Origin of the sequence: Vibrio sp. 10N.222.55.A1 (assembly GCF_041473835.1) — a bacterium.
Taxonomy (GTDB): domain Bacteria; phylum Pseudomonadota; class Gammaproteobacteria; order Enterobacterales; family Vibrionaceae; genus Vibrio; species Vibrio crassostreae_C.
The window spans coordinates 1-57671 of sequence record NZ_JBFRSX010000045.1 but is presented as its reverse complement, the minus strand read 5'-3'; the positions used below and the strand labels follow the sequence as shown (position 1 = coordinate 57671).

Here is a 57671-nt window from a genome sequence, read left to right as displayed (position 1 = left end):
CTTGCTCATACGCAACCACCATCGCCAATACAGCACCTAACACACCTTTACGTTGAATCAAGGCTTGTTTGATCTCGATGTCGATCGGCACTGAATCGAGTACTTGTTTCAATGGTTGGTCAAAGAGTGAGTCCAACAGAGAGAACATACCGGTCAAAAAGGCTTGTCCAGGCTCAACCTTAACATTCATCTTCTCAACCAAGAGTTCACACTGACGTGCGCGTATTACCGCTAAGCCATAAAGTGAGTCCGGCTTATCTTCTTTCGCGGATGCGATAGCCACCAGTGAAACGAACTTACGCAGTTTCTGTTCACCAAGGTAAATAAGCGCTTGGCGGAATGAACGAATCGTTGTTGGTGAACCGCCAGCGGAGTTTACGTAGGTAAGTAGCTTATACGACATGGTCACATCGAGCGTAATCAAACGCTCTACTTCACCAAAGTCGATAGGGTCGTGCGCAATCTCTTTTAACAGCTGAACGGTCGTCAGGAATGCCGGGTTGAGCGCACGCGTTTGGATCATCTCTGGCTTGCTAAAGAAATAACCTTGAAAGTAGGTGAAGCCTGCTTTTTTCGCTTCTTGGTATTCTTCGTACGTTTCTACTTTCTCAGCAAGGAACTTGATATCTAGCCCTTTGAGAGAGTTCATAAACATCGCTGCTTTGGCAATTGGCGTCAAACGGATATCGAACTTGATAATTGAAACGTAGGGTAAGAAGCGCTTCCAAGCTTTACTTGGCACAAAGTCGTCTAGCGCAATGGTATAACCCGCGTCAAAGATGGTTTTGATTGCTTCAAGTAATTCGTCTGTTGGTTCGCAGTCTTCAAGAACCTCAACAACGAGGCTTTCTTTGGGGAACAGAGTAGGGACTAAGTTGATTAGGCTTGCATATGGGAAGTTCACGAACCCAAGCTTATCACCCAACGTATTATAGTGGGTCGATAAGAAGTGATCGGAAAGCAAACGGCTAGTAGCGAGCTCCGGCTCTACTTCAGGGAAAGTGTTCTTAGGACCATCCCTGAATAGCAACTCGTAACCTATGGTTTTCTTGCCTGTGTCGAGTATTGGTTGACGCGCTACGTATGAATATTTCAACTTGGTACTGTGTTCGGTTTATTTCTGGTAGAGAGATAATAGCTAATTCACTAGAAATTACCATACACTTTCTAAGAAAGTCTGACCGACAATAATAATCAAAGTGAAAGTTTAAGCGTGATGTTAAAAGCTATTGCTAAACGCTCGATTCTGTAGTTCAAAACTTTGCGGCGTGAACACCAGCACTGAGCCTTGCGTATACCAATCGCCAAGTACGATACGGGTTTTAGTGCAATTGTTAGCATTAAATGTATGGATGTCTGGGCGGTGAGTATGGCCGTGGATCATCAGATCGACATTGTTTCGTTCCATCACATCTTCGACTTCTTGCTGTGTCACATCCATGATGTCGAGAGACTTGGTCTGCTTGTCATCTTTGATATCTGATTGAACCTTTGAAACAATTTTCTTCTTGATGAAAAATGGAATTCGGTTGAAGACCCATTGTAACCATGGCTGATGCACTTTTTCGCGAAAGGCGAGGTACTTTACATCTTCAGTACATAGGGTATCTCCATGCAATACTACCGCTTTTTGCCCGTAGATATCGATCGTAGAAACTTCGTCGAGAAGTTGTACGCCCGTTTGCTTAGCAAATTTTTTGCCGACTAAGAAGTCGCGGTTCCCTTGAGTAAAGTAACAAGGCACGCCTGTTTTCACTAAGTCGATAAACGCTTGGCGGATAGAAGTCGCGAATTCACTCTTATCATCGTCACCAATCCAGAATTCGAAAAGGTCACCTAATACGTAAAGTGCATCCGCTTCTACGGCTTCTTTCTTCATAAAGGTTAAGAAGCAGTCTGTGATGTCTTCTCGTGACGGAGAAAGGTGCAGATCTGATATAAAATATGTTTTCATAGGTCTAAAAAAAGGGAGCGATTCGCTCCCTATATCCTGATTTTATCGGCTCATCAATACTAACCGAAAGCGATGAATTAAGCTTCGATTGTAGTACCAGTGATGATCACTTCTTCTAGAGGTACATCTTGGTGCATACCCATAGAACCAGTGCTAACACCTTTAATCTTGTTTACGATGTCCATGCCTTCAACAACTTCTGCGAATACACAGTAGCCCCAACCGTCTAGGCTTTCGCTACGGAAGTTTAGGAAAGAGTTGTCGTTAACGTTGATGAAGAACTGAGAGCTCGCTGAATGCGGTTCCATAGTACGAGCCATTGCTAGCGTACCAACTTTGTTCGCTAGACCGTTGTTTGCTTCGTTCTTGATCGTTGCACGAGTTGCCTTTTCTTTAAGGCCAGAAGTCATGCCGCCGCCTTGAATCATGAAACCATCGATAACACGGTGGAATAGTGTGTTGTCGTAGAAACCGTCACGGCAATACTGTAGAAAGTTTGCGCTTGTTTCTGGTGCTTTTTCTTCGTTAAGTTGAACTTTGATATCACCAAAATTTGTGTGAAGGATGATCATGATTGTTACCTTACTGTCTTTTTAATATGAAGTTCGAATTCTAGCGCATGTTGGCAGACTTTCAAATCACCAAATCATTAACTTAACTCGGATGTTTGAGGTAATACCAATCGTAGTAAATAACTGGCCATCCTAGCTTGTTAAAACACTTGATAACGTCGTTAGAAATTTTGAATGTAGAATAACTACTTATCGAAACTTTTTGTCGAAAAGAGCTTCCTTGTTCTCAAGCATTTTTTCTGCGCTATTTATGACCATCTACTTACCGTGATTGGTATAATTCCTGCTTTTAGGGATTACCTATTAAGGTATGACTTGTTATACTGCGAGCTTATTTTGATTAATCCATAAAATAGATAGAGATCATGCTGAAGATATATAACACGCTCACAAGACAGAAAGAGGAATTCAAACCAATTACAGCTCGCAAAGTCGGCATGTATGTCTGTGGGGTAACCATATACGATCTCTGTCATATTGGTCATGGTCGTACGTTCGTTTCTTTCGACGTAGTAACTCGTTACCTTCGTTACCTTGGTTACGATTTGAATTTCGTTCGTAACATCACAGATATCGATGACAAAATCATCAAACGCGCTAACGAAAACGGTGAGTCTTGTGACTCTCTGACTGAGCGTTTAATCGGTGAGATGCACGCTGACTTTGATGCATTGAACATGAAGCGTCCAGATGTTGAGCCTCGTGCGACAGAATACATCACTGAAATCATTGAGCTTGTTGAAAAGTTGATTGAACGTGGTTTCGCTTACGTTGCAAGCAACGGCGACGTGATGTTCGAAGTAAAGAAATTCGACGAATACGGCAAGCTTTCTAAGCAAGACCTTGATCAACTTCAAGCGGGTGCTCGCGTTGATGTTGAATCTGCAAAACGTAGCCCATTAGACTTCGTTCTTTGGAAGATGTCTAAACCAGGTGAACCTACATGGGAATCGCCATGGGGCCAGGGTCGTCCAGGTTGGCACATCGAATGTTCAGCAATGAACTCGTCTATTCTTGGTAACCACTTCGATATCCACGGTGGTGGTTCAGACCTGCAGTTCCCTCACCACGAAAACGAAATCGCACAGTCTTGCTGCGCGCATGGCACTCAGTATGTAAATACTTGGATGCACAGTGGTATGGTGATGGTAGACAAAGAGAAGATGTCTAAGTCACTAGGTAACTTCTTCACTATCCGTGACGTTCTAGCACATTACGATGCTGAAACGGTACGTTACTTCCTAATGTCTGGTCACTACCGTAGCCAGCTAAACTACAGCGAAGATAACCTAAACCAAGCTCGCGCATCACTAGAGCGTCTATACACGTCACTTCGTGGCCTAGACCTTACAGCAGCTCCTGCTGGTGGCGAAGAGTACGTGACTCGATTCTCTACTGCGATGAACGATGATTTCAACACACCTGAAGCTTATTCAGTACTGTTTGAAATGGCTCGTGAAATCAACCGTATCAAGCCTGAAAGCATTGAAAAAGCAAGCGGACTGGGTGCATTGATGCGTGAACTAGCAGACATCATCGGTATTCTTCATCAAGAGCCAGAAGCCTTCCTACAAGGTGATGCGGCAGGTAACGACGACGAAGTGGCTGAAATCGAAGCGTTGATCAAACTGCGTAACGACTCTCGTGCTTCAAAGGATTGGGCAAACGCCGATCTTGCACGTGATAAGCTAAATGAGTTGGGTATTGTTCTGGAAGATGGCCCAGAAGGCACGACTTGGCGTCGTAAGTAAATCTTATAAAAAGGGCTGATTTTCAGCCCTTTTTTCTAGCACGAATTCTCTATTTTCACCTTTTCTATCTTCAACTTTTAATTAACAGGAATATTTCTGTGGCTCAGATGTATTTTTATTACTCGGCAATGAATGCGGGTAAATCAACAACGCTTCTTCAATCTTCATTCAACTACCAAGAACGTGGCATGACGCCAGTGATCTTTACGGCAGCTTTGGACGATCGCTATGGTATCGGTAAAGTGAGCTCACGAATTGGTCTGCAATCTGAAGCTCAGCTGTTTAAAAATGACACCAACATGTTTGATGCGATCAAAAAGCTCAATGAGGAAGAAAAGCGTCATTGTGTTTTGATCGATGAGTGCCAATTTTTATCGAAGGAGCAGGTGTACCAATTAACAGAAGTGGTTGATAAGCTGCACATCCCTGTACTTTGTTACGGCCTACGTACCGATTTCCTGGGTGAACTGTTTGAAGGTAGCCGTTACTTACTGTCTTGGGCAGATAAACTTGTTGAGCTTAAAACAATTTGTCACTGTGGCCGTAAAGCGAACATGGTAATTCGTACCGACGAGCACGGTGTGGCGATTGCTGAGGGCGACCAAGTGGCTATTGGCGGTAACGACAAATACGTTTCTGTTTGCCGTCTGCACTACAAAGAAGCGTTAGGTAAATAAGCAGCTCTATTTGCTAACGCGAAAGAACGAAAAACGGTGACCAAGTGTCACCGTTTTTGTTTGCTGAACTTATGTTTTTACTTTATGCCAAGCCTAGCTTTTACTTTATTCGAAACCGAGCTTCTTCAATGCTTGATAGGCGTGGTCAACGTCGTCGGGGATCGGCATCTCATTCTGAAAGCCTTTCTCTGGGTAGGATTTGATTCGCTCGTAATCAGCAATTAATGCGCCTAACACCATATCTAACGGCAACTCTTCGTTAAAGTAATCATCCCAAGTTTGCCATCGCGACGTCACGGTAATCTCGGAAGTTTCGTCAGGCCATTGTTTACTGAAGGTTGCGTAGGTACGTTTCTCCATGAAGGGCTTCTGAACTAAGGTTAGCCTCTTCGGCGATAACCCTTTTTCTGTCAGCAACTCATGAGTGAATCGTACATTTTCCCCAGTATTTGTTGCGTGTTTCTCTATGATAATGTCAGAGTCAGGCACGCCACAATCTCGTGCGATAGAAGCGAATGTTTCTGCTTCTGAGCGTTCAAAGCTTCTTTCGGTAAAGCGTCCCACACCGCCAGAAAAAACGATGTAAGGCGCGATCTGTTGGTGATAAAGCTCGGCTGCATATTCAGCTACGCGAGTATCGTTGCTACACAATACAAAGATACAGTCGGAAGGCGTAACCTTGTGACCCATCGACATAAAGTTCCAAAGGGTGTCGACTGAGCGATGCAGTTTTATGTTGGGATTTTTGTTAGCAATAGATTGTTCAGTCATGAAGTGCGTCCAGTGTGGATTCGAATTTAAATGAATAACCTAAGTCGAGAATCTTCTTCGAAGAGATTAACTTGTCTGGGGTATCAACAACAGCGGGCAGAGGCTCACTGCTGTTGGCGCTTTTCAGTGCCGCGGCATAAAACTCCGCCTTACTGACTGTATTTGGTGTGGTCACGTTAACTATTTCATTGTGCAGTTGACTGATAGCGAAATCGACAGCACCAATTGCATCATCAAGGTGCAGCATGTTGGCTGGAGCTTGAGTGCTGACTTGTTTTAACTTGCTTGCGAAGCGTGATGGGTGACGGCTTGGGCCGATTAAGCCACTAAAGCGAAGAATGGTGTAGTCGATACCGGAATCAATCACTGACTGTTCAGCTTGCAGCATGATTCGTGCGTTATCGGAAAATAAAGACGCGTGCTCGTTATCTGAGGTCGAAAGGGGGAGTGATGCATCCAGCTCGTTCAGCACACCCGGCTTAGTTGGGTATACCGTAGTTGAACTAACCATAATGAGCTTTTTAATGTTGGCCTTTTGGCATGCATTGGTGAGTTGCTGCCAGTAGTCGGCATACTCTTGTCCTGCTCCTTTTCTAAAGCCAGGAGGGAAGCTGCCAATCACAATTTCAGTGTTGTTTTCGAGTAACAATGAATATAGTCGCCCGATAGTCTGTTGTGGATCGGATGAATCAAAGCTAAACACTTCACATGGAATTTGTTCGCTACCAATGGCATCTGCTCCCGCTTGGGTCGTTTTCGTGACCACTACTCGGTTACCATGTTTTTCTAAATGTTCAGATAAAGGTGCACCTACCCATCCTGCACCGACAATAAATATAGAAGCCATGTGTTCCTCACAACTGCAAATGACGAATTTACAATAAGCCTAACAAAGCTTTGCCCAAAAATGAAAAAACTCCACGGCCGAAGCAAGTGGAGTTTTTACTAGAACAATGGAGCTTTAGTTTAGTACGCGAAGAAGCTTGTCTGCGCGCTCTGCCATCTCGATACCTTCATCTGTTAGGTAACCGCCGTCTGGCTGAGTACAAAGGTTTTTTTCGAATAGGCGCTTAACAGCGTCTTGAGTTTCTTGAGCAGCCTCTTGATGAACTTTAATTCCAGTAGCTGCACTACTTACATCAAATTGAAGAAGGAGGTTTAAATCAGCAATATGTTCAGCGTTGTACTTCATAATTAACCTATATATTCATAACGTTCTCTACCTTCACCTTAGTGCGCATTCTCGGCTCAGGCAATAGCAAATAAAGAGAATTGATAAGTGATACCAAATTGATTGATTAATCATCGAGTGATGAGTTTATTTTGGTTATATTGGGTGATTTGCACCCACTTAAATCATCAGTGATGTTTATTGCTAAGTAGTTGTAATATATTGTGACTAGAAATAATTTGCATTGAGCGAATATTGTATAAAAAGGATATGCATAAGTGAGAGCGAACAAAGTAGCATTAACGATCAGTATGCTATTTGCTATCTCAGGTTGTCAAAGCACACCCTCAGAGCAGACAGACGCGAACCAAACCACAAACAACAATAATGAATCGACAATAGAGGTCCGTTCATTTCAGTCTGTCCAAAGCGTTTACTCCGAATGGGAAGTTAAGCTTGAAGACCATGCTCAATTGTCTCTCTATGCACCAGAGAATTACAATGAACTATTAGACGCATGGGATGATGCTGAAAGCATTTATGCGGACTTACTTAAAGACGAAACTCGGATAACCAAGAGTTACTCCATTTTTTCGAGCCTAACTTACGCTGAAGCCTTCGATGAAAAAATCGCTTTGATCAAATCAAACTATGACTCGATCTTAGTGTTAAAGAAGAAGGCTGATCGAGTACTCGCGGATTCGATTGTCCAAATGGATTACCTGAAGTTTCTTGGCGCAGATACCATGTTTACCTCGAGCTACAAACGTTTGTATTCAGAATACAGCGAGTTGTTCGAGTATGTGCTGGTCGATGAGCTTGAAGACGCTCAAGAAGCGCAGGTGGAATTTCTTAACAATGCTCGCTTACTAGAAGTTAAAGTGGCGCATAAGAAATACATCGAACCTTTGAAGAACGAATTAGAGTTCTTGGAAGATGAAGATTTCGATGACGTTGTTCCACTGACGTTTGCTAAAGCGGCATCTCAAATTGCTTTGGCAGAAAGCCAAGTGAAAGCCAGTCCCCGTGAAAAGTCTATCATTGAAGACGCAGTTCACGCTGCGGAGTTCGAATTAAACCACGTACGCAGTGTTGCTCACGAAGTCAAAGTGCTGGCGAGCGTAAAAGGCGACCAGTTCGAACAGTCGGTTTTGAATGCAGAGAACCAGTTATTGAGCATTTCACGAGTGGTTAATGATGAAGATCACCGTGATGTTGTATTGCGTCTTCAGTCTCAAAAAATTGTAGCGAGTGTTAAAGCGCTGAAAGGCTCAGACATGACGGCGTCATTAAAGTCAGAGATTAAAACTTTGACTGAGCAATTAGCTAAGCTGGAGTCTGAAAACCAGAAGCAAGCGCAGCAACTGTCTGAAGCAACCAAGCACAGTGAGTTGCTCGGTGAGCAGATTACCAAGAGTGATGCTCACATTAAAAGCTTAGAAGAGTTAGTGGATAGTTTGAAAAGCTTAGGTGGCAAAGTGGCCAACGAAAGTGACTCTGATGTGATGTCCCCAGCTGTTGAATCTACTCTAGAGGATTCAACCCTAGAACAATCATCAGAAGAAGTGATTGCACCTTCGGTTTAGCATCACTAATTTCTTTATTTGTGATTGAGTTAAAAGCGCCTTAGGGCGTTTTTTTACGTTCTGTTGATCTATGTCAAAATCTAGAAATAAAAGCGCTCTGTGAGCCATTTTAGTGTACGTTATTCTTTGATTTTTAACGTAACTTGTTGATATTTATAGATGTGTTATTTTCTATGCTGATAACTAATCATTCAGCAGAGTTTTCTTTTTACTACTAAAGTCGTATGAATTTGGAATAACTCGGACTATTTGCTTTCAACAAGGCTGTGAGAGCTATTTTGTGCCTAAAATAGCTCTTGAATTCAGAAATGAAAGAGAGGATTATCGCGCTCCCGACGACATGTTTCAAAATGTAAATCATCATGAATCTAAACCAATTTGACTCATTATTACCGCCACAAATGGCTGAGCGCGCTGCAGATATTGGCGTAGGTAAAGCAACCAAAGATCCAATCAAATCTTTTCTCCTAGCGATTTCCGCTGGCATACATATCGGTATTGCGTTTGTGTTTTACACCATCGTAACGACTGGTGCTGGTGATTTGCCGTGGGGTATTACTCGCTTATTAGGTGGCCTTGCATTTAGCTTGGGCTTAATTCTCGTTGTTGTTACCGGTGGTGAGCTATTTACCAGTTCGGTGCTGACTCTGGTTGCTCGTGCAAGTGGCAAGATTAGTTGGCGCACGCTCGTTAAGAACTGGGCTACGGTTTATGTAGGTAACTTGATTGGCGCATTGCTGCTGGTGGCTTGTATGTTACTGACCAAACAGTACATGTTCGACCACGGCCAAGTGGGTTTGAATGCAATGGCGATCTCTCAACATAAGATGCACCATGATTTTATCCAAGCTATCGCGCTCGGCATCATGTGTAATGTATTAGTTTGTATCGCGGTATGGATGACGTTTAGTGGACGTACTCTGACTGACAAAATTGCGGTAATGATTTTACCTGTAGCGATGTTCGTATCGGCTGGTTTTGAGCACTGTATTGCAAATATGTTCCAAGTGCCTTTAGCTATCGGCATCAAAACATTTGCTCCAGCTGAATTTTGGACAATGACGGGCGCTAATCCTGCGGACTATGTTGATCTGAACATGATGGACTTTCTGATGAACAACTTGCTGCCCGTTACCATCGGTAACATCATTGGCGGCGGTATCTTTGTTGGTATGTGGTACTGGTTGATCTACCTACGTGACTAACTCAGTTGACGAAATGAGTTAACGCTCTGTGGAAACACTGAACTGACTTATGACATTTACAAGACGGCCTGCATTGCAGGCCGTTTTTTATTTGTGGAAAACCTACTTCTTCATCTCTCTAATGATCATCTGAAAATTCAACAGCGCTGATTACCATGTGTGTATATGTCTTTGAAATCACCCAAAGATCGAAGGCGATGATCTTTCCTTGGGTCGAAATGGACAAAAAAGGATCTATATTGATTTGGTTATCCACAGTTTCTGTGGATAACCTGTCTCAAATTCAGTGAGTAACCAGATCTAAGTGGAGTAAGGAGGTTATTTCGAAGGCTGTATTTGAGCGAGAACTCGCCCTTCTTTGGTCAGAGATGTCTTCAATGAGAGGTGAAGTACAAGGGCTAGAGAGCAGCTCATCATCACGAAAATCGCCAGCATGATCATCAGTTGATACTTAATCGCGATCATCGGTGAAGCACCACCTAAGATCTGTCCAGTCATCATTCCCGGCAGCGTTACTAAGCCTGTGGTTGCCATAGAGGCCATGATAGGGGACATCGCTTTCTGTATTGCATTACGTACAAAAGGCGCAGCAGCATAAGTAGGAGACGCGCCTAACGCGATTGCTGCTTCATATTCTGATTTCTGTGTTTCAAAGGCACCAAACAGGTTCTGCAATGCCACGATATTACTGCTTAAGCTATTACCCAATAACATCCCTGCGATTGGGATAAGGTACTGCGCGTTAAAAACCGGTGTCGGCTTAATGATGAAAAAGCAGATGAACAAGACAATAGGTACACAAGTTACCGCAAGGCTAACGGCGACAGGAGCCAAAAGTAGGTTTCTTGGCAGTCTAGATTTTTCAACAATCGAGCTTGCACCGACGATAATCATAGTAAATAACCACAGCAAATTGACCCACAAACTATTCAAAGTGAACAAGTATTCTAGGTAAAGTCCCACCAGAAATAGCTGAATAACCATACGAATGATGCTGATAGAAGCCTCTTTGCCAAGGCCGAGTTTTAACTTGTGGTTGATGGTAATGGGTAGCAAGAGAAGTGAGCTGAAGAACAATAACTGCCACCAAGATATATCAATAACGTCTTGCATAATGTTTCCTTTTAAGTAGGTCCCCATCATATCTGAAAGTGCCAAATGATGCATTTTAGCTTCATTCCAGCTTACTCAAAAAACACCCAATGATTTAACAAACAAAACACAAAATATTGGTGATTTTAGGCTTTTTTAGCTACTACTTAGTAGGTGAAAGGTTAAAATTGGTTGCTAAATAGTTGCGCAAATGTTTGTTTTTAACATTTGTGAAATATACTTAATTCTTCACATTTGTTAATAGTTTTTAATAACTTTGTTTAACTGAAAACAAGTTTGGATGAGCTCAAAAAAGTATTGATTAGCAAGGGTTATAACGGGGGATTTGATTGAACCTTACTTTGTGTATGGTCTAAAATTTGTTGTTAGATACTCAAGAACTTTAGCTCCTTAGAATGAGCTACTCAGAATTACTAAATACAAAATAGGCAAAATGTATGAGTGATGTTAAAAAAATTGAAACTGGCGAAAAACGCTCGTTGGAGTGGAAGTCATTCCTCTTCATTGCGGTTGTTCTCTTTCCAATATTAAGTGTGGCTTTTGTAGGCGGTTACGGCTTCATAGTTTGGGCACTGCAAGTGTTTGTATTCGGACCTCCTGGTGCTCATGGCGGCATGTAATGCCCTCTAGTAACAACATTTTTTAAAATCAATATTTAAGAGAGCTAAACATGAAATCATTTTTAGTTAAATTATGGCGCACAATGACTCGCCCAGCAGTACACATCAGTCTTGGTGTACTAACTATGGGTGGCTTTATCGCCGGTGTTATTTTCTGGGGCGGTTTCAATACAGCGCTAGAACACACAAATACAGAAGAATTCTGTGTAAGCTGTCACACCATGCGTGACAACGTATACGTAGAACTACAAGAAACGGTTCACTGGAAAAACACTTCTGGTGTACGTGCTACTTGTCCTGACTGTCACGTTCCACATGAATGGACAGCAAAAATCGCTCGTAAGATGCAAGCTTCTAAAGAAGTATTCGCTCAAGTATTTGGTGACCTAGATACGCCTGAGAAATTCGAAGCTCGTCGTATCGAACTGGCTAAACACGAATGGGATCGCTTCTCTTCGAACAAATCTCTAGAGTGTAAAAACTGCCACAACTACGATTCAATGGATTTCGAAAACATGCGCCCAACAGCGCGCATTCAGATGAAGAACGCGGCAGAGCGTGATCAAAGCTGTGTTGACTGTCACAAAGGTATTGCTCACAACCTTCCATTAGATATGGCATCAGCGAGCGGTATTGTTGGCGAGCTAGAAAACGTAGCAAGCAGCACATCTTACGCAAATGGTTCAGACGTGATCTCTATTCGTCACCTACCAATGTACACAGATGAAACAGCTGAAGTTGAAGCGGGTCTATTAAGCCCTGCAAGTAAAGTTGCTGTGATCGACGAAAAAGGCGACATGATCAAGATTCAAATCGACGGTTGGCGTAAAGCGAAAGGCTTCGGACGTGTAATCCAAGAAGACTTCGGTATGAACATCTCGACTGCAATCTTGACGAAAGAAGTATCTCAAAGTGACGTAATCACTGTTGGTGAGAAGAAAGAAGATGAGCTAACTGGCCTTCCTTGGGAAGAAGTTAACCTAGCACTTTGGATGAAGAAAGAGTCTATGGTTGATAACTTCGATCCAATCTGGAACGCAGCTAGTCAAGCGTACCAATCTAACTGTTCAACGTGTCACTCACAGCCAGATGAAGCTCACTTCAGCGCTAACGGTTGGGTAGGCATGCTAGATGGTATGATTGCATTCGTTAACTTCGATACAGATACAGAAGCATTGGTTCTTAAGTATCTACAGAAGCACTCATCAGATTTTTCTGAAGGCCATCACTAATAAGACGTCAATTGGAGTAACACAATGGCAATTACAAGAAGAAGTTTTCTGAAAGGTGTCGCGACGACAAGTGCGGCATCGGTTATCGGTCCAAGCTTATTGGCGTCGGCTTCAGCATCTGCTGCAGAAACAGACGGCGCGTGGAAAGTCTCTGGTTCTCACTGGGGTGCATTCCGAGCTCGCGTTTACGCGGGTAAAGTACAAGAAATTAAACCTCTAGAAATCGATCAGCACCCAACAGAGATGCTGAAAGGTATTAAAGGTATTATCTACAGCCCATCACGTGTGCGTTACCCAATGGTTCGCCTAGATTGGTTGAAGAAGCATAAGTACAGCGCAGACACGCGTGGTAACAACCGCTTTATTCGTGTGACTTGGGATGAGGCACTAGACCTTGTTTACCGCGAGCTAGAGCGCGTACAGAAAGATTACGGTCCATGGGCGCTTCACACCGGTCAAACTGGTTGGAGACAAACAGGTCAGTTCCACAGCTGTACTAACCACATGCAACGTGCAATGGCACTTCACGGTTACTCTGTGAAGAAAATCGGTGACTACTCAACAGGTGCTGGTCAAACGATCATGCCTTACGTGCTAGGTTCTACTGAAGTTTACGCACAAGGTACATCTTGGGAACTTATCCTAGAAAACAGTGACAACATTGTTCTTTGGGGTAACGATCCAGTTAAAAACCTTCAAGTAGGTTGGACATGTGAGACTCACGAGTCGTTCGCATACCTAGAACAGCTGAAAGAAAAAGTTGCTAAGAAAGAGATCAACGTTGTTTCTGTTGACCCTGTTAAAAACAAAACAGGTCGTTACCTAGAAAACGAGCAAATGTACATCAACCCACAAACTGATGTGGCGTTCATGCTTGGTGTTGCTCACGTTCTTTACAACGAAGGCCTATACGACAAGAAGTTCATCGAAACTTACTGTCTAGGTTTTGAAGATTTCATCAAGTACGTTCAAGGTGAAACGAAAGACAGAGTTGAGAAGACGCCAGAATGGGCTTCTGCTATCTGTGGCGCAAGCGCGGACTCTATTCGTGACTTCGCTAAGATGCTGGTTAACGGTCGTACACAGATTCTTGTTGGTTGGAGTATCCAACGTCAAGAGCACGGTGAACAGCCTTACTGGATGTGTGCAGTTATCGCAGCAATGGTTGGCCAAATTGGTCTTCCGGGCGGTGGTATCTCTTACGGTCACCACTACTCTGGTATCGGTGTATCTTCAACTGGCTTCGCTGCTCCGGGTTCATTCCCGCTGAACATCGACAAAGGTCAATCGCCTAAGCACACTAACACTGATTACAACGGTTACAGCCGCGTAATCCCTGTTGCTCGTTGGGTAGATAGCCTGTTAGAGCCAGGTAAGAAGATCAAAGCAAACGGCGCAACAGTGACACTGCCTGACATCAAGATGATGGTATTCAGTGGTAACAACCCGTGGCACCACCACCAAGATCGCAACAAGATGCGTAAAGCATTCAAGAGCCTACAAACTGTAGTGGCTGTTGATTTCGCTTGGACTGCAACTTGTCGTCACTCTGATATTGTTCTTCCAGCTTGTACTCAGTGGGAACGTAACGATATCGATGGTTACGGCGCGTACTCTGGCCGTGGTTTGATCGCAATGCACAAGCTAGTGGATCCTCTGTTCCAGTCTAAGACTGACTTCGAGATCATGTCTAGCCTAACTAAGCGTTGGGGTCGTTACGACGATTACACGCGTGGTATGGACGAAATGCAGTGGGTTAAATCTCTGTACGACGAATGTCGCGCATCAAACGAAGGTAGCTTCGAAATGCCTGAGTTTGCTGAGTTCTGGGAGAAAGGTTTCCTAGACTTCGGCAAAGGTAAGCCATGGACTCGTCACGCTTCATTCCGTGAAGATCCAGAGATCAACGCACTAGGCACGCCTTCTGGTTTCATCGAAATCACAAGCCGTACTGTTGGCAACATGGGTTACGAGCACTGTCAAGAACACCCAATGTGGTTCGAGAAATCTGAACGTTCACACGGTGGTCCAGGCTCTGACAAGCACCCGTACTGGCTACAATCTTGTCACCCAGACAAGCGTCTTCACTCTCAGATGTGTGAATCTGAAGAGTGGCGTGCGACTTACGCGGTACAAGGCCGTGAGCCAATCTACATCAACCCAGTAGATGCTAAGAAGAAAGGCATCAAAGATGGCGATGTAGTACGTGTGTTTAACGACCGTGGTCAACTACTAGCAGGTGCTGTTCTAATGGATAGCTACGCTCCTGGTGTTGTTCGTATCGAAGAAGGTGCTTGGTACGGTCCGATCAACGAGAAAGTGGGCGCGCTAGATACATACGGCGATCCAAACACACTGACTCAAGATATCGGTACGTCTGAACTTGCTCAAGCAACGTCAGCAAACACATGTTTGGTTGATTTCGAGAAGTTCCAAGGCAAACTGCCTCCAGTAACTTCATTCGGTGGTCCAATCGAAGTTTCTTAAGTCTTGTCTTAAGAACCAAGATTAAAGCTTGAATTAAAGCCCCTGTAAGCACTCTTACAGGGGCTTTTTGTATTTTTGATATCAGTGTTGGTGTTTCTAAATAAGCATTATACAGGGCTAATAGAGGGCGTTTTTGAGACAGGCTGTAACGCGCTGTTTGAGAGAGGTGGTAGAAGCAGTGAAGCAGGAAGGGAATGTAAAAAGAACCTGTGGAAAGACTTAAGCAGGCGGAAACAAAAAGGCCGATACAAAGTACCGACCTTACAGAAGCCTATGGAGTTAACTCTACTCAAGTTAGATCTCAAATATAAACCAGTAGCTATAAGCACAGATTAGTGCGGGCACACTAGAGTATAAGGTCGCGACCAGTGCCGCTTTGGGAGCCATCGCAATCGCAGGGAATAGCGCATCTCCATCATTTGAAATTGCGTTACCTACCTGAGCCGAAAGTGGCAGGGCGCCTGAAAGGTATAAGCTAGTGACCAATAATTGCGGTCCACAGCCCGGTAGCAAACCCATCAACACGCCAGCCAGGGGGAGCATGATGCCCCAGCTTGAGAATAGCGTCGCAAAATCAACATTTGCTATCACAGAGCCAAATTCAAAGAAAAGAAAGGCAACCACCACCCAAGCGGTGACAAAGTTTGTATCTTGAGCGGTCTTTTGCAATGGGTGAGAGCCTATACACTTTTCGTCCTCACTCACGGCTGATTTGTAATCCTCAATTTCACGGGTTAGCCCCCACAGAAACATCGAGCTGATCAGCAAAACTGTCCCCGCCCATTCCATCGACATTTCAGGCAAAGCGAGCAGCTCGTTCACATCGACTTGAAAAGAGCCAAGTAGGGCAACGGCAGCACCCGGAATAATCAGTACAGACCACAGGTAACCTTGCAGGTTTATCGCTTTTTTAGAGACCGATTCTTTGTCTTGAGATTGAGAAGCACAGCTGCTCACCACTTCATTTTTCTCTGCTTTTTTTGGGCGTAAGAAGTCGTCTGCGTGAAACAAGTTAATGATTCGGCCTGACGCAGTACCCACGATCACGCCCATCGCCATCATGGCTAAACCTGTCTTAGGCTCGCTCGCTATGAGCAGGAACGCCGCGTCACCCATGGTTGAGACGAGCACCGCAACAACTGCGCCGAATCCGAGTTTTCCCGAGATAAATTGTGTGGTTACCACTATCGCACCGCCACAGCCGGGCAACGCGCCCATGAGAGCCGCGAATACCACTTGGTTTGAACGAGATTGATGGACGAGCTTATTGAAGACGTTATCTTTGTTTATGTACAGACTTAACCAGTGGTAAATAGCCAAGGTTAAAGCAACATAACAAGACACTGCCCAAAACGCGTCTGACAAAGTAGTCACCGTCAGCTCTCGTGTAGCTGGGGCTGCAACCAAAGCTGCAAGTGAGACAGGCAAAAGCAGGCGCTTAAATGACAGTGAAAACTGAGTTGTTTTCGCAGCACTACTGCTTGGCAAAAAAGAGATTAGTCGATCCATAGGTGTTACTCAAAATTAGTGGCTTAAGATAAATATATACGAATGATAATAATTATCAATTGCATTTGTTGTTTTTTTATCTATTGTTACTATTGGCTAAACCCACGAAACATGACCAATCTAAAAAAATGAGGTAAAGTATGGCTAATAAAGAGAGGCTCTAAAGGTAGAGTCATAATTGTTAGTGTAATAGGAAGAAACATGATTTTAGTTGTTGGTCACAAAAACCCTGATAGTGACAGTATTTGTAGTGCGTTAGTTGCAACTGAGCTTCTTAAGGCTCGTGGCGAGGAAGCGACACCAATTCGCCAAGGCGAGATCAACCGCGAAACTCAACACATTCTAGAAGTCGCTGGTGCTGAAAAGCCAGAGCTTCGTACTTCTGTTGCTGGTGAGAAAATCTGGCTAGTAGACTACTCAGATCTAGCACAAGCACCAGATGATGTTGCTGATGCAGAGATCGTAGGTATTGTTGATCACCACCGTCTAGGCGACGTGATGACAGTAAACCCAATGGAAGCTTGGATCTGGCCTGTTGGTTGTACAAACACTGTACTTTTCAACATGTTCAAGATTGAAGGTCACGCAATCTCTCAACAAATCGCTAAACTAATGATGTCTGCAATTCTTTCAGACACAGTTGGTTTCGCTTCTCCAACATGTACTCAAAAAGACAAAGACGCGGTTGCTGAGCTTGCTGAAATTGCTGGCGTAACTGACGTTGATGCATTCATCAAAGCGCTTCTAATCGCAAAAACAAACATCGAAGGCCTATCTGCTGCACAGCTAGTAGAAAAAGACCTTAAAGGCTACCCATTCAACGGTCGTGATGTTGTTGTTGGTCAAGTTGAACTTGCGACTCTTGAGCAAGTAGACGGCATGATCGAAGCGCTAGAAGCTGATCTTGAAGAGCGTTGTGAGAAAGACGGTCTAGCGTTCGCTGCGGTAATGCTAACAGATATCACTACTGCTCAAACTCGTCTTCTATACAAAGGTGAGTGGGCTGAGAAATTGGTTAAGCACGAGAAAGGCGGCGTATTAATGATGGAAAATACACTAAGCCGTAAGAAGCAAGGCTGGCCTTGGCTACAAGGTGAGCTTGTTTAATCAAGTCGCTTAATATTAAACGCCTGCTTATTTAGCAGGCGTTTTTCTTTGAAGTAGACTTTCTTCTTCATCGATAATGTTTGAAGTTAACAACACTCGGCATAAAATAGCTTTAAGAGCAAAGTTACTGACTAAAGTAGGAAATTAAGATGACTACACAGCTAGACGATAAAAAAATCGCTGAAATCAACAAGTATACGGGCGAGCAACGCCTGAAATACTGTGTGAAAGAAATCGTAGCAAACCGTGAAGTATGGATCTTAACCGATGAACACGGTTGTGTAATGCTGAACACAGAAGATGAAGATTGTGTTCCAGTATGGCCAAACCAAGAGTTCGCAGAATCATGGGCAACGGGTGATTGGTCTGAGTGTAAAGCTGAGTCTATTTCGTTGAACAAATGGCACAGTCGCTGGACGAACGGTCTAGAAGACGACGAACTTGCTGTTGTAGTATTCCCGAACGAGCAAGAAGAAGGCGTTATCTTGTTCCCGGATGAGTTCGACTTCGAATTGAAAAAGCAGGCAGCTAAGCGCTAGTTCTTTCGTAATACAGTAACATCGTAAGTCAGCGTTGCCTTTCTTAGGCAGCGCTATCATTCAATTATCCCATCTAAGTTACTTCCAACGTATATTCGTCAATACCCAATCAATTGATACAAAGGCGCTTGCTGTGCGGCTTTAGAAGCTTGCTGAAGCACACCTGTTTTGCTGTATCTCTTGAGTATCTTTCGAACGATAGGTTTTACTTCAGATTTTGTCATTCCAGCTTTCAATTCTGGTTCATACAGCAATTGCAGTAGCACTACGTCTAACGGCGATAATAAGTCTTCTGGCGTGTGGTCGTTGAAAATAGAAGGGTAGGCTTTATCTGAATCATTCGGCAGGCCTAGAACTTGTGTGATCTCTTCCACGATACAGGCGACCAGCTTACCTCGCGATCTTGCCTGATCAACCGGGATTACAATCCCAGCGTATACAATCTCGCCTTTAGAATTGGTTCTATAGCCCGCCGTGCAGATGGCGCTATTTAAATGTTGAGTTGATTTGAGCTTGAGCACCGATTTCGCCTCAGATACCCACTGGCTCTGCCTTGTGTATATCCATTTAACGTTCGCTTCGGACTCTTTACTGACGATTGTTATTGGATGTTGGGTGACTTCAGATAAGTGTTTGATATGAAGCTCTGTGATCTCTTGATGCAGTTCCTCATCGCCCACTCGATGATCGATCCAAATCTTGATCGGTTGTTTCCACTTGGCGAGCGGTTTGTTGCCTTGGGAGTATTCGTGTTGAAGCGCGACGTTATAAAAGGCAGTTTCGACGAAGCTTCTATCTAGCCATGTGAGCGGTGTGCTTGTCGCGTTAAAGGACAACAGCACCAACAAGAGGGGAAGCATTGAAGCTGTTCGATACATACTTTTCCCCTCTGCTAAATGTAGCGTGATTCCAGGTTAGTGGTTCGGCGCTTTGGAGAAATGGCTCTCAACCAATCTTTGGGTGATTTGGTGAGTTGGATTGGTTAGCACTTGATCTGTTTCCCCACTCTCAACCACATTGCCTTCATGCATGACAATAATCTTGTCGGTAATGTGCTTAACAATACCGAGGTGTTGAGATACATAAACGAACGATACGCCCATCTCTTCTTGTAACTCTAAGAACAGATTGATGATTTGCGAGCGCATTGCCATGTCCAAACCATTTAAAGCTTCATCAGCAACAATGATGGATGGCTGAAGTATTAAGGCACGAGCCAAACAAACCCTTTGTTTCTGGCCTGCAGCAAGCATCTGAGGGTAGAAATACGCATGTTCCGGTAGAAGGCCTACGCGCAGTAGTGTGTCTTTCACACGACGCATACGAGCTTCTGGAGGCATGTTGGTGTTTCGCTTTAATGGACCTTCAAGAATTCGACCGATCTGAATGCGTGGGTTAAGTGACGTATTCGGATCTTGGAAGATCATTCGAATCAGCTTACAACGAGTCGAGTAGTCTTTGTGCTCTAGCTTTTCGCCATTCACGCGGATCTCGCCTGCGGTTGGCTCCACCATGCCTGCGAGCATTCTGGCTAATGTTGATTTGCCAGAACCATTCTGGCCGATAAAACCAATTGTCTGGCCTGCTTCAAGAGAAAAGCTAACTGGCTTCACCGCCTGATGAATCTTTTTACGGAAAAGACCAGAGCGAGTCGTAAAGTCTTTAGACAAATCACTGACTTCTAATAATGCACTCATGATTTCTTTTTCTTCTCCATATTCAGAGGGAAGTGACAGTTGAACTTATGGTTCTTGATACGTTTCGTATGCGGGATCTCGACACACTGCCTTTGTGCGTATGGGCAGCGAGGCCCTAATCGACAACCAATAGGAAGATGTTGCAGCGGTGGAATTGACCCCGGCAAAGACTGGAGCTTCTCCTTGTGGGGAATCCAGTCGTTAAAGTCTGGCATCGCTTTTAACAAAGCAACGGTGTACGGGTGCTTTGGTGCATCCAACAGCTTCGGTGTATCAGCGGATTCTACCGATTGACCACAGTACATCACGGTAATGCGAGTCGCCCATTGGGTAATGGTGGTTAAGTCATGGCCGATCAACACGATGGTGGTGTTATTGATCTGGTTCATACGACTCAAAAGACGCAATATTTGAGACTGTGTAATTGGGTCTAAATCGTTGGTTGGCTCGTCAGCAATCAAGACTTTTGGCTTGGCAGCGATCGCCATTGCGATCATGACTTTTTGACACTCACCATCTGTCAGCTCATAAGAGTAACTGTCCATTAGGCGAGAGTGGTCTTTGATGCCGACTTTGTGTAGTAATGCGATCGCTTGCTTCTTACGCCACTTAAATCGTTGCCACCAACGACCTTCAAACGAATGGGAAGGGATCGCTTCAACGAGCTGGTTACCTACTTTTTCAGAAGGGTCAAGACACGTTGATGGCTCTTGGAAGATCATTGCGATATCGCGGGCGATCACTCGGCGTCTTTCTTTCGGCGTCAGTTGCAGTAGGTCGATATTACCTAAGCGCATTCGGTCTGCAGAAACCTTCCAGTTTTCTTTACATACTCCGACGATCGCTTTTGCAACCAAACTCTTACCTGAGCCTGATTCACCTACTAAGCCACGAATTTCCCCTTCATTGAGGGTAATACTCATTCGATCTACGGCTTTAACCATCCCTTGAGGGGTCTCAATCTCGATGGTTAGATGTCGAATATCAAGTAACGGCATTATTCGATTCCTGCATTTAGCGCTTGGCGAACACCTTCACCGACGAGGTTAATCACGATAACTGTAAACATAATAGCTAAGCCGGGTAGGGTAACTGTCCATGGCGCAAGGTAAATCAACTCGACCGAATCACCCAAGATGGAGCCCCATTCGGTACTCGGTGCTTGAGCGCCAAGCCCTAGGAAACCTAAAGCCGTGATATCAAGAATTGCGACTGACAGTGCCAGCGTAACTTCAAGAGCGATCACGGTAAGGATGTTCGGAAGGATTGAGTTCCATAGCAGGTAAAAATCGTTCGCACCATCAAGGCGAGAAGCCAGAATATAGTCTTTTTCTACTTCAGCATGCACGGCAATGTACACCGAGCGTATAAAGCGCGGGATCAGTGCCAAGCACAAGGCGAGCAAGATATTAAACTCCCCAAAGCCAAGGAATGCCACGAAGATAATCGCCAGCAGAAGAGATGGAATCGACATAACAGTATCAAGCAGGTGGTTTAGCGTGCTTGATAGTAAACCGCGCGTCATACCAGCAAGTACGCCAATCAGACAACCAATGACGGCTGCGATAAAGGTAATCACCACCGCGGCGCCGAAGGTTAACTGAGAGCCAATTATTAGGCGAGAGAGAATATCTCTGCCTAAGTCATCCGTACCCAAAAAGTATTCTACCGTTCCCGCAGGATCCCAAGAGGGCGGCGTTAATAGGTGACCGGTTTGTTCTTGTGCATCATGCGGGGCTAGCCACGGTGAAGTGACGGTGACCAGAATGATAAGCACCAAACACCACAAGCCAAACATAGCTAGATTATTGCTGCGGAAGCTGCGCCAGAAACGTTCGAACTGGGTTGGAATCTGTTCTTCTTGGTAGACGTTATTTGTTAGCATACCATTCCTTCCTTACCAGTGGATTGATCATCGCGCCCAGTAGATCGGACAGAATATTAGCGGTCAAAACTAAGGTAGCCACCACAATTACACCAGCTTGAATTGAAACGTAATCTTGATTCGATAAGGCATCCAATAACCAGCGGCCAATGCCCGGCCAGTTAAAGATAGACTCGGTAACAATAGCAAGCGTTAACATACTCGATAGCTGAACACCGACCTTAGGAATAATCGGAGGTATCGCGTTTCTTAGCACGTGCTGCGTGATGATCTCTCTAGTTGAAAGACCTTTAATTCGCGCAGCGCGGATGTAGTTTTGCGTCATTACTTCAGCCACTGACGCTCTCATCAATCGGATGACCTGAGTCGTTGGCGCCAGTGCTAAAACAAGACAAGGCAACGCCATGTGCTCGATAACACTTTGTAGTGCGTGCGCACGGTAGCGACCCTCGGCAAAAAAGGCGTCAATCATCGCGAATCCAGTCACGTGTTCAATCTCGTAAAGTAGGTCGTATCGGCCACCAACTGGGAACATTTCAAAGTGCAGTGAAAACACCATGATCATCAGCAACGCGACCCAAAATATAGGCGCAGAGTAACCGGCCATTGAGGTGAACGATATGGTGGTATCAACAAATTTACCTTGTCTCATACCAGCAATGGTGCCGAAAGGGATACCGATGATGAGTGCCAACACAAAGGCAAAGAAGCACAGCTCTAGCGTTGCAGGGAACACCAGGACCAACTCATCGATGATAGGCACACCGTGTTTGCTTAGGCCAAAGTTTAGCGTCGATAATTCAGTGATATAGCTAATCCAACCGGGCCAAAAATCTTGAATTGCCCAAGGTGAGGTTTGGTCTAATCGAAGCAGGGAAAAACCTACCAAGGTCAGAATTCCTAGCGTAATAACGAATAAGTTTACACGTCTTAATGTATACCAAAACATTACTGCACCTCTCTTCTGACTTGATCAAAAGGTTGGGCATTGAAAGGACTTGCTTTAAAGCCTGTTAGCGAACGATCGTGCACGCGAAATTGCACGCCATGAGCTAAAGGAATCACAGGAACTTCTTCATTGAGAATGTTTTGGGCTTGTCGGTACAAGTTCACACGGTGCCTTTGTTGATTGATCTCTAATGCTAAGTCGAGAAGGAAATCAAAGTCTGAATTACACCACATCGAGACGTTTAACCCTGCACGCTCAGAGCTGCATGAGAGCAGCGGACGTAAGAAGTTGTCCGGGTCACCGGTATTGCCTATCCAGCCTGTAAGCAACAAGTCTGTTGAGGAAATAGAGGACAACTGTGTGCGGTCAAATCGGTCGTCGGTATAGAGTTTCAATTCAATACCAATATCGGCTAAGTTTGCTTGGATAAGTTCTGCCGTTTTTCTTGGACTTGGATTGTATGCGCGTGGCTCTAGTGGTACCCACATTGAAAGCTCTAACCCAGGTTCAACGCCAGCTTCTTTGAGAAGCGCAACCGCATAGTTTCGGTCGTAGCGAACTTGAACGCTGTCTTTTTGGTGAGCCCAAGAAGTCGGAGGAAGCAAGGTGTAGGCTTTGGTTCCTGTACCGTAATACACAGAATCAAGAATGTTCTGACGATTGATGGCTAAGTTGAGCGCTTTACGAACTCGAGAGTCACGCAGTGCAGGGTGCTCAGTATTCAGCGCGATGAAAGAGACATTAACCGCCGGAGTAGCAGAAATCTTCAACTCTTCATGAGCCTGAATAATAGGGATTTGGCTAGAAATTGGTGAGTTGAGCACGTCACACTCACTACGCAGAAGCTTGGCAAGTGTGCCTGTTCCACGTTGCGAAGTATCGAACACAACTTGGTCCATTTGTACTTCACCTTTCCAGTAGTGCTTGTTCTTTTTCAAGCGCACTAGGTCGTTGATTTGGTATTCATCTAAGTAGAAAGGGCCAGTGCCGACTGGATTGGAATCGATTCGATTTTTCTCATCCGCTGCAATGAGCTGATTGGCATACTCCTTAGAGTGAATGACTGCATAGCTGGTGGCGATGTTATTGAGAAACGAATTGTCTGGGCGACTTAATTGGAATTTCACCGTTAGGTCATCAACTGCGGTGATATCGACAATCAGGTTTTTGAAGTCGATTCCGGCAAACCATGGGTATAGGCCGCCACCCACATAATGAAATGGGTTTGAACTATCAATGACACGTTCAAAGCTAAACACCACATCTTGTGCATTCATGCTACGAGTTGGGGTGAACCAGTCTGTGGTTTGGAACGCAACATTTGGGCGCAGTTTGAACGTGTATTCTGTACCTGATTTATCAACAGACCAACTTGTCGCTAAGTTCTGTTTTGGTCGGTACGTCATCGGATCAAGAGTGAGCAGTGTATCGAAGATTTGAGGACTCAGCGATTCTGCGGTAATGCCACTATCAACTAGCTGTGGATTGAAGGTACTAGGATTACCTTGGCCGCAATAAATGAAGCCTTTTTCACGGATTTGCTCGTGATTCACACTCTCACCACATCCAGCGAGAAAGCTCAACGTGCAGATGCTCAGTGATAGTCTTATTAGTGCTTTCATAAAAAGAAATACTTTTCGAAACGAGGCGTTAGAGGAGCCTCAAGATCCGGACAATTTAACATTTTATTTATTCGGCTCCAAATAATAATCAAGCGTGGACAGCTATTTATCGTTAGCTTGTCCGACAATCGCGTACTTCCTCACCATTCCACGTAATTGGTTGTAGGTTAACCCAAGTAATTCTGCGGCTTGTTTCTGGTTATATTTGCTCTGTTTGAGGGCTTGGTTGAGTAGCTTGATGTCTTGTTGTTCTTGCCATGCTTTGTAATCAAGCGGCAAAGAAAACAAGCTCTCTGATGAAGTATGGCTGTTAGACGGCTCATTGCCAGTTTCCGGAGAGGAATCTTGCTCTGTTTTCCATGCGGGTTTAAATGGGTTAAACACCAAATATTCAATAGGATATGGATCTTTTCCGTGCTGATAGATAGCTCGCTCAATGACGTTTTTGAGTTCTCGTACATTCCCTGGCCAAGAATAATCCAAAAGCGATTCAACGGCAGAGGGGGCAAAGCCAACAAACAACTCCAATTCCAATTCACGACACATCTTAATGGCGTAATATTCTGCCAGTAGCATGATGTCTTCTTTTCGCTCACGCAAAGGAGGGATAGTAATGACGTCAAACGCCAGTCTATCTAATAGGTCTGCTCGGAATTCGCCCTTTAATGCCATGTCTGGTAAGTCGGCATTGGTTGCACACACCAGTCTGACATTGGCACTTAGCGCCTTTTGCCCACCGACACGTTCATATTGCCCGTATTCAATAACGCGCAGTAGTTTCTCTTGAACCGCAAGGGGAGTGGTCGCCAGCTCATCCAGAAACAGCGTTCCGCCTTCTGCTCTTTCAAAACGACCTTGATGACGCCCTTTCGAACCCGTAAAGGATCCCGATTCATGACCAAACAGTTCTGAATCAATCAAACCTTCACTTAAGGTTGAGCAGTTCAATGAGATCAAAGGTTGATCCCAACGTCTTGAAAGGTAATGCAGTCTTTGTGCGATCAACTCTTTACCTGTGCCACGTTCGCCAATGATCAGAATGGGTCTTTCTATTGGTGCGAGTTGGGAAACTTTATCTAACACAGAGAGAAAGCTAGGTGATTCACCAATGAGGTTCTGCTGCATAGCGGGTCCTTGTATGAATTAATCGCTGGAGAGGTCATGTAAGAGCCATAGTGGTGAAAAATACCAATACTTGGCTAAATTCATCATAGCATGGTTCGAGTTAATCACCATTTATTGTAAGTAACTGATAATAAATGGCTTAAAAGTTGGCACGCTACTTGGATTATTTATGGTAGGTTTAACAACAAACGTAAATTTTTGAGCAAGTGGATTGATAAAGTCGCACAACGATTTGAAACGCATTTGCCATCATTGTAATTAAGGAGTTCCTCATGGGTATTTTTTCTCGCTTTGCAGACATTGTAAATTCAAACATCAGTGCACTATTAGATAAGGCTGAAGATCCAGAAAAGATGATTCGTCTTATTATCCAAGAAATGGAAGACACCTTAGTTGAAGTTCGTACCAACTCAGCAAAAGCAATTGCTGACAAGAAAGAGCTAGCGCGTAAAGTAGAAGCTATCGAAACACAGATTCTAGATTGGCAAAATAAAGCGACACTTGCCCTGACCAAACAACGCGAAGATTTGGCGAGAGCGGCGCTAATCGAAAAGCAAAAACTGGAAGACATCATCAAGAGCCTTCACACCGAACAAACCTTGGTTCATGAAACCATCGAAAAATTGACGAGTGAAATTGGTAAACTTGAAACAAAGATCGCAGAAACTCGTGCAAAGCAACAAGCATTAATGATTCGTAACAATGCGGCAAGCAACCGTCGTGATGTTCAAAAACACCTGCACTCAAGCAAAACCAACGAAGCAATGGCGAAGTTTGAGCAATTCTCGCGTAAAGTGGATGAATTAGAAGCTGAAGCGGACGTTTACGCTAAGACTGGCAACGCAAAATCTTTAGACCAAGAGTTTGCCGAGCTACAAGCTCAAGATGAAATCGAAAAAGAGCTAGCGAAACTGAAGCAACAAGTTGAAAACCGCGATAAATAATCTAGGAGTTGTCTATGTCAACATTTCTAATTGCAGGTCCACTGATTGTCTTTTTAATCTTCGTGGCACCGCTATGGTTATTCTTACATTACCGCAGCAAGAAGAAATCCAGCAATGGTCTTTCTGAAACGGATCTTCAACGTCTGCATAAGCTTTCTGCGCAAGCCGAATCCATGCAAGACCGAGTGAAAACGCTAGAAAAAATACTGGATGCGGAGTCGCCTAACTGGAGACGAAACTATGAGTAGAGAACTGTATCGCGACACGATTAACGGCAAATTGTCTGGTGTGTGTGCAGGGTTAGCGAACTATTTTGGCCTTGAAGTGTGGTTGGTTCGCATCTTAGTTATCTCAGCAGCACTGCTTGGTGGTAGTTTTCTGGTGTTATTAGCGTATTTAGCTTTGACATTTATGCTTGAAAAACAACCACCTCAGTATGTCGACCAAATGAAGGCGAAACAAGAGCATACGCTGAAGCAAAAGCCTTGGGAAAAAGGGCAAACTGCAGAGTCGCTATTGAACACTTTAGAGGGTGATTTCCAGAAGTTAGAGACCAGTGTCCGCAACATGGAAGCTTATGTCACCTCAGATACGTTTAAAGTGAATCGTGAATTTAAGAACATGTAGTGGTAAAACCTAAAAAGGATTAGATAACGGTTTAGGAAAATTTATTCCAAGCCGTTATTTTTTTTAATAATTTTCTCTAAATAAATCTTACGCTGACTGGTAAGTTACATGTGATTAATCTATGTTATAAAAATATTTATAGATATGGATGATCACCAATGTATAGAGCCTCCCTTGTCCTATTGACTGCCTTAGCTGGGTTGTCTGGGTGTGGTAAGGAGCTTCCTCCCGTGCCTGAACCTGAGTCCAGACCCGCCAAACTCTTCACTGTCTCCGTCGGTAATAATGCCTTTGAGCGTAATTTCCCTGCTACCACAGAAGCTGGTGACAGAGCGGTACTCGCATTCCGTGTTCCTGGGTTATTGCAGAGCATCGATGTGACCGCTGGGCAGCACGTGTCTAAAGGCGACGAGCTTGCTAAGTTAAATCCCGATGAATATCAACTACTCGAGAAGCAAGCAAAAGCGAATTTTCAGCTAGCCGATGTTCAATATCAACGTGCGATCAAACTTCGTAAAGATCGTGTGGTATCAGAGCAAGATTTCGACCAAGCGAAAGCGAACCACAATTCAGCTCGCGCGGTGCTTAATCAAGCTAACGCGAATCTTCGCTACACCACTTTGGTTGCGCCGTATGACGGAACCATTTCCATCATTCCTGCTGAAAACCATGAATACATTGCGGCTAAACAAGGCGTGATGAATATTCAAACCAATCAAATTCTTAAAGTCGTCTTCTTATTACCCGACCAACTTATTACGCGCTTTTCATCAGGGTTCGAGATGGATGCAACCATGGTTTTTGATGCGTTTCCTGAAAACTCTTACGTTTTAACCTTCCAAGAAGTGGATACCGAAGCTGACCCGAAAACAGGTTCGTACAAAGTCACCATGGTAATGGAAAGACCAACCGATGTGGGTATTTTGCCCGGTATGTCTGGCTCGGTAAATCTCGTTTCATCGTTAGCGGCGGCCACCAAAATACCAACGTCAGCAATGATGACCGATGGGGATGATGTCTCTGTATGGCGTGTGAATAGCGACGGCATTGTTGAAAATGTTGCCATTGTCATCGATGAAAAACGCCATATCGTCTCTGGATTGAACGATGGCGATCGCATTGTGACTTCTGGCGTCAATGGTCTTGAGTCGGGCATTAAAGTTCGAGAGTGGATCAAGGAAAGGGGGCTATAACATGAAAACACTTAAAGTGGCTGCTGGCCTGTCGTGTTTAGCCTTACTGACGGCTTGTGAAGATAAGCAAGCTGTAGAAGTGAATAACACGCCCTTGGTTAAAGCTATCGAGATTTCAGTCATCGATTTTAGCGACAAACTCTATTTCCCTGCGGTAGCAAACGCTGCTGAGAAGGCTCACCTCAGTTTCCGAGTTGCGGGTGAAATCTTCAAGCTAGATGTGAAGGAAGGTGAACGAGTTGCCAAAGGGGACATCATTGCCGAGCTTGACCCTACCGATTATCAATTGGATGTGGACAATGCTCAAGCTCGTTACACGGTAATCAATAGTCAATACCGACGTTCGAGTCCGCTAGTGAAGAAAGGCTTATTGGCTAAGTCGCAATTCGATGAAATTGCCGCTCAACGCCAGATTGCTTATGCCGAGTTGGAACTGGCGAAACTGCGCTTATCGTTCACTATGCTTCGTGCGCCTGTTGATGGGATTATTTCTCGAGTCAGTGTCGACCAATATGAAAATATTCAGGTAGGCCAACAGATTGTGAACATTCACAGTGTTGAGGATGTCGAAGTTGTGATTCAGCTCCCTGACCAAATTTATGTGAATCAACCCAATGAAACGCTCCTCTCGAACGTGGAAGCTGTGGTGAGAGTGCCAAGCGGTAATGAATACACCGCAGGTATTAAAGAGTTCACCACTGAACCCGATCCAAGTACGGGTACCTTCACGGTTACATTAGCTTTGCCGATGCCAGAAGACGATTTGATTCTTGATGGTATGGCCGTTGATGTGACTTCAAACGGGCGGGATATCGGTTTGGAGCTAAAAGCTGGTGTACTTATTCCGATCGAAGCGGTATTCAATGCAGACGGTGATGAACTGGATCGTAAAAACTCTTATGTGTGGGTTCTTAACGACGACAAGACAGTCTCGAAACAACAAGTCGTGTTAGGAAAAGCAAACCAGGAAACATTGCAGGTAGTGAAAGGATTGGAAATGGGGCAGCATGTCGTTGTTGCAGGCGTATCGCGATTGCGAGATGGGATGACAGTGGAAGTATTGTCTCAGGAGACGAACAATGAGTGAAGTAAATAACAAGCCCCAAAATGACGATCAACAGGGTGATGATCAGATCACAGGTGTTGCTTCTTACTTTATACGTAACAAAGTCATTAGCTGGATGCTATCTCTGATCTTTCTTATTGGTGGTGTTTCAGCATTCTTCGGTTTGGGGCGTTTAGAAGATCCTGCCTTTACCATCAAAGATGCAATGGTCGTGACTTCATACCCGGGGGCAACGCCTCAGCAGGTGGAAGAAGAAGTTACCTACCCACTAGAGAAAGCGATTCAACAGCTTACCTATGTCGACGAAGTGAACTCTATTTCAAGCCGTGGCCTGTCTCAGGTAACGGTAACGATGAAGAATAACTATGGTCCGGACGATCTTCCGCAAATTTGGGATGAACTTCGCCGAAAAGTGAATGATCTTAAGGTTGAACTGCCACCTGGGGTCAATGATCCTCAAGTCATTGATGACTTCGGTGACGTTTACGGGATCTTGCTTGCGGTGACGGGTGATGGTTATAGCTACAAAGAGCTGCTGGATTACATTGATTATCTAAGGCGAGAGCTGGAGTTGGTTGATGGGGTCAGTAAGGTCTCTGTTTCTGGTCAACAACAAGAGCAAGTATTCATTGAGATATCGATGAAGCGGATAAGCTCCTTAGGTCTGTCTCCAAGCACGGTATTTAATCTTTTATCGACTCAAAATATTGTATCAAGTGCGGGTGCGGTAAGAATTGGCGACGAATACATTCGAATTCATCCAACGGGTGAGTTCCAGAATGTTGAGCAGCTTGGCGATTTAATTCTGACAGAAGGTGGTGCTCAAGGTCTCATCTATTTAAAAGATGTGGCGAATGTAACTCGTGGTTATGTTGAAGTGCCAAGTAACATCATTGGCTATAACGGCAAGCTCGCACTTAACCTTGGTGTCTCTTTTGCGCAAGGCGTGAACGTAGTAGCGGTTGGTGAAGCGTTTGATCGAAGATTGGCCGAGCTAAAGTATCAACAACCCGTCGGCATCGACATCTCCGAGGTTTATAACCAACCTAAAGAGGTAGACAAGTCGGTAAGCGGATTTGTGGTGAGTTTAGGGCAGGCGGTTGCGATCGTAATCGTGGTGTTACTGTTCTTCATGGGACTAAGATCGGGCCTATTGATTGGTTTGATACTGCTATTGACCGTATTCGGTACATTCATTTTCATGCAGTACTTCAAGATCGACCTACAACGTATTTCACTGGGCGCGTTGGTTATCGCCTTGGGGATGCTGGTGGATAATGCCATTGTGGTGGTGGAAGGGATATTGATCGGCACGCAGAAGGGGCGAACCCGGATGCAGGCCGCCACCGATATCGTAACCCAAACCAAATGGCCGCTGCTTGGTGCGACGGTTATTGCGGTGACTGCGTTTGCTCCAATTGGTTTATCTGAAGACTCAACAGGCGAATACTGTGGCACCTTGTTCACGGTGCTACTGATCTCCTTGATGCTGAGTTGGTTTACTGCCATCTCGCTCACGCCGTTCTTTGCCGACATGTTCTTTAAAGGTCAGAAGGTCGATCCAGATAACGAAGGTAAGGACCCATACAACGGGATGGTTTTTGTTATCTACAAAAACTTCCTTGAGTTCTGTATGAAGCGTGCTTGGTTAACCATGTTTGTTCTGATTATTGGTTTAGGCGCGAGTGTGTACGGTTTTGGTTTCGTTAAGCAAGCCTTCTTCCCGTCTTCAACCACACCTATGTTCCAAGTGGATGTGTGGATGCCAGAAGGTACCGATATTCGAGCGACCAATACCAAGCTTAAAGTGCTTGAGAGTTGGCTAGCTGAGCAGGACGACGTTGAACATATCACGACAACCGCGGGTAAAGGCCTGCAACGTTTCATGCTGACTTATGCGCCAGAGAAAAGTTATAGCGCTTACGGCGAGATAACGGTTCGTGTGAAAAGTTATGAAGTACTTGAAGGGCTAATGAAACGCTTCCGTGAACATGTAAATGGTCAGTTCCCAGAGATTGACTACAAGCTTAAACAGATCGAATTAGGTCCTGGTGGCGGTGCGAAAATTGAAGCGCGAATTGTGGGTTCTGATCCAACGGTTTTACGTTCAATCGCTGCACAAGTGATGGACATCATGCGTGCTGATGAAGGCGCATTTAACGTTCGTCACGATTGGCGTGAAAGAACTAAGGTATTAGAGCCTCAGTTCAATGAAAGCCAAGCGCGTCGTTATGGTATTACTAAATCTGACGTTGATGATTTCCTAGCAATGTCTTTCTCTGGTAAGTCGATTGGTGTGTATCGTGATGGTACAACGTTAATGCCGATTGTGGCTCGTTTGCCTGAAGACGAGCGTGTCGATATTCGTAACATCGAAGGCATGAAGATCTGGAGCCCAGCATTAAGTGAGTACATCCCACTTCAACAAGTAACGTTAGGTTACGAGCTAGAATGGGAAGATCCACTGATCATCCGTAAGAACCGTAAGCGTATGCTAACGGTAATGGCGGATCCTGATCTATTGGGTGAAGAGACGGCCTCAACTCTACAGAAACGCTTACAACCACAGATTGAAGCGATTGAGATGCCTCCGGGTTACTCATTGGAATGGGGGGGTGAATATGAGTCGTCAGCAGATGCACAGGCGTCACTGTTCACAACCATGCCTCTGGGTTACTTGTTCATGTTCTTAATCACTGTGTTCTTGTTTAACTCGGTGAAAGAGCCTCTGATCGTTTGGTTAACGGTTCCATTGGCGTTGATAGGGGTGACGACAGGCTTGCTAGCCTTGAATACACCATTCGGCTTTATGGCGCTGTTGGGCTTCTTGAGTCTATCTGGGATGCTTCTGAAGAACGGTATCGTACTACTTGATCAAATTGAGATTGAGATGAAATCTGGTAAAGATCCGTATGTAGCGGTTGTTGATGCGGCTCTGAGTCGTGTTCGCCCGGTATGTATGGCGGCGATTACCACCATTCTAGGTATGATCCCTCTACTACCGGATATCTTCTTCAAGCCAATGGCAGTAACCATCATGTTTGGTTTAGGCTTTGCGACTGTACTCACGCTAATCGTAGTGCCTGTGCTGTATCGTTTGTTCCATAAAATTGAAGTGGCTTAACGTCAACTGACCTTTGAAATAATGCCCCTAATTGGGGCATTATTTTTATGTACGATTACTAAAAGAGACCATCGAAATGGAAGCTAATACAGTGGATAGAACGTGTGCATGGGCGCTTAAACATGAGCTTGAAAGGGAGTACCACGATGCAGAGTGGGGCGTGCCTGTTTATGATGACCAAGTTCTGTTTGAGTTCATTACTTTAGAAGGTGCTCAAGCCGGTCTGAGTTGGATTACGATCCTTAAAAAGCGTGAAGGCTATCGTGCCGCGTTCGATGATTACGATCTAAACAAGCTAGCTGAGTTGAATGAAGACAACGTGCCGCACATCATTGAAAACTTCGATGTGGTTAAGCACAAGGGTAAGATTGCTTCGGTATACAACAATGCACGAGCAACGCTTGAATTACAGAAAGAGTTCGGCTCTCTTTCTAATGCCTTATGGCAATTTGTTGATAATGAGGTGATCGTGAATCAATGGACCGAGATGTCTCAAGTTCCCGCTTCTACCGAGCAATCTAAAGCGATGAGTAAGTTTTTGAAGAAGAGAGGCTTTAAGTTTGTAGGGGAAACAATCTGTTACGCATTTATGCAAGCAACAGGTATGGTCAATGATCATTTAGTCGGTTGCCCACACAAATAAAGTGTTATTTATTTCAGCGGAACAATCACTTAGAAATTGAAAAATTCATAGCCATTTTTTCATCGCTCTGAGATCTTTAAGTGGATGTGCTTTAAGGTTCAATATTGGCTTTGAAAGCTTCTGGACTATGAGCGGTTTGTATTATGAGCTGAAGTATCTGAATATGAGTATTTTGAGTTATGCTTTAAACAGAAAAAGGCAGGAATATCCTGCCTTTTTTGCATATTAGACCTATCGTCTCAGATTAAATCAGAGCGCTATAACGTTCTAATCCCGCCTCTAGATCAGCAATCAGGTCATCAACATCTTCTAACCCAATATGAACACGTATCAAGGTACCTTCGAAATTAGGATTGGCAACAGTTCTCAAGCTGTCAAAATTGCTTGGTTCGTTAGCTAGAATCAAACTTTCAAATCCACCCCAAGAGTAACCCATACTAAAATGTGTCATTCCATCAAGTAACGCTGTCGTCGCTTTGATATTAGAGTTGTTTAGTACAAAAGAGAACAAGCCATTACCGCCAGTAAAATCTCGTTTGAAGAATTCATGGCCTGGGCAAGACTCAAGAGCAGGGTGACGAACGTGGTTAACTTCAGGACGAGTCTCTAACCATTTTGCGACCTTCAAGCTGCTTTCTGCGTGTTGGCGTAGACGCACATCAAGAGTACGAATGCCGCGAAGCCCTAAATAAGCATCATCAGGTGAGACACATTGCCCCATCAAGTAACTTTGCTCTCTTAGTTGATCCCAGCATTTCTCATTGGCGACTGCCGTACCTAGCATCACATCAGAGTGACCCACGATGTATTTGGTCGCTGCTTGAATCGAGATATCAACACCAAAATCAAACGGTGAGAAGTTCACGCCAGCCGCCCAAGTATTGTCTAGCATAACGATGATGTCATGTTCATGAGCGATACGAGCTAGTGTTGGAATATCCTGCACTTCCATGGTGACAGAGCCTGGAGACTCAGTAAACAGCACCTTAGTGTTTGGCTTGATAAGGTCTTGGATACCTTCACCAATCGTTGGCTCGTAGTAAGTTGTCTCTACCCCCATCTTTTTCATGATGGTGTCACAGAAATCACGAGTAGGTTCGTAGCAGGTGTCAACCATTAAAATATGATCACCTGTTTCTACAAAAGAGAGAATGGCATTAGAAATGGCGGCCGTACCACACGGGTACAGTGCACAACCCGCGCCGCCTTCTACTTCAACCATCGCATCTTGGAAGGCAAAATGAGTGTTGGTTCCACGACGTCCGTAAAAAAGGGTCTTGTTAGCGCGGTTAATCGTAGCTTTACGCTTCTCTTCTACTGAGTTAAATACGACAGTTGAAGCGCGTTGTACTGGTGGGTTAACAACACCATTGGTCCACTTCTTATCACGACCGGCAGTGATAAGTTTAGTGGTTTTGTTCTCGGACATGCTGTGAATTCCTTATCAATCGGTTATGTCCTATTTAAAACATGCCAAGAGTGTTCAAAGCAAGAGCGGAGCGGGGATTTTTGCGCTTTTCTTACGATTTTTAACCTTTCACTCAGTTAACAGTGAAAGGTTAAAAATGATCGATGGGGAAACAACGAGCCATAATCGACTCATTGCTGGAATTATAGGAGTGGGTTGAACAAGTAGAACAGCCTCTCAAAGAAGCGATTACTAAGGTTTCTTTGCTCCCACTGTTCTAACTCTACAGAGTGGGATGAAGCGATATAAGATTTCTGCAGCTCAGACAGTTTTTGCGTGAAATGCACATCATCCACAGCCAGAGTCACTTCAAAGTTGAGCCACAAACTGCGCATGTCGATATTGACGGTTCCGATCAAGCAAAACTCTTCATCGATCACTACCGATTTGGTATGAAGAAGGCCACCGTAAAATTCATAGATCTTCACGCCAGCTTCAAGCAACTCGGTATAAAACGCACGAGAAGCCCATTTAACCATTAGTGAATCGTTATTGTGTGGAATGATCAGTTCTACAGTTACGCCGCGTTGAGCTGTCATCTTAAGTGTTTCGAGTAAGTCAGCACTTGGCACAAAATAAGGTGTAGTAATACGTACAGAATGATTCGCTTGATTGATGGCGATGGTCAGTACTTGTAAGATCAAATATTCCGGCATGCCAGGGCCAGACGGCACTACTTGAACCGGATGATGTGTCATGATTTCTTCAACTGGGCATTCAGGTATATCAGGGAGAATGCGTTCACCAGTCTCAACTTCCCAATCCCAACCATGGATTGCAGAGAGCACGTTAACAGTTGGACCTGTTACACGGACCATGACATCAATCCATTGACCAACGCCTGAGTTTTGTTTGAAGTGAGCCGGGTCAACCATGTTCATTGAACCCGTATAGGCGATGGTTTCATCAATCACGATAATCTTGCGGTGCTGCCTTAAATCGAGGCGTCTTAAGAATATACGCCAAGGGCTCACCTCCAATGCTTGTACAACCTGTACACCCGAGTCTTTCATCATTGCGAGCCAATGGCTTTTGAAAAAGCGTGGGCTACCTGCTGAATCGAGCAAAACTTTAACATCTACGCCACGTTTTGCAGCGCGAATCAGCGCAGAGGCAACCGAATCGGTCAGGCCACCTGGATGCCAAATATAGAAAACCATCTTGATACTGGTTTGTGCATTTTCTATATCTTCGATAATTGCGTGTAGGATCTCGTTTGGTGAAGATTGCAGCGATAGAGTGTTTCCACTGAGCGCAGGGATGCCCATTCGATTGTTACAAAGCTCGTCAATCTTATGGATAGGGGAGCCGACTTTCCCTGGTTGGTGAAGTTGGCAATCATTCAATTGACGGAACCAGTCGCCGAAAGGGGTAAACATACGATGAGCGCGTTCAGCCCTTTTTCTGCCTAGGTTTAGCTCTCCAAAAAGGAAGTAACAAGCGACACCTACAATTGGGATAATGTAGATAACCATCAACCACGCGAGAGAAACGCTGACAGAGCGCCGTTTTAGTACAACACGGAAGGTCACACCGGCAACCAGTACCCAGTACAAAGCGACAGAAGCTAAAGTTAAAAAATGGTAGAACTTTTCCACATTGAATACTCGAAAAAAGAGACACTTAGATAGTAATGCTATTTTGCGGATATGGGAATTTAAGGAATCAACTATTTACAAAATAGAGCAAAAGCTGTAAATAGGTAATAGTTGTTAAGTTTTGGTTAACTTAAGACGAAAACGATTGTTTTGTATGAAAAGGCGGCATTTAACCATAAAAATTTACATTGGTAACGAAATTTGTACGGTTCGGGCTTCCAATTTTATTCTTAAACTGGTTTACTTGCTATATAACGAGCGTCAATCAAATCTTTTAGGTGTGTAAATTTATTTATACACCTTCCTTTTAAAGACGCCACCCAAAGCAAAACACAACATCACATAACACAAAAGTTTGGAGTACACGTGGCTACTAGTAATACAACCACAACACCCCGCGATACCTGGGGTTCGAAGTTAGGATTCGTAATGGCTGCAGCAGGTTCTGCTGTTGGCTTAGGTAACATTTGGAAATTCCCATACACAGCAGGCGAAAGTGGCGGTGGTGCATTCGTTGCCATTTACCTGTTTTTTGTAATTTTTATTGGTTTCAGTGTCATGCTGACTGAATTTGCGATTGGCCGTCATACGCAAAAATCAGCAGTAGGTGCATTTAAAACAACTGACCGTCGTTGGACGTTCGCTGGCGTTATCGGCGTATTCAGTGGTCTACTTATCATGGGTTTCTACCCAGTAGTAGGCGGTTGGTCAATCGCATACATCGGTAAAATTGCAGGTGGTCTTCTAGACGCACCAGAAGCAATTGGTGATAGCTTTGGTGGCTTTATCTCAAACCCAGTTCAACCACTAATGTGGATGGGCTTATACCTACTACTTAACGTTGTTATCGTTATGAAAGGTATCTCTGGTGGTATTGAGAAAGCAGGTAAGATCCTGATGCCGCTTCTTTTCATTATCCTTATTGTAGTATCAATCAAAGGCATTATGCTTCCGGGCGCGATGGCTGGTCTTGAGTTCCTATTCAGTCCTGACTTCTCTAAAGTAGACAGCAATGTAATCCTAGCCGCTCTAGGTCAAGCATTCTTCTCTCTAAGTCTTGGTATGGGTTGTATGATGACATACGGTTCTTACCTTAAGAAGAAAGAGAACCTAGTTCAGACAACAGCAATGGTAACCGCAATGGATACTGGTGTTGCTATTCTAGCTGGTGTTGCAATGTTCCCTGCAATGTTCGCGTTCGGTATGGAACCTGCAGCGGGCCCTGGTTTAGTATTCGTTGTTGTTCCTCAGCTATTCGCTGAAATGGGCGGCGTAATCGGTCTTCTATTTGCTCTTATGTTCTTCGTTGGTTTGAGTGTTGCGGCACTAACATCTTCAGTATCTCTACTTGAAGTTGTGGTTTCTTACCTAATCGATGAGAAAGGCATGAAGCGTGTAACAGCGGTACTGTCTGCAAGTGTTGTAATGGCGATTCTATGTATCTTCGCTTCTCTATCACTTGGCGGCTTCGGTCCAACACTGTTTGATACTGGCGCGTTCGACATTTTCGACCTACTAACGGATAAGATTTTCCTAGCGGTTGGCGGTATGTTGGTATGTATCTTCGCTGGTTGGAGACTAAACCGTGCAGACCTAGAGAAAGAAATCACTAACGACGGTGAAGTCTCTTTCCCACTATTTGGTCTATGGTACACACTAGTTAAGTACATCATCCCTGTAGCTATCGCAATCGTTGCGTTCATGGGTATCTCTTCTGGCTTCGATAGCGGTAAAGGTGCAATCATGCTACTAGGTATTGGTATCATTGCTGGTTTTGCGCTGATTTCTAAGAAGTTCTAATCGCAAGATAAAGTAATTTGATAAACGGGAGCTCATTAGCTCCCGTTTTTTTATGTCTGGAACTTAATTATCTAAGAAAAATAACCATTGAAGGTATCCGTCTGATAGCCGATATAAATGGAACGAATAGCTGTTAGAGCTATATTTTGATTTAGGTAGGTGTTGTTTGAAATTGTCAGTGAGAAAGAAACTGTATGCCGGTTTTGGCTCTATATTGGCGGTGCTTGTCACGTTAGTCGGTATTGTATGGATGGAAGTTATTGGCGCTCATAAGAGCGCCGATGAGATTAGATTAGATGATGTACCGGGTACCGTTACCTACCTTGTTTTGATCGATGAAGCTGGAGATGTCTATCGAGATGCTCTGGGTGCAATCACTCTGGTCGATAATGCACTCAATGATTATCGAACCAACAAGAACGAATTTGCTCAAGCTATCGAGCAGGCTAAGCGTTTGGAGAGTAGAGGTTCGGAAGACCACCGCCGTATTCAGCGAATTGAAGACTTGATGGGGCGTTTCACTCAAGAGTTTGAATCAAAGCTTGTGCCGAAGATCAATGATGAAGCTGCGCTACTAGCCAATATTCAACAGCTACGATCTTTGTATGAGAGCAATCTTATCCCTATTGAGAACTTACTGGATCAAGCGTCAGCAAGTGAGCGCGCAGATACAGAACAGTCACTACTGACACTAACCGACACGTTTACTACCATCGAGCGCACCATCATGGTGTTGTCTGCTATTGCGATTGTCTTTGGTTGTGTGATTGCGTATCTATTGTCTAGCTCTATTACCAATCGTCTTACTCGTGTAGAACAAGTAGCACGACGTGTAGCAAATGGTGACCTAACGGCAGGCGACATTATTGATGATTCTGGTGATGAATTGGCTGAACTGGCTAAGTCGATTAACCAGATGCAGAAATCACTAGTAGACCTATTAGGTTCAATCTCGTCTGTGACTCACCAAGTCCAATCGGTGACAGGGGAGCTCTCTTCTATTAGCCAAGACATCGTTACTGGTGCATCAGCTCAAGCAGACAAAGCTAACTTGATTGCAACGGCTGCTGAAGAGCTAAGCTTGACCATTTCTGAAGTGGCGCAGCAAGGTACTTCAACTTATGAAGAAGCACGTCGCTCAGAAACCTCTGCAGAAGATGGCCGCAACGTGATTGTTGAGATGGTGGCGAGTATTCAACAAGTGTCGACTCAAATGAGCGATATGTCGTTGCAAATGAATACTCTAGGTTCTCACGGTGAGCAGATTGGTAGCGTTATCAAGGTAATCGAAGACATTGCTGAGCAAACTAACCTGTTAGCTCTTAACGCTGCGATTGAGGCTGCGCGTGCTGGCGAGTTTGGTCGTGGTTTTGCTGTGGTAGCCGATGAAGTGCGAGCGCTAGCAGAAAGAACAACCAAAGCGACACGAGAAGTCTCGGGCATCATTCAATCGATTCAATCGGGCACTCAAGAAGCGGTGACTTACACTCAAGATAACTGTCGTTTAGTTGAGATTGGTGTTGAGCAAAGCTCAGGTGCGGTTTCTGCCCTAGAAGCGATTGTAAGCGGTGCAGGCAATGTACAAAGCATGGTTAACTCTATTGCGACCGCAGCAGAAGAGCAGACAGCTGTGACCAAAGAAATTGCGGCAGATATCACGGCAATCAGCGATATCTCTGAGCAATCCTTGCAACTGGCAACGCGCAGCTCAGAAAATACTTCAGGTTTGAACGGTAAAGTTGCGGAGCTAGAAGCTTTGGTTGGTAAGTTTAAACTGGGGTAAAGCGGTAGCTTGGTTCTATTTATCGAGTGGTAATCGAGTAAAGACCAAGCACTGGTCGCTACTTGTTGAAAAGAAGCCCAACGATTCAATATTTATTGAGTGAGTTGGGCTTTTTCGTAGCTGGAATCTGGGTTCAGACGCGGTATACTCCACGTTCTACAATGGAGCTAGCCTTTAATGTTCGATATTCTTCTGAACCACTCTGATTTTTTACTTATCAATAAGCACCCTGGAGTCAGCGTCCACAAAGACGATGGCGATACCATGTTGCTTCAAGAAGTTGCTAAGGCAATTAATGAGCCTAAGCTGTATCTCGTTCATCGACTAGATAAAATGACTTCGGGCATTCTGCTGCTGGCAAAAAATGCGTCGGCGGCGAGCGAGCTTTCACAGCTATTTGCAAAGCGTGAAGTAGAGAAATACTACCTTGCGATCGGTTCTAAGAAGCCAAAGAAAAAGCAAGGTTTGATCTCAGGAGACATGGAGCGCTCACGACGCTCAAGTTGGAAACTTCTGACATCCAAAGAGAACCCTGCGATTACTCAGTTTTTATCAGCAACGGCTGAACCCGGTGAGCGTCTGCTGTTATGCAAACCCTATACGGGGCGAACTCACCAGATCCGTGTCGCGATGAAGTCGATCGGCTCAGCCATTGTTGGTGACCCTATTTATAATCCATCGAGTGAGGCTGACAGAGGTTATCTGCATGCCTTCGCGATTCGATTTGCCTATCAATCACAAGCCTACGAATATGTCTGCGATCCAAGAAGCCTAAACTCCTTGGGTGAGAAGTGGCATCAAGAAACCGTGTCGAACGGTTTGGACAGTTGGCTTGAACCTTGGTCATTAACTTGGCCAAAGCTAAACACTAAGTGAGTGAAATAATGGAAGCATCAGCTTTACCTCTGTTTTTTAGTCATATTGAACAGCAACTTAATGAAGTACCAAACGAACTACGCCGTATTTTCCACGGGCGCGGTAAGTTTTGGCCTGGTCTAGAGCAACTGACATGTGACTGGGTTGATGGACAGCTACTGGTTAACGTGTTTAAAGAAGTCGACGATGAATTCTTGTCATCTCTTAAAGCTGGATTGGTTGAACTCACCAACAAAGATATCTGGCAATCAAAGCAGGGCACAAGCATTGTTCTGCAACACCGTTATGCCGATGGTGCGCCTTCAGAGGTTCTATGGGGTGAGTTGAATGACTCTCCGGTTGTGGTTGAGCATGGCCTTAAGTACCAATTAGACATTGGCCGTAATCAGAACTTCGGTTTGTTCCTAGACATGCGTAATGGTCGTCAGTGGGTACAAGATAATGCTCAGGATAAGAACGTTCTTAACCTGTTCGCATACACTTGTGGTTTCTCTGTCGCGGCTATCGCTGGTGGTGCTCGTCAATGTATGAACGTGGACATGTCTCGTGGCTCGTTGAATAAAGGCCGCGATAACCACCGTCTGAATGATCACGATATGCGCTCGGTTAACTTCCTTGGCTACGATATTTTTAAGTCGTGGGGAAAAATCAAGAAGGGCGGTCCTTATGAGTTGGTGATTATCGATCCACCTTCGTTCCAAAAAGGCAGCTTCGCCCTAACTAAAGACTACAAAAAGATCTTACGCCGTTTGCCGGAGCTTCTAACGGAAGGCGGTGAAGTGATTGCGTGTGTGAACTCACCAGCAGTCTCACCAAACTTCCTGATTGAGACGATGGCAGAAGAAGCGCCAAGCGTTGAGTTTATTGAACGCCTAGACAACCCGCCTGAGTTTGTCGATGTCGACCTTGATTCAAGCCTAAAGGTATTGAGGTTTAAAATCACGGCTTCAGCTGAAGCTTGATGTCATGATTTAGCGGGCATTATCCATACTAATATAGAAAACGCCGCTCACAATGAGCGGCGTTTTTATAGATGCAAGAAACTAACTCATTTATTAACTAGCTTGGTTTTTTAGTGTCTGAAAACCAAAATAAATACGCATGAACGTGGTTAGCCAACAAGCTGCACCAAAGGTGTAAGCGATAACCGCAAAGTGTTGAGGCCAAATACAAAACGCGATGAAACAAGCGATGGTTTCAGTGCCTTCGGTTAGCCCTGACATGTAGTACAGAGACTTATGCTTATAGACTGGGTTTTCAATGCCTCGCTTGCCTGCCATAACCGCAAACGCTAAAAAGCTGCTGCCTGTGCCGATAAAAGAGAAGATCAAAAATGCACCGGCAATGGCGTTGTGTTCTGGGTTGGCAATGACAAATCCAAAAGGGATCAGCGAGTAGAATAGGAAATCTAGGCTGATATCGAGGAAACCGCCCGCATCACTAATGCCTTGGATTCGAGCCAAGGCTCCATCAAGCCCATCACATACTCTATTAAACACAATGAAGCCTAACGCCCACTCATATTGTTGAAATGCCAACGCTGGAAACGCTAAACACCCAATCAGAAATCCGAATAACGTGGTTTGATTGGCCGTGATACCCAATTGGTTTAGTAACTTAGCTGACTGATTTAATGGCCACTTAATGACCTTAATGGAGTACTTATCCAGCATGGTTACTTCTCCATGGCCAAGACAGTACTTCTGCCCCTTGAGGTACATCGGCTTCGTCGTGCGTGACCATTAATGTAGGGATATTCGCTTTGGTCAGCTGTTCGAAGACCCAATCGCGAAATTGTGCTCTGAGCTCTTGGTCTAACTTACTGAACGGTTCGTCAAGCAGGGCGAGTTTAGGCTTGGCTAACAACATACGAGTCAAGCTTATTCTTGCGCGTTGACCGCCGGATATTTGATCCGGGAAAGATTCAGCTAAGTGAGTTAGCTCTATGTCTTTTAGTGCAGCCATTGCTTGTTTTTGGCGAGCGGAACCTTTAACAGAGTTCGGTAACGAAAAGGCCAAGTTTTCCCATACTTTGAGGTGCGGAAACAACAAGTCATCTTGAAACAAAATACCGACTTCACGCTGATGTGATGGAAGCTCGTCGAGCTGAATATTGTTCAACACAACGGTGCCAGAGTACGAAAACTCTTCACTTAAGTGACCAGCAATCGCATCCAGTAAGGTCGACTTTCCGCAGCCACTCGGCCCCATCAAAGCCAGTATTTGGCCAGATTCTAATGTGACGTTTAGCGCTGAGAACAGCGAATCTCCATCGGTTTTACGGATGGCGAGGTCGTTGAGGTACAGACTCATTACTTAGGAAACCTTTAAAAGTAAGACGGCGATATCTGAGTTGAAGTCGGCTGACTAATATCGCTAAAGAGAAAAAGAACAGAGGCAATAGGGCCTGCCAAATGGCATAGATTGCTGTCACCCTGCGGTCGAAACCACTGGTAAGTGCAACGGCTTCTGTGGTGATCGTGCTAATACGGCCCGCGCCGAGCATTAATGTTGGAAGGTATTGGGCCAAACTCACGCTGATCCCGACCGCCCAAGCAAAGGCAATCGCAGGAAGCAAGATTGGTAGTTTGATCGAATACCAACTCTGAAATGGCGATTTACCTAGGCTCAGCGAGGCTTTAATCAACCCATCATTGAAGCTTTTCCACGGGCCATCCAAAGACAGATACACGAACGGGAAAGCAAAGAAAACATGCGCCCAAATCACCCAGAACTCATAGGCACTACTGCCGATGTAGAGGGTCGTGACTTGCATACCAAACAACACTGAAAGCTGTGGTATTAGCATTGGAATAGCGATAATGAAGCCCGGAACTTGCCACTTGTATTTGATTCTGTATTCGTGAGCCACCAGCGCAAGCAACAAAGCGATTGAAGCAGCAATCAGACCAATCCATAAGCTTTGACCCACAGTACTCATGATGGCATCCCACTCGAACTCCCAGAAGCGCATGCTGTAGCGGCTCGGCAGTAAATCAGGGAAGCGCCAACGCTGAGCAACGCTCCAAATTACCATTAAAGGAATGATCAGCAGTGAAAGGCTAGCAAGGACAGTGAATACCGTTTTCCCCGGAAGGTTTGCCCCTGTTCTTCCGGAATACTGCCAAGTTCGAAAGTACTTAAGAACCGCCCATTCAACTAAACGCGCCAAGGAGATGATCAACGAAGCTAAACCAAACAAAACGATGGCACCAGCAGCAGATCGCGGAAGTAGGTTAAGATCCGGATCGTTGAACCATTGCCATACCAAAACGGCAAAGGTCGGCGGGTTGGTTGGGCCTATGATCAAAGCAATATCGACAACCGAGACACTGTAAGCGAGTACCGCCAGCATTGGGAAACGAAGCTTGGTAAACCATTGTGGGAAAATACATTTCCACCAGATCTGAGCGCGGCTGTAACCGAGCGATGCACTGACCTTGGTGATACGCTCTACATCAATTTGCTGAAGTATCGAAATGCTCATCAGCAATAAGAAGGGGACTTCTTTGAGTGCGAGCATAATAATTAAGCCGAACGCGTATGGGTCTTTCACCAATAACGCCAATTCAGAGCTGGTAGCCGATTCGCCGAGCAAGTGATGTACCGCTCTTGCGCCAAGCCCCGTTGGACTAAACAGAAAAGCAAAGCCGATAGCGAAAGCTACATGTGGAATGGCAAGCATTGGCGATAGCGTAAACTCAATCTTTCTCCAAAACTTGTTTCCCCAAGAGGCTTGAAGAATACAAAAGGTCAGGAAGCAGGCTATATAGCTGCTTGCAATTGCTGAACCTAGGCTTAAGCCAATAGAGTGCCAAGCCCCTTCCCATTGAAAGACTTGGCTAAAACCGTTGAGTGTCGGCTCCTCTAAACCAAGGGGCGGGATGAAACTCAGTGACGAAGCCACGACTCCCGCTACCCCAGGAATGGTCGGGATAATGCATACAGCTATAACAACAAAATATAGAGCGCGTAGCATGAAGACTAGTTACCGTATCGCTTAAGCCACTCTTTCTCGAGCGCGTTTTGCCAGCTAGGGTGTGGTTCATCAACCGATTTAAATTGCTGGGTGTTTTTAGCGCTGCCAGTCAGGTATTTGCTGCTCAGAACCGAAGGATCGCCCCAAACATTGAGGTCACCCTTGCGAGACTGTGCTTCCGGGCTCAATAAGAAGTTAATGGTCACTTGAGCACCTGCGGTTGCATTGGCGTTCCAAGGAATCGCAAGGAAGTGAATGTTAGATAGAGCGCCGCTTTCTAGAGCATAAGCCTTAGTGGTTTCGGCTAAGCGACCACTGGCTTGTGCTGAATAAACAGAGTTTGGATTAAACGTAATCGCGAGATCGATCTGTCCGTCATCCAGAAGTTGGATGCTTTCCGATGTGCCTGCTGGGAACTGCTTTCCACCGCGCCACGCCACTTTATGGAATTTATCTAAGTAAGCCCACAGTGGTGCCGTTACTTCTTGGAAGTTGTCTTCTGAAACCGGCTGAGCCAGCGCAGGGTTATTGTTTGTTAGTTCAATCAGTAGTGACTTAATGAAGCTCGTGCCATGAAACTCTGGTGGGCGAGGGTAGCTTAAGCGGTTCGGGAAAGCCTGAGCGTAGCTTAACATCTCAGAGAATGATTGTGGCGGGTTGTGAAGTGTTTCTTGGTCATGAATGAACACCAGTTGTCCCACGCCCCACGGTGCTTCTAAGCCTTCTGTCGGCTCTGAGAAATCGACATCAATTGGCAGAGACTTATCGACATACTGCCAATTTGGAAGTGATTCCGTAAATGGCCCAAACAATAGCGCGTTGTCTTTCATCGAACGGAAGTTCTCGCCATTAATCCAGACGATATCGACGCTGCCTTCACTGTTCTTTCCTGCCGCTTTTTCAGCAAGCAGTCGAGTGGTGGTTTCCGCAATATCGGTCACTTTCACATGCTTTAACGTGACACCGTAGTCACTTTGTAATTTCTTGCCTGCCCACTGTAGGTAACGATTGATCTCTTGGCTTCCGCCCCAAGCGTGAAAGTAGACAGTTTCTCCCTCTGCCTGCTGTTCTATTTGGTTCCAGCTGTCGATGGATGTTGCTTCATCAGCATAAATGGTTGCGCTGTATGCAACGGTTGCCATGATTCCTAACGTACTTACTATATTGTTCATAAACTTTTCCATTTGGTAGTGAACGGGCAAGAGCATTGTATTTTCAAACTCCCTAGGGCGTGTTGACCCTTCGTGGTTAACGAAAGATCAACATGCCCTAATAGTTATTCTATCTGTTTCTGAAATAAATTCTAATTCAACAGTAAATTCAATCAATTACTTGAGAACAAGCAGGGAGTTCTCGGTTGAGTTTTGTTCGATCTGTAATCACCTCGAAAACTCGACAGACTCTAGGCTTTTGCCATCCTAGCAACAGACCGCTGAACCGTTGAATTTATTGCATCTAAATGAGAGATTTTTGAGGTTTATTGGAGGCTGGTACGAAAAGTCGGCGATGAGTGTCAATTTTGAAGAAGTAGTGAGGGCAAGCTGACAATAAAAAAGGAGCCATCAGGCTCCTTTAATCAGTATTTGGTTTCGATGACGGATTAGTTTACCCAGTCACGAATTGTGTACGTTAGCGTGTGTACATCGTTTTTCAGTACTAGCGTATCGTTTGTTAGCGTTACGTCGCTCCACTCGCTTAGAGTAGCAGAAACCGATTGTTCGATTTCCATCGCAGAGCCGTGACACATTTTCATTGTCATGCCCATTTGCTTGATACGGAATTGACCGTCTTTCAGCTCGCCTTGACCGAAGAAGTTGTTACAACCAGCCATGCCGTTTGCAGTCATCTTTTCGCCGATCTCTAGACGAGGAGCTGCTTGGTCTTCGCTTTTCACAATGTCCTTGCCATCAATTTGCGCAAGTTCCCAATTATGGTGCTGTAGATCGGTTGGTGTTACTTGCATCGCGTTGTCACCTGTTGTTGTGCATGCTGCTAGCATCATAGGTAAAGCGGCTACTGCTAGTAATTTTTTTGAACTAAACTTCATATTATAAGGCTCCAAAGGAAAGAACGAAGTTACCGGATAAGTGTAACTTGATGGGTTCAAAGTATAGTTTACAAAACACTATATGTGTCAGTATAAGGTCATAGTTTAGTATGGATTTCATGAGCCAGGCGACAAATTAATCGCTTATTTTTGAGAGAGTAAGCGTAATTTTGAATGTGTAAGGAGGCATGGTGGAGCAGTTAGAGTTTTTCCAAGTTCCAAGCCCTTGCGTTGGGGTTTGTTCAAGCGATGACAAAGGCTATTGCAACGGTTGTATGCGCAAGAGAGAAGAGCGCTTTAATTGGATGTCGATGACACCGTCAGAACAATTGCACGTGATAAAGCTGTGTCGTCAGCGCTATAGAAGAAAAATAATGAATCAAAAAAACTTGATTGGTAAGCAGGTCGATGAAGAGGGAAATACCAGTCCCCAAAGAGATCTTTTTGGCTAAAGAGGAAGTATTTAGATTTTATTTAACTCCGAAGTAACTATTACTTTACATAATGGTTGGGGTGTAATATTAAAGTAGGTACCTTTGTACCAGAAGGAGTGGTGTCGGTATGAATAAAAAGAACGTAAAAATCAAAAAAGAGCCAGTCAAAGCACTTGACCGAAAACCGATCGGGGCAAAAGATGACCCTGAAGAGACTCCGCGTGATTGGCATTCGATGTCAGAAGAAGAACGAATGGAAATCCTTTCTCACCTCTCAGACATGCCTTTCCAATAACACCACTGGTTCTTCAGAGCCTTTCTTAAAGCTCAGTTTTCAGAAACAAAAATGTGATTAAACAAACATGTGATTCGCTTTCGTTACACCACGATGGTAAGTGCAAAATGTATCATCGGCCTCGGTGGTTTTACTGTGAATCTTAATGTTTGTGATCACTTCTACCGCCCCTGCATCGTAGCAAGCTTGTTCTGCTTTTTTAACGATATCGAGTAATTGGTTGAGTTCACCTTTCATCGTAGTTTCCATCGCACCGACTTGGAAAGGCACATCGGCAGCTTTCACAACTTCAATGGCTTTATCAACCACTTCGAAGTTGTTGCCTTCTTTAACGCGAGGTATCACTTGGAAGGCAACCATCACTTCTTTTTCTCTTTTTAACTCAGACACTTTCTGCTTACTCTAGGATAGGGAATTGTTGCAGATGATAGGTTAATTCGGAGACGAATTCTACAGCGATTATGCTGGTTGGATTACTCTCTTTGTCCTACTTGTTACCCCAGTGGTCACTTACCCAACCACCTATGTGCTCATCAAAATGACTGCCACTGAACCTCTGGTTGCGTTCAACCGAAGTATCACAATCATCTTTATTATCTATTAGGGTTTGTATGTAGTTTGCCATCGGGTCATTGGAACGTTGACGATCTCGGCGAGTTGCCACTTCCTTAATCAGTTGTAATCGATATGTAGAGCTAGCACGTTTCATTTCAATGACCTCCTGTTGTAGACACTAATAGAAAAATCTAGTTGCTAGATATAGGGGCGTCAACGTGATTTAAGAGTATTTTTTTTGAGCAACCAAGAATCAATACGTTGGCATCATAATTCACAAAAGTGTCATTTAAGTTGGCAACTTTAGGGAAGTTTTTGGGTGTGAATTTGTATTTTGTTGCATATAAAAAAGCCCAGTACAAACTGAGCTGACCATTCTATTTCTGGTTACTTAGAGTTATTTCTGGTTACTTAGAGCTATTTGGTTTGCTTTTAAATTGCTTAATGCTTTTCTTTTTAGCTGTTCTTCGATTGGCCATTTTATCTTTAGGTGGACGCTTGCGAGCGGTCGTTTCAGATGCAGGTTTGTCGGTAACCGGGAAACCCTCTAATGGTTGCAGCACTAACGGCTTATTGGTCAAGGTGCGAATCGCATTGAGGTAGTCAGTTTCGCTGTGGCTAACCAGAGAGACCGCGCAGCCAGTACTTCCTGCTCTTGCTGTACGACCAACGCGGTGTACGTAAGTTGCTGAGTGAGAAGGTAATTCGAAGTTAATTACAATAGGTAGTTGATCAATATGGATGCCTCGAGCCATCACATCAGTCGCGATAAGCACACGAGTCTCGCCATTTTTGAAACTTTCTAATGCTTGCTCTCGTTCTTCTTGGCTCTTATTTCCATGTAACGCACTCACACTGATTTTGGCTTTATTCAATCGTTTGGTTAATGCGTCGGCATTGTCTTTTGCGCCAATAAATACCAATACTTGCGGCCATGTGTGTTGATTGAGTAGTGCGATGAGCGCTTGAGCTTTACTGCCTTTGTTTACTAAATACAGGGTTTCTTCAATAGTCGCGACCACGCTGTTTTCTTGATGTGTCGTGACTTTAACTGGATTTAAAAGAAGCTCTTCAGCTTGCCCTACTAATTCGGGCGGAAGTGTCGCAGAGAACAACAGTGACTGACGTTTACTTGGTAGTGCTGCAGTAATCGCTTGAATATCTGGCCAAAATCCCATGTCGATCAGGCGGTCGGCTTCATCAAGAACCAATGATGAACACCGAGCTATATCCAGTTCATCACTTTTGATTAAAGCAAGTAGGCGGCCCGGTGTGGCGATGGCTAATTGTGGTTTAGTCGATAATTGTTGCTGTTGATCATCAGTATTTACGCCGCCCGTTAGCGTTACCAATTTGATATTGAGCGTTGTCGCGATCGGTTCTAAAGATTTGGTCACTTGAGATGCAAGTTCACGGGTTGGAACAATGATCAGTGCTTGCAGTTCATTCACATCTTGGTTGATGTTATTCAGTAAAGGTAAGCCGAACGCCAATGTTTTACCGCTGCCCGTTTGAGCCAATGCGAGTACGTCTTTCCCCGCAATAATGGTAGGAATTACCGCTTGCTGTATCTCTGTCGGCTTATTGAATTGAGATGAGAGCGCGGAGACGGTTTTTGCGTTAAGGGTTAGGCTATCAAATGACATAAATGAACCAAGTATCAAAAAGGAGGTGGAGTCTATCAGGGCTACAAATGTTAGAGAATCAGTTTTGTATGTTAGACGATAAACACATTCATTATACGCGCGAATTATGTCTGTTAGCTATACGCGATAATTAAGCGTTTATCATATTGTAATGGCACTGAATGGACGTACAATGCCCGCCCTAAAAATGTTCATGAAATGAGATCGAAATGAGTTGGGACAGTATCTGGCTGTTTATCGTTATCGTGTTTTTTATTGCCATTATCCCGGGCCCAAATGCGCTGTTGGTATTAAGCACAGCCTTAACTCAAAGGAAGCTGTTCGCATTTGTGAACGTGTTGGGCGTGTCATGTGGTTTCTTTTTTCATGCCTTTATCTCGGCTAACGGCATAAGCTTATTACTGTCGAACACTCCCATGGCCTTTGAAGGGCTAAAGTGGGCTGGGGTTTTGTATCTTGTCTGGCTTGGGTATAACCATTTTCGTGCGGCGCTGCGCGCTCAAGAGGGCGTGCTTGCTGTGGTGAGCGCATCGGGAAGTAAGCTATATCATCAGTTTTTCAAAGGGCTTCTCACTAATCTACTGAATCCTAAAATTGTCCTGTTTTATCTTTCTATATTCCCTCAATTTGTTTCAACAGATGCGATTGTGACAGACAGTTTGATACTTGGTGCAATTCAAGCGTCAGTGGTGTCGATGTGGTTCTTAGTTGTGATCTTAATGGCGGATACCTTTAAGCGCTTGTTAGTTCAAAAGCGCACCTCGCAAATGATGAACATTGTGTGTGGGATTCTATTCGTGGGCTTCAGCATTCAGTTGGCATTGTTTCAGCTTTAGGGTGCGATGCGAAGAATTGGGTTTTTAGCTATTGGTTCAGTTCATTTCCGGCTTAGTTCTCGTTTCCATCTTAGTTTTCATTTCCGATTCAGTTCTCATTTTTTACTGAATGCTAAGCAATCAGTGTTTCTCTGTATAAATCTCTAAAGCATTAGCTCGGGAAGTCGATATAATTATTAGCTATCAATTTGGTGAATGTGTTTATTTGAGACCAATTGAAGCTACAGCCTATTGCTTGACCGAAATAACAGAGACAGGGAGTCACCAATGCGTGAAGATTCATTCACCCAGAAACGCAAATATTACCGCTTAAAGTACCCTCAAAAGGCTCGTCCGGTGATGCGAATTAAGGATGAGCTTTTTCATGTCAGCGAAGTTTCTGAAAAGGGTGTACGCCTGATGATGCGTAACATCATTCCGGTTTATCGTGGCTTTTCAATGGCCGGCACCTTGAGGTTGCATGACAACAACAGTATCGATATTAGCGGTGCTGTATTGCGACAAGAAGGTAACGAAGTGATCGTTCAGTTATCACAAGGTCCGAGCTTCAAAGATATGGTGTCTGAACAACGCCACATTAGGCAAAGATACCCAGTGTTTTTTGCTAGCCTCAGAGTGGCATAGAAAGCTTTTAAAGTTAGATTCACTCATCCAAGCCGATATTAAAAAGCCCAGCACTTTCACAAGTGCTGGGCTTTGTTCTATCTATAGCCCAGATTCTTATAAACCAAAGGCGATACAGGTAAAGCTAATGAGCTTAGTTCGCCTTATAGCTCGTCTACTGTAGCCCAAACTGCGGCTAGCATATCGTGACCAAACGCGACACTTCGTTCTGGAGACCAGCCGTAAAGTTCGTCAGCGTGACTGATGTGATCTTTAAATGGCATCTCGACGGTGTAAGCCAAACACTTGAATTGCTCACCAATCCAGTTTGTGCCAACTGTCATGTTTGCTTTGCCTGGTTCGTCTTTATCGTAACCAAATTCATCTTGGAACTCTGGCGTGATAGTGAGCAGTGCTTGCTTGAAGTGGCTCTCTAGCTTCGCGATGCGCTCGTTGTAAGAAGGTGTGCCTTCGCTACCTGCTACAAAGTTATATGGAATCGCTTCGTCGCCGTGAATATCTAGACACAGGTCAACGCCCGTTTCCAGCATACGCTCGCGAACAAGGAATACCTCTGGGCTGCGTTCCATAGAAGGTGATTGCCATTCGCGGTTCAGGTTTACGCCAATCGCGTTAGTACGCAGGTGACCGCGGATGCTGCCATCTGGATTCATGTTTGGTACAACTCTGAACACAACGCTGTCTAGAAGAGAGCGACCAACCGTATCTGTTTCATCAAGTAGGCGTTGTAGCAGGCCTTCGATCAGCCATTCAGCCATCGTCTCGCCAGGGTGTTGGCGACCAATAACCCAGATGTTTTTCTTCTCTTCACTTGGCTCGCCGATGGTTAGCAAAGTGATGTCGTTGTTGTCTAGCGTCTGACCTAGAGTTTCAAGCTTACAAGCAGGGTGCGTTTGAGCATTGTGCAGAAGATCTTGGTGACGATCGTATGAGTACGGCGCGAAGTACGCGAAGTACATTGAATCGTGTTCAGGGATGATATCGAAGCTTAATGTATCGCCATCGAACTGAGATGGGATACGGAACCACTCTTCACGGTCATACGATGCAACTACATCGTAATCTTTCCAGCCTTCAGGGTAGGCAGATGTTGCCAATTGACCGATTTCAAAGTGGTGAGATTGTTGAGCTTCACTTTCTAAACGGAAGTGAAACCACTGAGAGATTTCAGTCTGGTTGTCTGCTGGGATAGTCAGTTGAATGTTTTGTGGTGAATCTGCTGAAACGACGTGAATGTTGCCGCTTTCGAAATTGCTGAAAATTTTCATTGTAGTTTTTATCTCGTAGTTGAGTTGCCGTAAGACTAGCACACTTTTTTTCGAGCAAACCACTAACTAAATCGTAATGAGATGTTATTTCAACTATCTACTTTTTAGTTGTCTATTTTGAACAATTACTTCCAATCTATCGGCGCTGGCAAGTCGTACACCCGCGACAGGCAGAACGTGTGTGGCGATCTAACTTGCTACGTTGCACCTTACAATAAGCGTTTTTCAGCGCTCTTCTTCCTGAGAACCAATCATCGGGTTTTGACAGGATCAGATAACCATTAAAGCGTTTCATAAGCTCGACTCTATTTTGGTCGATGAACCTGCTATCAAACCCAATTTCGAAGTAATCAAGCGCTTGTTCAATCGAGGTGAAACTCGCTATTTTTTGTTGGAATTCTGTTTGGCTCATGGGAAGTAGGTTTCTGTTCTGGTGACAACTATTGTATCGAGTTTACGATTTGTTTTATTGATTTTAGTTATGACTTACCTGGGTTTGAATCGTGGGCTTTTTAAACTTGAAGTGATCTTTTTAACTCTTTGAGGATTATAGATAAAGTATTAAAAAACTAAGACAGGACAGAACCAATGAATCGAATCAATCCAAAGAAACTACTTCGCAGTAAATGGACGGCCGTTAGCCCTTTGAAGAAAGAAAAGCACTTTATGGTCACAGAAGTTGAATTTGATGAAGGGGAAGTAGTGCGCTGCATGATAGAGGCAGTAATGACTAAACGAGAAGAAAACATCAATTGGCGAGAGCTTACTGATAATCAAAATTGGCTCCCAGGCTGGAAGTAGGGCTAGAAGCCTGTTTGATTCTAATCTGTTGTTAATGGCGAACTGGCGTTTATCGGATACTCGACGCACGCCCTTGCCAGTATTTAAGGCCTTCTAAGACACCCTCAGCATGTGTTGCTCTACTCGTGTATACGTTGTCTCTATCCGATAGGTGAGCAACCTCTGGGTAATGGTTTGCCACCAAAATCGAGTTAACGCCTTCTATTGTCAACATTGAGGTGTCGTTAGCTGAATCACCGGCAACGCAAACCTGGTCAATGCTCAAGTCGTGTTGCTTCAAAAGATGGTGGATAGCGGTTGCTTTGTTGACTCCCTTTGGTGTGATGTCTAGATACCAGTCGTGTGAATACGTTAGGTGGACATCTAAGCCGTGTGACTGTAAGTGAGATTCGATCAATGCATGTTGTGGCTCAGACAGCTTACCTTCAAACGTCATCTTGTAATCACCTTGATGATTCTCTATACGCTCGCCCATAAAGTCGAGTGGTGCGAGTGCGGACTCTACTTTTGACTTATTCCATGAAGCCTCGAGTTGTTGGTGCCATATATGGTAGGGCTTTTGAGAATGGTTATGATGAATCCTGGTGCCAACATCGCTGATAATACTGTGTGGTTCCGGGTAGTTGTTTGATGCTAAGCCGTCTTGAATAGAGGGTAACGTTCTTCCTGTTGCGATGATAAAGCGAATATCAGGTTGTTCTGTGAGGTAATCAAATAGCTGGTTAACACCGTGAGATGAGCCTCCATCAAGCGTACCGTCAAAGTCACACACCAACATTTTTATCATTCGAATTCCTTGTCTTTTTCTCTATTTCGTCACGGGAAAATGCTTATTTCTTTTATAAAGAATGGCTCAGCAATGAGCACTCTACAAGTTGAAGTTCAGCTTAGATAATCACCAATTGGCAGTTTGCAGCAAGTATCACAGTTGGTGTGACGTATTAAAATTCTTGGTTGAAAAGGTTGATTTCAACTCGCTGACTTTAGCCGGTTGACCTTTGGTTTTTAGGTAGAGATTGAGAGTTGATCTTATATTTTTTATCGAGCGAACTTTCGCCTCGGAAACATCATGAAAGCTTAATAAATAGTTCGTATTCGAATTGTTTGTGCACGAACTAATTATGGCTTTTGTTGGTTCATTCAGCCTATTAATTACTCTAATGTAAATTGGCGTTGCAACGGCCGTATCTTTGACTTTCATTGGCTTGATTGGCGCTTGGTCTGAAGCAATGACCACATTGTCACTGGTCATGACATCCGTATTCTTCTGCCTATTGATTGGCTTACCCATGGGGATATGGCTCGCTCGAAGTAACACGGCGGCTAAATTCGTGCGCCCAATTTTGGATGCTATGCAAACCACACCAGCCTTCGTTTATTTAGTACCGATCGTCATGTTGTTTGGTATCGGTAACGTTCCGGGTGTCGTGGTGACCATCATATTCGCACTTCCTCCTGTTGTTCGTTTGACCATTTTGGGTATTCAGCAAGTTCCGGAAGAATTGATCGAAGCGGGTCACTCATTCGGTGCAAGCAAAAAGCAGATGCTTTACCGAATTCAACTGCCACTTGCATTACCAACTATCATGGCGGGCGTGAACCAAACACTGATGTTGTCGTTATCGATGGTGGTTATCGCATCAATGATTGCGGTAGGTGGTTTAGGTCAAATGGTACTGAGAGGTATTGGCCGTTTGGATATGGGACTGGCCGCTGTTGGTGGTTTAGGCATCGTTATCTTAGCCATCTTATTAGACAGAATCACCCAAGTACTGGGTGTCAATGCTGGTAATACAAAATTACGCTGGTATCGCATGGGACCTGTTTCCCTTGTACTGAATGTACTTAATCGCGGTAACAAATCAGAACTTCAATTAAGGAAAAACACCAATGAATAATTCATGGAAGAGTAAACTCGCAGTAAGCATCGTTTCTACATTAGCGGTATCGACTAACGTGTGGGCAGCAAGCCTACCGGGTGATGGCGTATCAGTTCAGCCTGTTCAATCGTCTGTAGCGGAAGAGACATTCCAAACATTGATCGTTAACCGTGCTCTAGAAGAACTGGGTTATGACGTGAAATCAACTCAAGAAGTGGACTACAACGTAGGCTACACCTCGATTGCAAAGGGTGACGCAACGTTCCTAACGGTAGGTTGGTTCCCGCTTCATGCTGATAAATACACAATGGCAGGTGGTGATGAGAAATTCTACCGTGAAGGCCAATATGTAAGCGGCGCTGCTCAAGGTTACCTAATTGATAAGAAAACGGCTGAAAAGTACAACATCACCAACATTGGTCAATTAACTGATCCAAAAATCGCGAAGCTGTTTGATGCGGACGGTGATGGCAAAGCAGACCTAACAGGCTGTAACCCAGGTTGGGGTTGTGAGATGGTGATTGAACACCAACTTTCAGCGTTCAAACTCGACGATACAGTGACTCACAACCAAGGTAACTACGCTGCAATCATTGCAGACACGATTTCTCGTTACCAAAAAGGTGAATCAATCCTTTACTACACGTGGACACCGTACTGGGTAAGTGGTGTATTGGTTCCTAACGAAGACGTAGTATGGCTAGAAGTGCCATTCTCTTCACTTCCTGGCGAGCGTTCGGATGTCGATACTACTTTGTCCAATGGCAAAAACTACGGCTTCCAAATGAACTCAATGCGTATCATCGCTAATAAAGAGTTTGCGAAGAACAACCCATCAGCAGCGAAGCTTTTCGAAATCATCAAACTTAACATCAATGATGTAAGTGCTCAGAACATGATGATGAGTAAAGGTAAGAACAGCTCTGCGGATATCGAAGCGCACGTAAACGGTTGGATCAAAGCGAACCAAAGCACGTTCGATGGTTGGATTACAGAAGCGAAGAAAGCAGCACTGTAACTTTGACTTGTATTTGCTCTGTCTGACTAGACATTTTGATTTGAAATGATGAGCGTGTTGAGTGATTGTGTAGAGTCACTGAATCACCTTCAAATCAAGTGAAAAGGCGACAGAGTCAAACATTAAAAAGCCAGCAGTCCATTTGGATTGCTGGCTTTTTGTTTTCTGTTTCTATTTTGAGTTTTGAGCTTCTAGCCTTTAATTACAGCTCTAGCGTTCACCTTGAACTTCGAAGTCATCGCTGACAAGACGAGCTTTACCATCTTCTTGTACTGCCCAGTGTTCACGGTGTACAACACCAAATGCTTTATTCATTGTCCAACTAGCAGTAAGGATGTAGCCGCCTTCTGGGTGCTCTTCCCATTTCACGTCAGTGTAATCAACGTCTTCGAAACCTTGGTCTATGATACCTTGCCAGAATGCTTGAATCGCTTCACGACCTTCAAAAGTACCAAATGGACGCGCTTCCATTACGCAGTTCTCTGTATATTGGTCTGCACAACCTTTCGCGTCTTGGCTGTTGAATGCTTTTTGCCATGCGTTAATGCCTTGCTTACACGCTTCTAATACTTGATTGTTTGACATTGTTTTCTCCATAACAGTCTTCTTTGAAACACTGTGTTTTTGATTGGGTTATCTCGATAAGTTGAATACAGTTTAGCTTTGGTAATTAACTTGAAAAACAGAGATAATAGAAAATACTGTTTGTAAAAAGAGAACAATAAAATGAGTAAGCTAAAGCAGATGTCGATTTTCGCTCATATCGTGGAACAAGGCTCAGTATCGGCCGCGGCTGAAAAACTAGAGTTGTCTAAATCTGTTGTCAGTCAGCATCTAAAAATTTTAGAGCAAGAGCTCGGTGCTTCGCTTCTTAAACGAACAACGCGAAGACAAACCTTGACCAGTATGGGGGAACGTTTCTATCTAAGCTGTAAGGATATTAATGTAATCGCCGAATCGGCATGGGATATGGCGAAAGCTGAGTTGGAAGAACCCCAAGGTCGGATTCGTATTACTGCTCCAAATGCACTGATGGACTTGTTGGTTGCGCCTGTTATTGCGGATTTAATGAAGCAATACCCGAAACTAAAGCCTGAGCTGATCAGTGATGATCAACACTTGGATTTCATGGATCACGATATTGATCTCGCGGTACGAGTGGGTAGCTCGCGCGACAGTAATCTTAAGCAGAAACGGTTAGGCGAGTTTAAAGACGTGTTGTGCGGCGTAGAAAGCATGCGAGAGCGTGAACTTGAATCAATTCCTTATATTGCTAACTCATGGCAGGGAAAACAGGTGACTCATCATTTTAGCTCTCAAGGTGAGCAAGACTTCGTCTACCAACAACAAGCCAGTTGTACCACTAATTCATTCCATAGTTGCCTTGCCTTAATCAAATCAGGCGTTGGCATTGGTGTGATCCCAGATTTCTACCTCTCTCAGTTATCCAATGATGTTGTCGACATAATGCCAAGCTTCCAACTACCGACTAACACGGTTTATGCGCTAAATCCATTTGCTTCTAATACGCCTATCGCCATCAAGCTGTGTATCCAAGCGTTGGAAGAAAAGCTCAAGGGCGTTGTTGATCAAA

The 57671-nt window shown here is 44.4% G+C and carries 56 protein-coding genes and 1 pseudogene (1 of these 57 running past the window's edge); 28 read left to right on the top strand and 29 right to left on the bottom strand.

The annotated features are described in order from the left end of the window. The 3 genes from AB4493_RS14610 to AB4493_RS14600 form a co-directional block, all read right to left on the bottom strand. Nucleotides 1-1096 carry the 5' portion of an EAL and HDOD domain-containing protein gene (locus AB4493_RS14610; RefSeq protein ID WP_029235542.1) on the bottom strand. It extends 122 nt beyond the left edge of the window, so only the first 1096 of its 1218 coding nucleotides appear in the window; the start codon lies at nt 1094-1096; the stop codon falls past the left edge of the window. Nucleotides 1097-1219: 123 nt separating this feature from the next. After that, nucleotides 1220-1954 carry a UDP-2,3-diacylglucosamine diphosphatase gene (gene lpxH, locus AB4493_RS14605; RefSeq protein WP_017060274.1) on the bottom strand — a complete coding sequence of 245 codons (735 nt, stop codon included), beginning with the start codon at nt 1952-1954 and terminating at the stop codon, nt 1220-1222. A 77-nt stretch (nt 1955-2031) separates the two neighbouring features. Further along, the gene (locus tag AB4493_RS14600; RefSeq protein ID WP_017060275.1) at nt 2032-2526 is read right to left on the bottom strand and encodes a peptidylprolyl isomerase; all 495 of its coding nucleotides are present in this window, start codon (nt 2524-2526) and stop codon (nt 2032-2034) included. Between the two features lie 365 nt (nt 2527-2891). On the opposite strand from AB4493_RS14600, the gene cysS reads away from it, so the two are divergent. Beyond that, on the top strand, nt 2892-4277 hold the full coding sequence (gene cysS / locus AB4493_RS14595) for a cysteine--tRNA ligase (RefSeq protein ID WP_372155275.1): 1386 nt from the start codon (nt 2892-2894) through the stop codon (nt 4275-4277). A 98-nt stretch (nt 4278-4375) separates the two neighbouring features. Then, nucleotides 4376-4954: a thymidine kinase gene (locus AB4493_RS14590; protein WP_017060277.1), complete on the top strand. Its 579-nt coding sequence runs from the start codon at nt 4376-4378 to the stop codon at nt 4952-4954. A gap of 105 nt (nt 4955-5059) precedes the next feature. Here the strand turns inward: AB4493_RS14590 and AB4493_RS14585 are convergent, their stop codons facing one another. From AB4493_RS14585 to AB4493_RS14575, 3 genes are all read right to left on the bottom strand, one after another. Continuing rightward, nucleotides 5060-5725, bottom strand: a complete 666-nt coding sequence (locus tag AB4493_RS14585; RefSeq protein ID WP_372155273.1) for a YdcF family protein — start codon at nt 5723-5725, stop codon at nt 5060-5062. After that, on the bottom strand, nt 5718-6572 hold the full coding sequence (locus AB4493_RS14580) for an NAD(P)H-binding protein (protein ID WP_017060279.1): 855 nt from the start codon (nt 6570-6572) through the stop codon (nt 5718-5720). Before AB4493_RS14580 ends, AB4493_RS14585 begins: the two co-directional genes overlap by 8 nt. Before the next feature lie 114 nt (nt 6573-6686). Beyond that, nucleotides 6687-6917, bottom strand: a complete 231-nt coding sequence (locus tag AB4493_RS14575) for a TIGR02647 family protein (protein ID WP_017060280.1) — start codon at nt 6915-6917, stop codon at nt 6687-6689. Nucleotides 6918-7174: 257 nt separating this feature from the next. Here AB4493_RS14575 and AB4493_RS14570 point away from each other — a divergent pair, with 257 nt between their 5' ends. Together AB4493_RS14570 and focA are read left to right on the top strand one after the other, a co-directional pair. Continuing rightward, complete coding sequence (locus AB4493_RS14570) at nt 7175-8482, top strand: ATPase (RefSeq protein WP_372155271.1); 1308 nt, start codon at nt 7175-7177, stop codon at nt 8480-8482. Nucleotides 8483-8844: 362 nt separating this feature from the next. Further along, nucleotides 8845-9687: a formate transporter FocA gene (gene focA, locus AB4493_RS14565; protein WP_050621867.1), complete on the top strand. Its 843-nt coding sequence runs from the start codon at nt 8845-8847 to the stop codon at nt 9685-9687. A 318-nt stretch (nt 9688-10005) separates the two neighbouring features. Here focA and AB4493_RS14560 read toward each other — a convergent pair whose 3' ends face one another. Then, entirely contained in the window at nt 10006-10800 is a 795-nt protein-coding gene (locus AB4493_RS14560) for an ABC transporter permease (protein WP_017067668.1), read from the bottom strand. 437 nt (nt 10801-11237) lie between these two features. Here AB4493_RS14560 and torE point away from each other — a divergent pair, with 437 nt between their 5' ends. The 3 genes from torE to torA are packed head-to-tail and all read left to right on the top strand — an operon-like array spanning nt 11238 to nt 15139. Then, entirely contained in the window at nt 11238-11420 is a 183-nt protein-coding gene (gene torE / locus AB4493_RS14555) for a trimethylamine N-oxide reductase system protein TorE (protein ID WP_010440051.1), read from the top strand. 50 nt (nt 11421-11470) lie between these two features. Further along, complete coding sequence (gene torC, locus AB4493_RS14550) at nt 11471-12652, top strand: pentaheme c-type cytochrome TorC (protein WP_372155269.1); 1182 nt, start codon at nt 11471-11473, stop codon at nt 12650-12652. Nucleotides 12653-12676: 24 nt separating this feature from the next. Then, nucleotides 12677-15139: a trimethylamine-N-oxide reductase TorA gene (gene torA / locus AB4493_RS14545; protein ID WP_017067667.1), complete on the top strand. Its 2463-nt coding sequence runs from the start codon at nt 12677-12679 to the stop codon at nt 15137-15139. A 294-nt stretch (nt 15140-15433) separates the two neighbouring features. On the opposite strand, the gene AB4493_RS14540 is transcribed toward torA, so the two are convergent. Further along, the gene (locus AB4493_RS14540; RefSeq protein ID WP_102332940.1) at nt 15434-16648 is read right to left on the bottom strand and encodes a putative manganese transporter; all 1215 of its coding nucleotides are present in this window, start codon (nt 16646-16648) and stop codon (nt 15434-15436) included. Nucleotides 16649-16849: 201 nt separating this feature from the next. On the opposite strand from AB4493_RS14540, the gene AB4493_RS14535 reads away from it, so the two are divergent. Beyond that, nucleotides 16850-17755 (top strand): manganese-dependent inorganic pyrophosphatase, encoded by a 906-nt coding sequence (locus AB4493_RS14535; protein WP_017065328.1) that lies wholly within the window; start codon nt 16850-16852, stop codon nt 17753-17755. A gap of 149 nt (nt 17756-17904) precedes the next feature. Continuing rightward, nucleotides 17905-18294: a DUF2750 domain-containing protein gene (locus AB4493_RS14530; RefSeq protein ID WP_004734596.1), complete on the top strand. Its 390-nt coding sequence runs from the start codon at nt 17905-17907 to the stop codon at nt 18292-18294. Nucleotides 18295-18392: 98 nt separating this feature from the next. Here the strand turns inward: AB4493_RS14530 and AB4493_RS14525 are convergent, their stop codons facing one another. The 7 genes from AB4493_RS14525 to pspF all read right to left on the bottom strand — a co-directional run bounded on the left by AB4493_RS14525 (nt 18393) and on the right by pspF (nt 25572). Then, nucleotides 18393-19172 (bottom strand): DUF2927 domain-containing protein, encoded by a 780-nt coding sequence (locus tag AB4493_RS14525; protein ID WP_029235328.1) that lies wholly within the window; start codon nt 19170-19172, stop codon nt 18393-18395. Between the two features lie 36 nt (nt 19173-19208). Continuing rightward, nucleotides 19209-19991 (bottom strand): ATP-binding cassette domain-containing protein, encoded by a 783-nt coding sequence (locus AB4493_RS14520; RefSeq protein ID WP_017060304.1) that lies wholly within the window; start codon nt 19989-19991, stop codon nt 19209-19211. Continuing rightward, nucleotides 19988-20989 carry an oligopeptide/dipeptide ABC transporter ATP-binding protein gene (locus tag AB4493_RS14515; protein WP_017060305.1) on the bottom strand — a complete coding sequence of 334 codons (1002 nt, stop codon included), beginning with the start codon at nt 20987-20989 and terminating at the stop codon, nt 19988-19990. The genes AB4493_RS14520 and AB4493_RS14515 overlap by 4 nt, the downstream gene beginning before the upstream one ends. Beyond that, nucleotides 20989-21876 (bottom strand): putrescine export ABC transporter permease SapC, encoded by an 888-nt coding sequence (sapC, locus tag AB4493_RS14510; RefSeq protein ID WP_017065331.1) that lies wholly within the window; start codon nt 21874-21876, stop codon nt 20989-20991. Before sapC ends, AB4493_RS14515 begins: the two co-directional genes overlap by 1 nt. Next, a complete protein-coding gene (locus AB4493_RS14505; protein ID WP_017060307.1) occupies nt 21863-22825 on the bottom strand; it encodes an ABC transporter permease subunit in 963 nt (320 codons plus the stop codon). The genes sapC and AB4493_RS14505 overlap by 14 nt, the downstream gene beginning before the upstream one ends. Beyond that, nucleotides 22825-24447 carry an ABC transporter substrate-binding protein SapA gene (sapA, locus tag AB4493_RS14500; RefSeq protein WP_017065332.1) on the bottom strand — a complete coding sequence of 541 codons (1623 nt, stop codon included), beginning with the start codon at nt 24445-24447 and terminating at the stop codon, nt 22825-22827. Before sapA ends, AB4493_RS14505 begins: the two co-directional genes overlap by 1 nt. A gap of 102 nt (nt 24448-24549) precedes the next feature. Beyond that, nucleotides 24550-25572: a phage shock protein operon transcriptional activator gene (pspF, locus tag AB4493_RS14495; RefSeq protein WP_017060309.1), complete on the bottom strand. Its 1023-nt coding sequence runs from the start codon at nt 25570-25572 to the stop codon at nt 24550-24552. Nucleotides 25573-25844: 272 nt separating this feature from the next. Between pspF and pspA the strand changes: the two genes are divergently transcribed. The 7 genes from pspA (at nt 25845) to AB4493_RS14460 (ending at nt 33169) form a co-directional block, all read left to right on the top strand. Further along, entirely contained in the window at nt 25845-26516 is a 672-nt protein-coding gene (gene pspA / locus AB4493_RS14490; protein WP_010440091.1) for a phage shock protein PspA, read from the top strand. 14 nt (nt 26517-26530) lie between these two features. After that, complete coding sequence (gene pspB / locus AB4493_RS14485; RefSeq protein WP_004734605.1) at nt 26531-26764, top strand: envelope stress response membrane protein PspB; 234 nt, start codon at nt 26531-26533, stop codon at nt 26762-26764. After that, nucleotides 26757-27143 (top strand): envelope stress response membrane protein PspC, encoded by a 387-nt coding sequence (gene pspC / locus AB4493_RS14480; protein ID WP_017065334.1) that lies wholly within the window; start codon nt 26757-26759, stop codon nt 27141-27143. The genes pspB and pspC overlap by 8 nt, the downstream gene beginning before the upstream one ends. Before the next feature lie 158 nt (nt 27144-27301). Continuing rightward, entirely contained in the window at nt 27302-28336 is a 1035-nt protein-coding gene (locus tag AB4493_RS14475) for an efflux RND transporter periplasmic adaptor subunit (protein ID WP_029236444.1), read from the top strand. 1 nt (nt 28337) lies between these two features. After that, complete coding sequence (locus tag AB4493_RS14470; RefSeq protein ID WP_017060312.1) at nt 28338-29423, top strand: efflux RND transporter periplasmic adaptor subunit; 1086 nt, start codon at nt 28338-28340, stop codon at nt 29421-29423. After that, nucleotides 29416-32526 carry an efflux RND transporter permease subunit gene (locus tag AB4493_RS14465; RefSeq protein ID WP_372155267.1) on the top strand — a complete coding sequence of 1037 codons (3111 nt, stop codon included), beginning with the start codon at nt 29416-29418 and terminating at the stop codon, nt 32524-32526. The genes AB4493_RS14470 and AB4493_RS14465 overlap by 8 nt, the downstream gene beginning before the upstream one ends. Nucleotides 32527-32602: 76 nt before the next feature. Continuing rightward, a complete protein-coding gene (locus AB4493_RS14460; protein ID WP_017068062.1) occupies nt 32603-33169 on the top strand; it encodes a DNA-3-methyladenine glycosylase I in 567 nt (188 codons plus the stop codon). Between the two features lie 244 nt (nt 33170-33413). On the opposite strand, the gene AB4493_RS14455 is transcribed toward AB4493_RS14460, so the two are convergent. Then, a complete protein-coding gene (locus AB4493_RS14455; protein ID WP_017068061.1) occupies nt 33414-34598 on the bottom strand; it encodes a cystathionine beta-lyase in 1185 nt (394 codons plus the stop codon). A gap of 182 nt (nt 34599-34780) precedes the next feature. Beyond that, nucleotides 34781-36235, bottom strand: a complete 1455-nt coding sequence (gene cls, locus AB4493_RS14450; RefSeq protein WP_017070496.1) for a cardiolipin synthase — start codon at nt 36233-36235, stop codon at nt 34781-34783. A gap of 366 nt (nt 36236-36601) precedes the next feature. Here cls and AB4493_RS14445 point away from each other — a divergent pair, with 366 nt between their 5' ends. The 4 genes from AB4493_RS14445 to AB4493_RS14430 all read left to right on the top strand — a co-directional run bounded on the left by AB4493_RS14445 (nt 36602) and on the right by AB4493_RS14430 (nt 41656). Next, complete coding sequence (locus AB4493_RS14445) at nt 36602-38035, top strand: sodium-dependent transporter (RefSeq protein WP_050543975.1); 1434 nt, start codon at nt 36602-36604, stop codon at nt 38033-38035. Nucleotides 38036-38201: 166 nt separating this feature from the next. Continuing rightward, on the top strand, nt 38202-39818 hold the full coding sequence (locus tag AB4493_RS14440) for a methyl-accepting chemotaxis protein (protein ID WP_372155265.1): 1617 nt from the start codon (nt 38202-38204) through the stop codon (nt 39816-39818). A gap of 177 nt (nt 39819-39995) precedes the next feature. Next, entirely contained in the window at nt 39996-40694 is a 699-nt protein-coding gene (locus AB4493_RS14435; protein WP_017060318.1) for a TIGR01621 family pseudouridine synthase, read from the top strand. An 8-nt stretch (nt 40695-40702) separates the two neighbouring features. Continuing rightward, nucleotides 40703-41656: a class I SAM-dependent methyltransferase gene (locus AB4493_RS14430; protein WP_372155263.1), complete on the top strand. Its 954-nt coding sequence runs from the start codon at nt 40703-40705 to the stop codon at nt 41654-41656. 93 nt (nt 41657-41749) lie between these two features. On the opposite strand, the gene AB4493_RS14425 is transcribed toward AB4493_RS14430, so the two are convergent. From AB4493_RS14425 to AB4493_RS14405, 5 genes are all read right to left on the bottom strand, one after another. After that, the gene (locus AB4493_RS14425; RefSeq protein ID WP_017060320.1) at nt 41750-42367 is read right to left on the bottom strand and encodes a CDP-alcohol phosphatidyltransferase family protein; all 618 of its coding nucleotides are present in this window, start codon (nt 42365-42367) and stop codon (nt 41750-41752) included. Then, entirely contained in the window at nt 42357-43007 is a 651-nt protein-coding gene (locus AB4493_RS14420; RefSeq protein ID WP_017065359.1) for an ATP-binding cassette domain-containing protein, read from the bottom strand. Before AB4493_RS14420 ends, AB4493_RS14425 begins: the two co-directional genes overlap by 11 nt. Beyond that, nucleotides 42973-44673, bottom strand: coding sequence for an ABC transporter permease (locus tag AB4493_RS14415; RefSeq protein WP_372155262.1), 1701 nt, complete (start codon nt 44671-44673; stop codon nt 42973-42975). Before AB4493_RS14415 ends, AB4493_RS14420 begins: the two co-directional genes overlap by 35 nt. A 5-nt stretch (nt 44674-44678) precedes the next feature. Next, the gene (locus AB4493_RS14410) at nt 44679-45845 is read right to left on the bottom strand and encodes an ABC transporter substrate-binding protein (RefSeq protein ID WP_017068055.1); all 1167 of its coding nucleotides are present in this window, start codon (nt 45843-45845) and stop codon (nt 44679-44681) included. Nucleotides 45846-46273: 428 nt separating this feature from the next. Next, nucleotides 46274-46720, bottom strand: a complete 447-nt coding sequence (locus AB4493_RS14405) for an META domain-containing protein (RefSeq protein WP_004734625.1) — start codon at nt 46718-46720, stop codon at nt 46274-46276. Between the two features lie 188 nt (nt 46721-46908). On the opposite strand from AB4493_RS14405, the gene AB4493_RS14400 reads away from it, so the two are divergent. Beyond that, entirely contained in the window at nt 46909-47172 is a 264-nt protein-coding gene (locus AB4493_RS14400) for a DUF1289 domain-containing protein (protein ID WP_017060324.1), read from the top strand. 109 nt (nt 47173-47281) lie between these two features. Beyond that, nucleotides 47282-47449, top strand: a complete 168-nt coding sequence (locus tag AB4493_RS14395; protein ID WP_017060325.1) for a hypothetical protein — start codon at nt 47282-47284, stop codon at nt 47447-47449. A gap of 57 nt (nt 47450-47506) precedes the next feature. Here AB4493_RS14395 and AB4493_RS14390 read toward each other — a convergent pair whose 3' ends face one another. The 3 genes from AB4493_RS14390 to AB4493_RS14380 all read right to left on the bottom strand — a co-directional run bounded on the left by AB4493_RS14390 (nt 47507) and on the right by AB4493_RS14380 (nt 49650). Then, nucleotides 47507-47809 carry a thiamine-binding protein gene (locus tag AB4493_RS14390; RefSeq protein WP_017065764.1) on the bottom strand — a complete coding sequence of 101 codons (303 nt, stop codon included), beginning with the start codon at nt 47807-47809 and terminating at the stop codon, nt 47507-47509. Nucleotides 47810-47936: 127 nt separating this feature from the next. Continuing rightward, nucleotides 47937-48158, bottom strand: coding sequence for a hypothetical protein (locus tag AB4493_RS14385; protein WP_017057116.1), 222 nt, complete (start codon nt 48156-48158; stop codon nt 47937-47939). A 253-nt stretch (nt 48159-48411) separates the two neighbouring features. After that, nucleotides 48412-49650, bottom strand: coding sequence for a DEAD/DEAH box helicase (locus AB4493_RS14380; protein ID WP_017060327.1), 1239 nt, complete (start codon nt 49648-49650; stop codon nt 48412-48414). Nucleotides 49651-49859: 209 nt separating this feature from the next. Between AB4493_RS14380 and AB4493_RS14375 the strand changes: the two genes are divergently transcribed. Both AB4493_RS14375 and AB4493_RS14370 read left to right on the top strand, forming a co-directional pair. Next, complete coding sequence (locus tag AB4493_RS14375) at nt 49860-50486, top strand: LysE family translocator (RefSeq protein ID WP_372155260.1); 627 nt, start codon at nt 49860-49862, stop codon at nt 50484-50486. A 267-nt stretch (nt 50487-50753) separates the two neighbouring features. Further along, complete coding sequence (locus AB4493_RS14370) at nt 50754-51110, top strand: PilZ domain-containing protein (RefSeq protein ID WP_372155258.1); 357 nt, start codon at nt 50754-50756, stop codon at nt 51108-51110. Between the two features lie 143 nt (nt 51111-51253). Here AB4493_RS14370 and AB4493_RS14365 read toward each other — a convergent pair whose 3' ends face one another. Together AB4493_RS14365 and AB4493_RS14360 are read right to left on the bottom strand one after the other, a co-directional pair. Continuing rightward, nucleotides 51254-52378, bottom strand: coding sequence for a M14-type cytosolic carboxypeptidase (locus AB4493_RS14365; protein WP_372155256.1), 1125 nt, complete (start codon nt 52376-52378; stop codon nt 51254-51256). Nucleotides 52379-52514: 136 nt separating this feature from the next. Continuing rightward, a complete protein-coding gene (locus tag AB4493_RS14360) occupies nt 52515-52790 on the bottom strand; it encodes a nitrogenase-stabilizing/protective protein NifW (RefSeq protein ID WP_372155254.1) in 276 nt (91 codons plus the stop codon). Nucleotides 52791-52966: 176 nt separating this feature from the next. Between AB4493_RS14360 and AB4493_RS14355 the strand changes: the two genes are divergently transcribed. Continuing rightward, entirely contained in the window at nt 52967-53179 is a 213-nt protein-coding gene (locus tag AB4493_RS14355; RefSeq protein WP_017065368.1) for a TIGR02450 family Trp-rich protein, read from the top strand. Nucleotides 53180-53228: 49 nt separating this feature from the next. On the opposite strand, the gene AB4493_RS14350 is transcribed toward AB4493_RS14355, so the two are convergent. Beyond that, entirely contained in the window at nt 53229-53966 is a 738-nt protein-coding gene (locus AB4493_RS14350) for an HAD-IIB family hydrolase (RefSeq protein ID WP_372155252.1), read from the bottom strand. A 379-nt stretch (nt 53967-54345) separates the two neighbouring features. Here AB4493_RS14350 and AB4493_RS14345 point away from each other — a divergent pair. Together AB4493_RS14345 and proX are read left to right on the top strand one after the other, a co-directional pair. Beyond that, nucleotides 54346-55077 (top strand): annotated as a pseudogene (locus AB4493_RS14345) (ABC transporter permease subunit); the annotation flags it as partial. Further along, entirely contained in the window at nt 55070-56077 is a 1008-nt protein-coding gene (proX, locus tag AB4493_RS14340) for a glycine betaine/L-proline ABC transporter substrate-binding protein ProX (RefSeq protein WP_372090632.1), read from the top strand. The pseudogene AB4493_RS14345 and the gene proX, both read left to right, overlap by 8 nt. 210 nt (nt 56078-56287) lie before the next feature. Here the strand turns inward: proX and AB4493_RS14335 are convergent, their stop codons facing one another. Continuing rightward, nucleotides 56288-56662: a nuclear transport factor 2 family protein gene (locus AB4493_RS14335; protein ID WP_372090630.1), complete on the bottom strand. Its 375-nt coding sequence runs from the start codon at nt 56660-56662 to the stop codon at nt 56288-56290. Between the two features lie 141 nt (nt 56663-56803). On the opposite strand from AB4493_RS14335, the gene AB4493_RS14330 reads away from it, so the two are divergent. Next, nucleotides 56804-57671: LysR family transcriptional regulator (locus tag AB4493_RS14330; protein ID WP_372155250.1), on the top strand; the 868-nt coding region annotated here is incomplete at its 3' end.

Bases quoted from the DNA above. Each gene is read 5' to 3' on its own strand.
- AB4493_RS14465 (WP_372155267.1), top strand. From the start codon at position 29,416: ATGAGTGAAGTAAATAACAAGCCCCAAAATGACGATCAACAGGGTGAT.
- AB4493_RS14335 (WP_372090630.1), bottom strand. From the start codon at position 56,662: ATGTCAAACAATCAAGTATTAGAAGCGTGTAAGCAAGGCATTAACGCA.
- AB4493_RS14395 (WP_017060325.1), top strand. From the start codon at position 47,282: ATGAATAAAAAGAACGTAAAAATCAAAAAAGAGCCAGTCAAAGCACTT.
- AB4493_RS14430 (WP_372155263.1), top strand. From the start codon at position 40,703: ATGGAAGCATCAGCTTTACCTCTGTTTTTTAGTCATATTGAACAGCAA.
- AB4493_RS14520 (WP_017060304.1), bottom strand. From the start codon at position 19,991: ATGAGTGCATTATTAGAAGTCAGTGATTTGTCTAAAGACTTTACGACT.
- AB4493_RS14350 (WP_372155252.1), bottom strand. From the start codon at position 53,966: ATGATAAAAATGTTGGTGTGTGACTTTGACGGTACGCTTGATGGAGGC.
- pspB (WP_004734605.1), top strand. From the start codon at position 26,531: ATGTCAACATTTCTAATTGCAGGTCCACTGATTGTCTTTTTAATCTTC.
- AB4493_RS14580 (WP_017060279.1), bottom strand. From the start codon at position 6,572: ATGGCTTCTATATTTATTGTCGGTGCAGGATGGGTAGGTGCACCTTTA.
- AB4493_RS14370 (WP_372155258.1), top strand. From the start codon at position 50,754: ATGCGTGAAGATTCATTCACCCAGAAACGCAAATATTACCGCTTAAAG.
- AB4493_RS14435 (WP_017060318.1), top strand. From the start codon at position 39,996: ATGTTCGATATTCTTCTGAACCACTCTGATTTTTTACTTATCAATAAG.
- AB4493_RS14405 (WP_004734625.1), bottom strand. From the start codon at position 46,720: ATGAAGTTTAGTTCAAAAAAATTACTAGCAGTAGCCGCTTTACCTATG.
- pspF (WP_017060309.1), bottom strand. From the start codon at position 25,572: ATGCAGCAGAACCTCATTGGTGAATCACCTAGCTTTCTCTCTGTGTTA.
- lpxH (WP_017060274.1), bottom strand. From the start codon at position 1,954: ATGAAAACATATTTTATATCAGATCTGCACCTTTCTCCGTCACGAGAA.
- AB4493_RS14415 (WP_372155262.1), bottom strand. From the start codon at position 44,673: ATGCTACGCGCTCTATATTTTGTTGTTATAGCTGTATGCATTATCCCG.
- AB4493_RS14410 (WP_017068055.1), bottom strand. From the start codon at position 45,845: ATGAACAATATAGTAAGTACGTTAGGAATCATGGCAACCGTTGCATAC.
- AB4493_RS14475 (WP_029236444.1), top strand. From the start codon at position 27,302: ATGTATAGAGCCTCCCTTGTCCTATTGACTGCCTTAGCTGGGTTGTCT.
- pspC (WP_017065334.1), top strand. From the start codon at position 26,757: ATGAGTAGAGAACTGTATCGCGACACGATTAACGGCAAATTGTCTGGT.
- AB4493_RS14505 (WP_017060307.1), bottom strand. From the start codon at position 22,825: ATGTTTTGGTATACATTAAGACGTGTAAACTTATTCGTTATTACGCTA.
- AB4493_RS14360 (WP_372155254.1), bottom strand. From the start codon at position 52,790: ATGAGCCAAACAGAATTCCAACAAAAAATAGCGAGTTTCACCTCGATT.
- AB4493_RS14575 (WP_017060280.1), bottom strand. From the start codon at position 6,917: ATGAAGTACAACGCTGAACATATTGCTGATTTAAACCTCCTTCTTCAA.
- AB4493_RS14425 (WP_017060320.1), bottom strand. From the start codon at position 42,367: ATGCTGGATAAGTACTCCATTAAGGTCATTAAGTGGCCATTAAATCAG.
- pspA (WP_010440091.1), top strand. From the start codon at position 25,845: ATGGGTATTTTTTCTCGCTTTGCAGACATTGTAAATTCAAACATCAGT.
- AB4493_RS14600 (WP_017060275.1), bottom strand. From the start codon at position 2,526: ATGATCATCCTTCACACAAATTTTGGTGATATCAAAGTTCAACTTAAC.
- AB4493_RS14375 (WP_372155260.1), top strand. From the start codon at position 49,860: ATGAGTTGGGACAGTATCTGGCTGTTTATCGTTATCGTGTTTTTTATT.
- AB4493_RS14460 (WP_017068062.1), top strand. From the start codon at position 32,603: ATGGAAGCTAATACAGTGGATAGAACGTGTGCATGGGCGCTTAAACAT.
- torC (WP_372155269.1), top strand. From the start codon at position 11,471: ATGAAATCATTTTTAGTTAAATTATGGCGCACAATGACTCGCCCAGCA.
- AB4493_RS14470 (WP_017060312.1), top strand. From the start codon at position 28,338: ATGAAAACACTTAAAGTGGCTGCTGGCCTGTCGTGTTTAGCCTTACTG.
- AB4493_RS14390 (WP_017065764.1), bottom strand. From the start codon at position 47,809: ATGGTTGCCTTCCAAGTGATACCTCGCGTTAAAGAAGGCAACAACTTC.
- AB4493_RS14535 (WP_017065328.1), top strand. From the start codon at position 16,850: ATGATTTTAGTTGTTGGTCACAAAAACCCTGATAGTGACAGTATTTGT.
- cysS (WP_372155275.1), top strand. From the start codon at position 2,892: ATGCTGAAGATATATAACACGCTCACAAGACAGAAAGAGGAATTCAAA.
- AB4493_RS14420 (WP_017065359.1), bottom strand. From the start codon at position 43,007: ATGAGTCTGTACCTCAACGACCTCGCCATCCGTAAAACCGATGGAGAT.
- AB4493_RS14560 (WP_017067668.1), bottom strand. From the start codon at position 10,800: ATGCAAGACGTTATTGATATATCTTGGTGGCAGTTATTGTTCTTCAGC.
- AB4493_RS14455 (WP_017068061.1), bottom strand. From the start codon at position 34,598: ATGTCCGAGAACAAAACCACTAAACTTATCACTGCCGGTCGTGATAAG.
- focA (WP_050621867.1), top strand. From the start codon at position 8,845: ATGAATCTAAACCAATTTGACTCATTATTACCGCCACAAATGGCTGAG.
- torA (WP_017067667.1), top strand. From the start codon at position 12,677: ATGGCAATTACAAGAAGAAGTTTTCTGAAAGGTGTCGCGACGACAAGT.
- AB4493_RS14355 (WP_017065368.1), top strand. From the start codon at position 52,967: ATGAATCGAATCAATCCAAAGAAACTACTTCGCAGTAAATGGACGGCC.
- torE (WP_010440051.1), top strand. From the start codon at position 11,238: ATGAGTGATGTTAAAAAAATTGAAACTGGCGAAAAACGCTCGTTGGAG.
- AB4493_RS14400 (WP_017060324.1), top strand. From the start codon at position 46,909: ATGGTGGAGCAGTTAGAGTTTTTCCAAGTTCCAAGCCCTTGCGTTGGG.
- AB4493_RS14585 (WP_372155273.1), bottom strand. From the start codon at position 5,725: ATGACTGAACAATCTATTGCTAACAAAAATCCCAACATAAAACTGCAT.
- sapA (WP_017065332.1), bottom strand. From the start codon at position 24,447: ATGAAAGCACTAATAAGACTATCACTGAGCATCTGCACGTTGAGCTTT.
- AB4493_RS14385 (WP_017057116.1), bottom strand. From the start codon at position 48,158: ATGAAACGTGCTAGCTCTACATATCGATTACAACTGATTAAGGAAGTG.
- AB4493_RS14380 (WP_017060327.1), bottom strand. From the start codon at position 49,650: ATGTCATTTGATAGCCTAACCCTTAACGCAAAAACCGTCTCCGCGCTC.
- AB4493_RS14365 (WP_372155256.1), bottom strand. From the start codon at position 52,378: ATGAAAATTTTCAGCAATTTCGAAAGCGGCAACATTCACGTCGTTTCA.
- AB4493_RS14540 (WP_102332940.1), bottom strand. From the start codon at position 16,648: ATGGATCGACTAATCTCTTTTTTGCCAAGCAGTAGTGCTGCGAAAACA.
- proX (WP_372090632.1), top strand. From the start codon at position 55,070: ATGAATAATTCATGGAAGAGTAAACTCGCAGTAAGCATCGTTTCTACA.
- AB4493_RS14525 (WP_029235328.1), bottom strand. From the start codon at position 19,172: ATGTATCGAACAGCTTCAATGCTTCCCCTCTTGTTGGTGCTGTTGTCC.
- sapC (WP_017065331.1), bottom strand. From the start codon at position 21,876: ATGCTAACAAATAACGTCTACCAAGAAGAACAGATTCCAACCCAGTTC.
- AB4493_RS14515 (WP_017060305.1), bottom strand. From the start codon at position 20,989: ATGCCGTTACTTGATATTCGACATCTAACCATCGAGATTGAGACCCCT.
- AB4493_RS14530 (WP_004734596.1), top strand. From the start codon at position 17,905: ATGACTACACAGCTAGACGATAAAAAAATCGCTGAAATCAACAAGTAT.